This is a genomic window from Kluyvera sp. (assembly GCF_965301105.1).
This window is the reverse complement of sequence record NZ_CBDKZX010000017.1, coordinates 1-55511: the sequence shown is the minus strand read 5'-3', so window position 1 is coordinate 55511 and position 55511 is coordinate 1. Positions and strand designations below refer to the sequence as shown.

Genomic DNA, 55511 nt, shown 5'->3' with positions numbered 1-55511 from the left:
CTGGGAGAAATCTCTGGAAAGCTGTGCATCGGACAGCTGTATTGAGCGCGCTTACTATTCCGGGATCAGTAAAATTGCCGAAGCGCAGCCGGGCTTTGCGTGGGAAGGCCGTTGGTGGAACACCAGCGCGGCGAATATGAGCGGCGGGGTGATCCAATTCAGCCATAGCGCGGACTGGTCAATTACCGCCGATATTCGTATCTGGGCCGGACAGAATAAGGATGAATTTACCGCTGAAGCCCGCAAGATTAACGGCATGGTGCTGATCGACGATATGGTCGATAGCAAAAAGTGCAAAGTGTTGTTTATCCCGCGTAAAAGCGGGGCGATTCAGGCCTACAGCAATGCCGACTGGGGCTGCCGCCTGTCAATGCCTAACGGCGCGTTTATCGATGGGCGCTACCTGAAGTCAGAGCAGGATCCGCGGCCAAAGGCGACGCTGCTTTCGCTGGAGATTTTCACCGATCCTAAAATGGATGAACGCTTCCGCACGTTGGTTGGCGACGACTATCAAAAGTTCGTCGATACAGCGAATATCTATATCTATCATGAAGATATAGATAATATCGGCGCTACAGCAGTGTCGATGTGGGTGCGCGGTGCGGCCAATACCCGTACGGCTATTATCATGTACACGGCCAGCAATATTTGGGCGGCGCGGGTTGAGCCGGATGATAAAGGGAAGCTGGCGTTCTCGTACTTCAGCACCCAGGGTAACAATCTGGCCAAAATGCCGCGCACGATAGCGGAATGGAAGCTGCGCTACCTCGATCAGTAAGTTTCGGTCCGTTCCCTCTCCCGTAAAAAGGGAGAGGGGCATCTCAGGCGGCAGGTTACGCCAGCGTTCCCACCACGTTCAGGTCGGCGTCGTCCGGCACTTCATTGTACGACAGCACGTGCAGCCCGCTGGCAAACAGGCGGCCATAACGTGAAATTACCGGGCGCAGCTGCGGCGTGACCAGAAGCAGCGGCGGCAAACTCTTCGCTTTCATCTGCTCGTAAATCATCGGCATCGTATTTTGCAGCTGGGTCAGAATGTTCGGGTCAACCGGGAAGCTGTCCAGCGCCACCTTGCCGGCCTGCTGTGCCTGATTCAGCGCGCCGAGCAGCATATTCTCCAGCTGATTATCCATGGTGTAGGCTGCCAGCTGCGGGCGATCGCCGTTAATGTTATGCACGATGGCGCGGCGCAGGGCGTAGCGTACATCCGCGGTGAGCAGCACCGGATCTTTGGTCACCGCCGCGCTTTCCAGCAGCGTTGAAGCGATGGTGACGATATCTTTCAGCGACACCTGTTCCAGCAACAGCTGGCGATAAATGCGCAGCAGCTGGCTGTAGTTGAGCGCGGCGTTTAAATCCTCCGCCAGTTTCGGCGCCTGCTGCGCCAGACGGGCGTGCAGATGGGTGATATCGTCGTAGTTAAACAGCTCCGGCAAATGCTCGCGGGCGACTTTGTTGACATGCGTCGCCACCACGCTGGCGCAGTCGACGACCTGATAGCCGAGGTTCAGCGCTTTGGCTTTCTGTTCCGGGTCAATCCACACTATCGCCATGCCGTAGGCCGGGTCGGTATCCAGCACGCCGTCGATTTCGCCGTACAGTTCGGTGCCGGGTATGGCCATCAGCTTCTCGGCGTTCACTTCGCCCAGCGCGGTGCGGATACCGTTGATGTGAATGGCGTACTGCGCGGGCTTGAGGCGGAAGTTCTCACGAATGCGAATCTCCGGCAGCAGCACGCCGCACAGTTCAGAGATCACCTGCCGCACCCCACGCACGCGGAGCGACAGCGGGCTGCCCTTCGACTCATCCACCATGGTGACCAGCTTGTAGCCAAGGTTCAGGCCAATCGGCTCGACCAGCGGAATGCTGTCCCAGGTAATCGCCGGGTTGGTATCGGGGGCCAACGCTTCACTGATGGCCTCCATGTCCGTCTCTTGTGGCGCGGGCTGCACCACCTTGCTCTGCCGCCAGGCGGCGAACACCAGCAGGGCGGTAAAGCTCAGGAAGGCGATGTGCGGCATACCTGGCACAACGGCCAGAATGAACATCACGAATGCCGCGGTGTACAGCACCTTTGGCTTGGAGAGCAGCTGTGTTTTGATTTCGTCGCTGACGTCGTTACCTTCGCTGACGCGGGTCACGATGATCGCCGCGGCGGTCGCCAGCAGCAGGGACGGAATCTGGGCGACCAGACCGTCACCGATGGTCAGCAGAACGTACTGACGGAACGCATGGCTGGCATCAAGATCGTATTTGAAGATACCGATACAGATACCGCCGATCACGTTAATGATCAGTACCATAATCCCGGCAACGGCATCGCCGCGGACAAACTTGGACGCCCCGTCCATCGCGCCATAGAAGTCGGCTTCTTTCGCCACTTCCTGACGGCGGCTTCGCGCCTGCTGCTGGTTGATAAGCCCGGCATTCAGGTCGGCGTCGATCGCCATCTGTTTACCCGGCAGCGCATCCAGCGTAAAGCGTGCGGAAACCTCGGAGATACGCTCGGCACCCTTGGTGACGACCACAAAGTTGATGATCATCAGGATGATAAACACCACGAAGCCGACGACGAAGTCGCCGCCAATCACCACCTGGCCAAAGGCTTCAATCACCTTACCGGCTGCGCCTTCCCCCTGGTGGCCATTCAGCAACACCACGCGGGTCGACGCCACGTTCAGCGTCAGACGCATCAACGTGGTGATTAACAACAGCGTCGGGAAGATAGCAAAGTCCAGCGGACGCTGCATATTCACCGCGACCAGCAGTACGATGACCGCCAGCACAATGTTGAATGTAAACAGGATATCCAGCATCAGCGGTGACAGCGGTAGGATGACCATCGCCAGTACGCAGAGAAGCAGGATAGGCACGGCAATCTGCGCCTTGCGGAGCATGCCGAACATGTTTTGCATCTTACTGTTCGCCATTGGCTTTTAATACCTCTTGAGGAATGTCTATGTGCCTGTTCAGGCGGGGTTTTTGCTCAGCACGACCTTCGCGCCAGGACTTCAGCTGCATCACATAGGTCAGCACGTGAGCGATGGCGCGGAACAGCTGCGCCGGAATCTGTTGGTTAACGCGAGTGGTGTAGTACACCGCGCGCGCCAGCGGTGGAAACTCCACCACTTCAACCTTATGAGTGGCACCCACTTCACGTATCCACAGCGCCACGTCGTCAATGCCTTTGGCGACGATGTACGGCGCTTCCGCTTTCTGCGGGTCGTATTTCAGCGCCACGGCGTAGTGGGTTGGGTTAGTGATAATCACGTCCGCTTCGGGCACGGTGCGCGAGATTTGCCCCATCGCCATCTGGCGCTGCAGTTGGCGGATGCGACCCTTGATCTGCGGGTTACCGTCGTTGTTTTTGTACTCTTCCTTCACTTCCTGCTTGGTCATGCGCATCTTTTTGGTGAACATGAATTTGCTCAACGGCACATCAAGCAGGGCAAAAATCACGATAACGGCGATGAAATAGCTGACAACGTGATGAAAAATGCCAAAACCCTGGCCGATGGCCTGATACAGATACAGCCGTTGGAGATGCAGCAGGCTATCCATCTGGTCATGCACCATCGTGTAGACAACGGCGAGTATCGTCGCGCATTTCAGCATCATCTTGCCCACTTCCGTGTAGTGGCTGGCGGAAAACATACGTTTAACGCCGCTGATGGGGCTGAGCTTTTTAAAATCGGGTTTGAGCTTCGACGGGGTAAAAATCCAGCCGCCCGGCACCAGGCTGGCGATGATGCAGGCCAGCGGGATGGGGATCAGCGTGGCGATAAAGCGCAGCAGCACCCACAGATTCAGCAGCAGAAACTGGTTGAGGACGTTCGGGTTATCGAGGTCCTTTGCCATGGTGCCGACGGCGGCAAACGACTCGCCGATCAACAACCGGTAGTACGGCAGGAAGGTCGCCAGGGTGAAGAACGAGGCCAGCAGGCCTACCGCCATGGTTAAATCTTTTGAACGGGGAATATCCCCTTTTTGCCGCGCCTTGCGCAGCTTCCCGGCTGTGGGTTTTTCGCTTTTATCTCCGCTGGAGGCCATTACTGCACCCTTATGGCGTCGAGTTTCGCCAGAATTTCGTTAGTCAGGTTGAGATAGTGGTCAGGAATGTTGGTGACCAGCATCGAAATACACAGCAGGCCAAACAGCATGCTGATGGGGAAGCCAAGGGAAAACAGGTTTAGCGTCGGCGAAACGCGGTTGAGCAGGCCGAAGCCGCCCTGCACAATCAGCATGACGAAGGTCGTCGGAAGCGCAATCAGCGTCGCCGAGGCCATAATCCAGCCTAACCCCTGAGCGATAAGCGTCAGTGTCGGCTGGTTGATGGCCTGGCCGATGGGCCAGTAGCTAAAGCCTTTAAACAGGATGGTCACCAGCAGCAAATGGCCGTCCATAATGAAAAACAGCAGGGCGCAGAAAACGTAGATAATCTGCGAAATCACCGTGGTAGAGCTGCCGTTAACCGGGTCGTTCATCATCGCCATCCCCAGCCCCATATTCATCGACAGAATATGCCCCGCCGTTTGTAGCGCGACAAACACCAGCTGCAGCGCCATGCCGAAGAAGAATCCCCACAGCAACTGTTCGCCAATCAGCACGATGGCGCGCAGTGAAAACAGTTCGTGAAGCACCACGTTGTTGGGCAGCATCGGGGTGATGATGATGGTCAACGCCAGCGCGGTGCCGATTTTGATGCGCCGTGAGAAGACGCGGTTATCGATCACCGGAGCGAACTGTAAAAAGGCGAGGATGCGAAAGAAGGGCAGCACCAGGGCCATGATTGGCGTCCACAGCGCCTGAATATCGATTCCCATAATGGTTTAACCCACCAGCGCCGCCGCCTGATGGAAAATCTGGACGGTAAAATCGACCAGCTGCGTCAGCATCCACTTCCCGGCGAAAATCAGTACCCCGAGCGTGACGACCAGACGCGGCAGGAAGCTGAGGGTCTGTTCGTTAATCTGGGTGGTGGCCTGGAAAATACTCACGCACAGGCCGACCAGCAGGCTGGGGACAATCGCCACGGCGGAAATCAGCAGAACGAGGTGAATGCCGGAGGCCATGATGTCACCGGCGGTGTCCATGTTCATCATCGCTACAGTCCTTGCACGCTGGCGGTTAGGGTGCCGACAATCAGCGTCCAGCCGTCGCACAGCACGAACAGCATCAGCTTAAACGGCAGCGAGACGATCAGCGGCGACAGCATCATCATCCCCATTGCCATCAGAATACTGGCGACAATCAGGTCGATGACCAGGAACGGGATGTAAATCATAAAGCCTATCTGGAAGGCGGTTTTTAGCTCGCTGAGCAGATATGCCGGGGTGACGATGGTCAGATCCTGCTCGCGGGCGTCGCCTTCAATGCCGGCGATGGTCATGATTTGCGCCATCGCTTTATTGTTGGTCTGCGCCAGCATGTATTTTTTCAGCGGCGCTTCAGCATTCACCAGCGCCTGCTTGAGGGTGATCTGGTCGTTCTGGAAGGGCTCAATCGCGTCGTTATACACGGTGGTCCATACCGGTCGCATCACCAGCAGAGTGAGCGCCAGCGCGATGCCGGTGAGGATTTTGTTTGGCGGACTCTGCTGTAACCCAAGCGCCTGGCGCAGAATCGCCAGCACGATGATAAAGCGGGTAAAGCAGGTCATCATCAGCACCATGATCGGCAGCAGGCCGAGCAGGGTCATCAGGATCAGGATTTCAATTTTAACGTTGTAATCCTGGCCCGCGCCGTTAGCGGTCGTGCTAAAGAGCGTGATGTCGCCGTTCGCCGCCAGAACGGGCTGGGCGAACAGCAAACCAATGAGTAGCAGCAGCGGGGCGCAGCCACGGTAAAACGCGCGGTTCATCGGGTCAGCTCACCCAGTTCTTTGGCATTAAATTCGATGATACGCAGGCCATATTTATCATTAAGCACCACGACTTCGGCCTTGCCGAACGCGATACCATTGACCTTAATATCCAGCGGTTCACCCGCCATTTTGTCCAGCTCAATCACCGAGTCGCAGTTCACTGCCATCAGTTCAGCCAGCGAGATGTTCACCGAGGACACTTCCAGCGTCAGGGTCACCGGAATGCGGCTGAACAGCGCCATGCGGCGCACGTCGGTCAGTGGCGCATTACGCGTCTCCGGCTGTAAATCGAGGCGGATATTCCCCTCAATGGTTTCATCATGGGTCATGTCGCTGAGGTTCAGGTCGTCCAGATCCAGAGACTGGCTCAGCTCTTGTTGTAAATCACTCATAAGGCTTCTCGGTTGTCTTGTCGTGGATATCGCATAAGAAAAGCTTGCTGCGATCTTCGGCAATAGTGGCTTCAAAAATCTGTTCTTTACCGATAAACACCGGTAAAGGGTCATTGATCGCGATCGGGATGATGTCGCCTGGTTTGATGTCAGCGATTTGAGCGACGGTCAGGTTCAGGCTGGCCAGACGGCCATCCAGCTTCAGCGGCAGACTATCGAACAGGCGTTCGATCTGCGCGGGGCTCAGGCTGACGCTCTTTTCCACGCCGCTGGTGCTGTTATCTGGAGAGCGTAGCGCCGCCAACATCTGGTCAATGTGTGGATTGTCCAGCAGGATGGTAAAGCTACCGTGGCTGTAACCTTCCAGGGTGAAAGTGATGCACCAGGCCCACTGGTTAATGACCGTGGAATAATCGACTTTAATTTCCAGGTCTTCGCCAAATGTCTCTTTGCAAATAACCAGCGAGGTCAGTTCCTGACCCAGTTTGCTTTTGAGGCGTTCTTCCGTTTTGGTGATCGGGAGTGACTCATCCGGTTCAATATGGCTGCTGTCTTTACTCAGCCCGTAATAATCATGGAGGATGTTTAGTAATAATATACGATCGATCACAAACGCAATATTCCCATAACGTGTTGAGAATATTTGCGCATTTTTATAATTCTGGTCGATCGCGAAAGTCATCGATTCTAACGCGGCGTTAACCCGAAGCTTCTTCAGAAAATAAATACTCAGGCGCGCGTCAAGAATGTCAAAGCTATCGTTCATTACCTTAGGTAGCTTATGCCATGGGCGACCGAGTTTGCTGACATCCAGTTTTACCAGCTCAGGAAGATTATCCTGCTGATGGATTCTGATTCGCTGTGAAGCAGGGTACATGATTATTCCGGTTTGATAACGTGTCCTGGTGAGACAATAAGGCGCCGTTAACGATTATCGATAACGGTCGCGAAAATTTTTCCTGGAAGCATTTGAGTTTTTAAGATGTTGTGACGCTTTAGGTCAACATCGAAGGTTCGTCGTCAGACGATGACTCAACTGCCTTTTATTCAGGGTGCAAATTAGACCTTTCTGAATCATTTATTGCAAGTGGATAGCGGTTATTAATCCATTATTTTTCCGCATGTTGCTTGATTAATAACTTCTGTAAGTGCATGAAAAAAATAGATTAATGTTTTAATATTCATTAAAAATAAGACAATTCCTACACCATGCGTATACTAGGCAGCATATTTTCACGGAAGGATTCTTTCCCCATGAAAATACCGCAGTCTTTAATCTTTATTAACATTATAAAAACGCTTTTAATCTTCTATGTAGCAAGGTGATTGCAGCGCACGTTTAATAAAGGTTTAGCGCATTATCCTTATTTGTTCTTTTTTACTGGTAATCCAAAATGAGCATTATCATTGAACGTGAAGACCGTCACGGAGAAGGCTTTGTCGCCGTTTCTCCTGCCAGCGTGGGCGTAATCTCATTAGCTCGCCGCGTTGCTAAATATAATGTATCAGTCCTGGTGACTGGTGAGACAGGAACGGGCAAGGAGTGTGTCGCTAAATATATCCACGAGCATGCCTGCGGCAGTGAAGCCCCGTACGTCGGGGTTAACTGCGCCGCTATTCCAGAAAGTATGCTGGAAGCGATTTTATTTGGTTATGAGAAAGGTGCATTTACCGGCGCGGTGGCGAGTGTAGCCGGTAAATTTGAGCAGGCAAACGGCGGTACGCTGCTGCTGGATGAAATTGGCGATATGCCGCTGTCATTACAGGCGAAGTTATTACGGGTATTACAGGAGCAGGAAGTTGAACGCCTGGGTAGCCATAAACGTATTCCGCTGGATATTCGACTGATTGCCTCTACCAATAAAGACTTACAACAGGAAATTGCCGAAGGCCGTTTCCGTCAGGATCTGTTTTACCGTATTTCCGTGGTGCCTATTCACATCACACCGCTGCGCGAGCGCAAGCAGGACATCCTGCCGCTGGTGCAGCGCTTTATTGCCAAATACCGCGCCTTCCACAAAGGCGACGTGCGCCTGAGCGACGATGCGCGCAACGCGCTGCTCGGCTATGACTGGCCGGGCAATGTGCGTGAGCTGGAGAACGTTATCCAGCGCGGCATGATTCTGGGCAACGGCGATGAAATTAAAGCCGCCGACTTTGGTCTGGTGGCGCGCGTGCCGCTGCCGGAAACCCCGTCGGTGGGCGTCATGCCTGCTTACCGCGAGCAGGATACCGGCAGTTCTGCCATCCGCGACGTGAAGCTGCACGGACGTCTGGCGGAGTACCAGTACATTATCGATCTGCTCAAACGCCATAAAGGCAATAAATCCAAGACCGCGGAGTTTTTAGGCATTACCCCACGCGCTCTGCGTTACCGCCTTGCGTCAATGCGCGACGAAGGCATTGATATTGAATGTTATTCCTGAGGCCAGGAAGGAAGAAATAATGGACAAGATTGCCGCCGCAGGTATTAACACCGCGCACCAGGCGCTGCTGGACCGTATGCAGCAAACGGCCATGCTGGCTTCCGCCGGCTCGGTCAACACCGCACAGACGATTGCCCCGGCGAACAGCGCGTTTGCCAGCACCGACTCGGTCTCTTTTTCCCGCGTTTTAAATAACGCCATCGACAACGTGGACGCGCTACAGCACAGCGCCAGCGCCAAACAGACCGCAATTGATATGGGTCAGAGCGACGACTTAGCCGGCGCGATGATTGAGAGCCAGAAAGCCAGCGTGGCCTTCTCGGCCATGATGCAGGTGCGCAACAAGCTCAACAGCGCGCTCGACGAAGTGATGAATATTTCGCTGTAAGGTCTGTACCGTGTTAAACAAAATCAAAGATCGTCTTCCTGCCGTCTCCCTCCCCGCTGGCATCAACAATCCGAAACTGCTGGTGATTGCCGGCGGCGTGGTGCTGGCGATCGCCATCATTGCGTCGTTGTGGAATCACAATCAGGGCTACGTCGCGCTGTACGGCGCGCAGGAGCAGGTGCCGGTCGCGCAGGTCGTGGACGTACTGGGCGCGGAAAACATTGCCTACCGCATTAATCCGGACAACGGCCAGGTGCTGGTGACCGAAAACAAACTGTCCCAGGCGCGTATGGCGCTGGCGGCCAAAGGCATCAGCGCGGCAACGCCGGACGGCTATGAGCTGATGGATAAAGAAGAGATGCTCGGTAGCAGCCAGTTTATCCAGAACGTGCGCTACAAGCGCAGCCTGGAAGGCGAGCTGGCGAAAAGCATCATGGCGCTGGACCCGGTAGAAACCGCGCGCGTTCATCTTGGGCTGAGCGAGTCCAGTTCGTTTGTGCTGACCAATAAGCCGAACAGCAGCGCCTCGGTTGTGGTGCAACTGCGCTATGGCCGACAGCTGGATGAACAGCAGGTGGCCTCGATTGTGCAACTGGTGTCCGGTTCCGTACCGGGCATGTCCGCGGAGAGCGTACGCGTGGTCGATCAGGCGGGCAATCTGCTGTCTGACGGCGTGGCCGGGCCGGACGGCAGCATCGCCGGTAAACGCCTGGGCGACGATGTCATGCAGCGTATCCGCGAAGATACCAGCAAGAATATCGCCAGCCTGCTGACCTCCCTGGTGGGCGCGGGCAACTATCGCATCAGCGTTGCGCCGACCGTGGACTTAAGCCGTGTGGAAGAGACTCAGGAACGTCTGGGCAAAGATCCGCGCGTCAGCGATGAGCAGCTAAGCCAGGAGAACACCACCAACGAAATGGCGTTCGGGATTCCCGGCTCGCTAAGCAACCGCCCGGTGAACCAGAACCCGCAGGCTGCCGCCGCACAGGCGGCGGGCGATGCGGCTCCGGCGGCTAACACCGCTGCTAACAACACCAGCGACCCGCGTTCCCTCTCCAGCCGTAGCCAGGAGCAGCGTAAATACGCGTTCGATCGCGACATCCGCCATATCCGCCATCCCGGCTACAAGCTGGAGAAATTGAGCGTCGCCGTGGCCTTGAACCAGTCCGCGCCTGCGCTGGCCAATATTACCCCCACGCAGCTGACGTCGATCACCCGTCTGGTGGAGAGCGCCGCCGGTATTGATAAAGAACGTGGCGACGCGCTGACGCTGGACGTGCTCGCCTTCACCGCGCCGGCAGCCGACAGCATGCTGAACCAGAAGTGGTGGAAAGACCCGGATATGCAGTACTGGGGACAAAACGGCGGGATTGGCCTGCTGGCCTTACTCACGCTGCTGTTTGGCGTCCGTCCGCTGGCCCAGCGTCTGGGACGTCGCGAGCGTCTGGTGAACGAGGCTCAACAGAACGAACGCGGCCTGTTGACCGATGAGTCCGAAGCTCAGGATGACAATCTCACCGCGCTGCCGAGCACCGCTTTTAACAACAACGACGATCTGCTGCCGCCGCAAAGTTCCGGCCTGGAAACCAAGGTGGAGTATCTCCAGGTTCTGGCCCAGAGCGAGACGGAGCGCGTAGCGGAAGTACTGAAACAGTGGATTAACAGCAATGACCGAAGCAACAGCAAATCGGAATAGTAATTCAGGTAGCCGCAGCCGTCTGGAACAGGCGGCCATCCTGCTGATGAGCGTGGGAGAAGAAGCCGCGGCGCAGGTGATGCAGAAGTTGAACCGTGAAGAGGTTGTGCTGCTGAGCGAAACCATGGCGCGTCTGCATGATGTGAAGGTTAACCACGCGCGTCAGGCGATGAACAACTTCTTCTCCGACTACCGTGAGCAGAGTGGTATCAACGGCGCATCGCGTTATTACCTGCGGAGCATTCTGGAAAAAGCGCTGGGCGGCGAAATTGCCCGCAGCGTGATTAACGGCATCTACGGTGATGAGATTCGCTATCGCATGGCGCGCCTGCAATGGGTGGATATTCCGCAGCTGGCGGCGCTGATTGAGCAAGAGCACCTGCAATTGCAGGCGGTGTTCCTCGCCTTCCTGCCGCCGGATATTGCAGCCAGCGTACTGAGCGTGCTGCCGAGTGAACGTCAGGACGAAATCATCTACCGCATTGCGCGTCTGGATGACGTTAACCGCGACGTGATCGACGAGTTGGATCGTCTGATTGACCGTGGCATCGCGGTGCTCTCCGAGCACGGCTCGAAGGTCGCCGGTATCAAGCACGCCGCGAATATCGTCAACCGTATCCCCAGCAACCAGCAGGAGCTGCTGGAGCAGCTGCGCGAACGTGACGAGAGCGTGGTCGACGATCTGCAGGATGAGATGTATGAGTTCTACATCCTCAGCCGCCAGACCCCGATGACCCTGCAACGCCTGATGGATGAAGTGCCGATCGATGAATGGGCCGTGGCGCTGAAGGGCACCGAACCGGTGCTGCGCCAGGCGATCTTCAACGTCATGCCGAAGCGCCAGGTGACCCTGCTGCAAAGCACCACCACACGCCTGGGGCCGGTGCCGGTCAGCCGTATCGAGCAGGTGCGTAAAGAGATTATGCAGACCCTGCGCCAGCTGGTGGAAGAGGGTGAGATTCAGGTACAGCTGTTCGCAGAACAGACGGTGGAATAAACCATGTTCAAAAAACGCAGCTTATCGCTGAGCGCCAACCGCCATGCCACCGCGAAACCGCAGCTGCATAAATTCCCGCCGTTGCGTAAACGCTGGGCGACGCCTGACGCGCCGATGGACGACCAGTCGGTTGCCGCGCCGGATCCGGCGGCGTATCAGCAGCAGCTGGAGGAAGGTTTCCGCGAGGGCGTGAATCAGGGCTTCGCGCAGGGGATGGCAGAAGGCAAAGAGGAAGGCTATCAGGAAGGCATGCGTCTGGGCTTTGATGACGGGATGCGTAAAGGGCTCGCCGAAGGTAAACAGCAGGCTCGCCAGCAGTTCCTGGACGCGGCGGCGCCGTTTGAGCGCATCACCGCCGACGTCCAGCGTTTCCTTGACGGTTATGAACAGCGTCGTCGCGAAGAGCTGCTACAGCTGGTGGAGAAAGTCACCCGTCAGGTGATTCGCTGCGAGCTGGCATTGCACCCGACGCAGCTGCTGGCGCTGGTGGAAGAGGCGGTGACCAGCCTGCCGCAGCCGCCGGAGCAAATTCGCGTGATGCTCAATGCTGAAGAATTCCGCCGCATCAGCGAAGCGGAGCCGGAAAAGACCCGCGAGTGGGGGCTGGTTGCCGATCCGGCGCTGGAGCTGGGCGAATGCCGTGTGATTACCGATACCACCGAGATGGACGTTGGCTGTCAGCACCGCCTCGACCAGTGCGTGTCGGTGCTGAAGGACAACCTGTTGCCGGAAGCCGCGCATGAGCAGCCTTGATTTCGAACAGGCGCTGCGCTCCATTGAACAGATCGATCTGGCGCGCGTCGCCGGGAGACTGGTCCGCGTCAACGGTATTTTGCTGGAGTGCGTCGGCTGTCGTCTGGCGATTGGCCAGCTGTGCCACGTCGAAAGCATCGAGCACGAGATGATGGAAGCGCAGGTGGTGGGCTTTGACCGCGAAGTCACCTACCTGATGCCGTTCAAGCAGCCTTCCGGCCTGATTGCCGGCGCGCGCGTGTTTCCCGCCGGAAAAAGCGAAGGCGTGATGATTGGCGACCAGTGGCTGGGGCGGGTGGTTAACGGCCTTGGCGAACCGCTGGATGACAAAGGCAAACTCGGCGGCGACACGCTGCTGCCGCAGCAGCTACCGCAAGTTCACCCGCTGAAACGCCAGCCGGTGGAGGCGCCGCTGGACGTTGGCGTACGCGCCATTAATGGCTTGCTGACCATCGGCAAAGGCCAGCGCGTGGGGCTGATGGCGGGCAGCGGCGTGGGCAAAAGCGTGCTGCTCGGCATGATTACCCGCTACACCCAGGCCGAAGTGGTGGTGGTGGGGCTGATCGGCGAACGTGGCCGTGAGGTGAAAGAGTTTATCGAGAACTCGCTACAGGCCGAAGGGCTGGCGAAGTCGGTGATTGTCGCCGCCCCGGCGGACGAGTCGCCGCTGATGCGCATCAAAGCCACCGAGCTGTGTCACACCATCGCCAGCTATTACCGCGATAAAGGCAAAGACGTGCTGCTGCTGGTCGACTCGCTGACCCGCTACGCCATGGCGCAGCGTGAGATTGCGCTATCACTCGGCGAACCTCCCGCCACCAAAGGCTATCCGCCGTCGGCGTTCAGTATGATCCCCCGTCTGGTGGAGAGCGCCGGCAACAGCGAAAGCTGCGGATCGATGACCGCGATCTATACCGTGCTGGCGGAGGGCGACGATCAGCAGGATCCGATCGTCGACTGCGCGCGTGCGGTGCTCGACGGCCATATCGTGCTGTCGCGCCATCTGGCGGAAGCGGGACACTATCCGGCCATCGATATCGGCCAGTCGATCAGCCGTTGCATGAGCCAGGTCACCGCCCGCGAACATCAGCTCGCCGCGCGCACGCTGAAGCAGCTATACGCCGAATACCAGAGTATTAAACCGTTGATTCCGCTGGGGGGGTACGTTGCTGGCGCAGACCCGCTGGCTGATAGAGCCGTCCGTCTCTCTCCGGCCATCACGCAGTTCTTACAACAGGAAGTTCAGGACGCGGCGTTAATGGATTCGACCGTTAACGATCTGCGTACGCTGGCGCAAGCAGGGTAATGCACGATGAATAAACTGATTTCTACGCTGGAACAGCTTCATCTGATGCGCACGCGCGCGGTTGATGATCTCAGTTCGAAGCTGGCCTCGCAAAAGCAGGTCTGCCAGCGCTTTGAGAAGAATATTGATGCGCTGACCTCGCTGGCCTCCGGGCTGGCGGAGCAGAGCGTCAATAGCGCCGTGATGATGATTAACCAGTCGAAATATAAGCACAATATTCAACGTGTTATCGACTGGCAGAAACAAGAGCAGGCGCTGGCTAACCTCGAAGCGCAAAAAATTCAGGGCAATCTGCTGGCCGAGGCGAAGCGCGAAAAGAGCCTCGAGCTGGTACTGGACGCCAAACGCAGCGACCAACGGATGGAAATGAGCCGTCGGGAGCAAAAAATGACTGATTCTGTTTCTACCCAGTGCTGGCTGCGTCAGCAGCTGGCCGCCGCGCGCCAACGATAATTGTGATGAAGACCGCCAATAAACCAAACCTGATGTCCGCGTTGCTGGCTCGCCAGCAGCGCCCGCAGCCGCAAACAACGCCATTTGTCAGTGTCGTCTGCCCGACCTATAACCGCCGCGAGTTTCTGCCCTATCTGCTTTATATCTGGCAGTACCAGGACTACCCGGCGGACAAGCGCGAGCTGATTATTCTCGACGATTCTCCGACCAGTAACGCCGATCTCATCGAGATGATGAGCGACCCGGCGACGCCGAACGTACGCTATATCCATAGCCCGGAGCGATTGGTGCTGGGCCATAAACGTAATCGGCTTAACGCGCTGGCGAAAGGGGAATACATCATCTGCTTTGATGATGACGACTACTATCCGCCGAATAAAATTTCCCATCAGGTGACGCAGATGCAGAGTCATCACGCGCTGTTTTCCGGTTGCGATCAGATCTACATCTGGTACAGCCACCTGGACAAAATCTACCTGACGCACCCTTTCGGCGCGCACCATGCGCTGAACGGTACTTTTGGCTATCACCGTAATCTGCTGAAGAAAAACCGTTATGACGATGATGCTACCCGGGCAGAAGAGTATGCCTTCCTGAACCGTTTTACGACGCCGGTGCAGCAGATCGACCCGAAGCAGAGCATTCTTTGCATTTCGCACAGCAGTAATACCTTCGATAAAGACTACATCATGGACAGCTCCACAGCGGTAGATCTGACGCTGGAAGATTTCGTCCACGACCCCAACCTGCTGGCGCATTACCGTCGCCTGAGCACCGCGCCACTCAACACGCTGGTGAACTGGTCGGTGTTTGAGAAGGTTGCCGTGATTTACGAACCGCAGCAGGAGGAGATGCTTCCCGAACGCTGTGAGGCGCTGCTGGCGCTTGGCGTCCAGGCCGATCAAATCTGGCCGGTGGCGAAAGTGAAGGCCGAGTCGAGCGATGCCGCCGCGCGGCAGACCCACTACCAGATTGTGGCGCACGCTAAACAGCAGGGCTGGAAGAACGTGGTGCTGCTGGATGCCGAACTGCGGTTTGTGAAAAAAGAAAACGCGGTGAACAACATCAACAAACTGCTCAACGGCCTGGAACTGCTGGATTGGCAGGTGCTGCTGCTGGGCGGGCGCTATGAACGCTTCGTGCCCACGCGGACCATGCAGGGCGTGGCGCGAATTTACAAAGCGGGCTGCGCGTGCGCCTATGCGGTGAATGCCAACTATTACGACACGCTGCTGGAGACCTACCAGCAAGCGCTCAGTCTGGATCACTGTTGGCAAAATCTGCAGCAGCAGACGCCGCTGTGGCTGGGCTTTAGCCCGAGCTTTGCTTTCTTGCAGCATCATCCAGACCCGAAAACGGGTGAGCTGATCGACTGTACGCACTGGTTTTTCCGTAAACATCGTGAAGCCGAGACGACCAAAGAGAACACACATGGAACTGATTGAACATTACCAACCTGAATTCGTTGCACGCTTCGATGCGCGGGAGACGTCGTGTGCCTGTCCGGCGTGCCAGAATGCCGAACAGGCGTGGCCGCACATCAGCGTAAAGCTGAAAAACCAGCAGCGTGAAACGCTGGATATTGGCTGTGAAACGGCGGCAAAAGAGATGCTGTTCAACCCGGAGGCCTTCGTGCTGCATACCGCAAAGGCCGCGCCGCAGAGTGAAGAGTTACTTTCGGCGTGGAGCGAAGCGCTTAACCAGCAGTGTATCAACCTGGCGGTGCATCCGGCGCTGACGCTGGAAGAGAGCCTGTATGCCATCGGCATACTGCTTAGCAAAGCACAGCAGCATCTGGATAACGGCGAAAGCGATCCGGCGCTACTGGTCGACATGGGGGCGCAGTTGGCCACGCTGGCGGAACAGGGTGTACTGGCGCAGCAGTTTGCTATGTTGCCGCCCATCATTGAGAACCGTGCGGCGGAACTTAAAGAGATGGGGGCGATGCGCCTGAACCTGAATCTGCCGATGGTGGAGAAAATGGGAATGTCGCTGAAGCTGAGCGAACTGGCGATTATGCAGCCCGCCCGTCTGGCAGAGCGTCAGCAGGCGCTGGATTCGGCATGGCCCACGATCGCGTTGTTTGACGAGCAGCCGCATACGCTACGCAATATCCTCATTTATCAGCTGTATAGCGATATTTTCCCCGGCGTAGGCTGCACCAATTACGGCGAAGCGCTGCTCGGCCTCGCGCGGCAGTTTTTCCACATCAAAATGCTGTGCGTCATTCGCGCCGAGCAGAAGGAACTGACTCAGGACGATGTCGCGCTGCTGGTAAGCGCCCTGCGCGGCTGGCAGCAGAAAAATCCGTTTGTCGCCGAAGCGGGGAATACGGCGGATTATAGTTTGCTGTGCGGGCTGTCGCTGCTGTAATTGTGAATGCAGCTGACCTGAAGATACCGCTTATATCAGCGGTATTTTTTCATCCTGTTTTTTTGATTATTATTTTTCGTAAAATACTATGACCACTATTGATTGGAATATCATTGATAAAGTTATTTTTATCAATCTAGACAGGCGGAAAGATCGTCGGGTACGAATTGTAAAACATCTCAAAAAAATAGGTGTGCCTAAGGATAAGGTTTTCCGATTAGATGCGGTTGAGCATAGCCCTGGATATATTGGTTGCTCACTTTCGCACATTGCCGCTTTAGAAATGGCACAGCAAAACAAATGGCAAAGAGTGCTAATTCTTGAAGATGACTTCTCCTTCTCTGAGACGGAGGAAAATTTCGAAAATGTGAATCGTTATTTTAAAACACTTAATAATATTAGTTGGCATGTGGCTTTTTTAGCTGCTAATTATCAACAGGTGACACCATTAAAGAGTGTAGATTATCTTGTTAGAGTGGATAAAGCCTGGTGTGCATGTGCTTATATTGTCAACGCTTCTTATTATGACAAGTTGATTCATAATTATCGTTCAGGCGTTTTCGCATTACTACAGGGTGGAAGTAAGCAAGAATACGCTATTGATGTGAACTGGCATTCCTGCATGCAAGAAGATTTATGGTTAGGTATATTTCCTAATAGTGGTTACCAGTTACCTGATAAAAGTGATATTGAAGAGGTTGAGGTTGATTATCAATCGCTGTTTAATAAACCGCTCCATCAGATAACAACTCCAGAACAATTCAATAACCCGACGACCGGGCCTATAAAAGTTGATTTTTATTTCCAGTGGCCATCGGGTTGGACTAATTTTGAGTCAGTCATTCAGGCTATGCTTAATAATCCAGCATTTGATTGTCAGGTAATTGTTGTTCCTTATCTTAATTGGCATGCGACAGATATCAATGGTGATATTCAACGAAAGATACTCAAAGATAGGTGTATAAAGTATGTTGGTTTTGAAGATTACTTATTAGAAAACCGCAGACCTGATGTCGTTTTTCTTCAGAATCCATACGATGAAGCCCGTCCTGAAGCCTTCCGAAGTGATTATCTTTATCGGCGTGGGGTGAAAATTGCTTATATTCCCTATGCACTAGATACTGGTATTGGCGAAGAAAGTATGATCTATCAGTACAATCTCTTATGCCAAAATATTGCAACTTGGGTATTTGCTCGCTCTCAGCGCCATAAAGATGAGTTCGCCGTTCAATGTCAGGCTGGTAATAAACACGTTTATGTTACAGGCCACCCTAAATTTGACTATTACGAGAGTCGTTATCAGTCAGTTGCGCGCATGGGAGAAAAAAATCAGGTGAAAACTTTTCTGTGGACAACTCATTTTGTCCTGCCTGGTGATGTTAAAATGTATACTACATTTAATATCTATTGTAATGTTTTTATTGAGTTGATGATGCGGGATGATATTCATCTCATTATTCGACCACATCCTTTATTCAAACAGTGGATTCATGAAGCCAGTCAGATTGCTCGCGACAATTACGAGCGATTGGTCAGAATTTCTGCGACCAGAAATAATGTAACTTGGGACTTTAGCCCAACTTATCAGGAATCGTTTGCTAAATCGGATGCACTTATTGCAGATGCGGGTTCCTTTTTACTTGAATATCTCCCGTCGAAAAAACCGATACTTTATTTAACTCACGAAAATTGTCACGGTTTGAATAAAACGGCTGATTTTATATATAAAAACTATGATGTTGCATGGCAGGAAGAAGATATCCATCGTTTTGTAAATAATGTGGTCAATAACCTGGATCCGATGAAATCAGCACGTGAGGTTATTTTACGTGAAGAGCTTTGTATTGATGATACAACAGCGGGAGAAAAAATTGCCAATATTATTCATAATTCATTACGTGGTGAAGGAAGTGTATGAATATTGTGGTTTCAGGATGATTATAATAATGGAAGGTCTCATTTAATGAAAAATATTGCCATAATTCTTTCTGGTGGTGTTGGTACCCGTTTCGGTCAAATTCAACCGAAACAGTTTTCTAAGTTGGCTGGAAAAGCGATTATCGAATATACGATTGATTGCTTTGAAAAATCGTCACATATTCATGAAATTATCGTTGTTTCACAAAGTGACTATAGCGAACTGATCTGGAATTACGTCCGGAAAAACAATTGGCAGAAAGTTAGCAAAGTTGTGCATGGGGGAAATGAAAGATTTTATTCTTCATACTCTGCTTTGCAATCAATTATAGATTATGATGAGGAATGTAAGGTATTATTTCATGATGCAGTTAGACCGTTGGTTGATGAGTCTATTATTCAGAAATGCATACAGGCATTAAATAATTTTAAGGCTGTTGATGTGGTTATTAATTCTGCCGACACTCTTGTCGAAGTACAGGATGACGGTTGCATTTCTAACATTCCTAATCGTTCCGTAATGCGTCGAGGGCAAACACCACAGGCATTTCATCTGGCAACGATACGTCAGGCTTATGAGAAAGCCATGATATCAGGTAAAGTTAATTTTACCTGCGATTGTAGCGTGCTTCGTGCAATGCTTCCTGCGATACGTGTAATGACTGTTGATGGGCATGAAGACAATATAAAAATCACACACCCTATTGATTTGTTTCTAGCAGAAAAATTATTACAGGAAAGAAGTCAGTCCTCTGCCAGTTCTCCGACAGATCTCAGTTTTTTACGGCATAAGAATATTGTGATCTTCGGTGGTTCGAGTGGCATTGGTCAAGAAATGATGAACATCGCAACTTTATATGGAGCTAAAGTTTATATTGCAAGTCGCTCTCATAATAATGTTGATGTGACTAACTTAAGTTGTGTAAAAAGTTATTTGAAAGATATCGTAGATGAGCATGGTGATATTGATTATGTTATCAATACTTCCGGTGTGCTCATTAAAAAACCGCTTGATAAATTAACAATGGAAGAAGTTTCCCTATTAGTTAATGTTAATTACCTCGGTGTTGTTAATGTCGCAATAGCGGCAAAAGACACGCTTGCTCGTAAAAATGGTATGTTACTTAATTTTGCTTCTAGTTCATATACGCGTGGAAGAGCTTTTTACGCTTTATATTCCTCAGCAAAAGCAGCTGTCGTGAATTTAACGCAAGCATTATCGGAAGAATGGATTCAGGAGAGTGTACGTGTCAATTGTATAAATCCAGAGCGCACCGCAACTCCAATGCGGAAATCAAATTTTGGCCTGGAGCCAATTGATACACTATTGACACCAAGAGATGTCGCCTCAAAAAGTCTTGCTGTTTTAGCAATGCAAAGCACAGGTGTGGTTATTGATATCAAAAAAGATGGCTTGAAAGGTTAATTTCATGATTTATGATCGCATTTTTCTACCAAACGATAATTTTCCGGTGCATTATCGCTTTAAAACGGCAGAACGGGATTGTAAGCATTTATTAATCGTTATGTCGGGATTCAATGTACCGGATCCGACAGTCTATGACTTTGAAAATGTATTATTACATTGCGATTCTCATATTTTATGGATTAAAGATGATTTTGATAAGTTACCTGCTTACTATCTTTGTAATAATATGTCCTTTGATATTGAGGAGAACGTTAGTAGTCTGATTTTAGGGGTGATAGATTTTCTTAAATGCACAAGCTCGTCGATTATTGGTGCTTCAAAAGGCGGTAGTATGGCGATGTATTACGGCATTAAGCATAATATTAATAATATTATTTCTATAGTGCCCCAATTTAACATTGGGAGCTATGTTTGTGAGGGGGGTTATTGGGAGGATATTGGTAAAGTCATGATGGGGGAATTCCGTAATGAACACATTGACATTCTTAACAATAAATTGTCTGGAATAATTCGCAGTGCCAAAAAAAAGGATGGGAATATATACTTATTTTCATCCCCTGACGACCATCAGTATCCGGTTGAAATACTCCCAAATTTAGATGGGTTTAAAGATTATAAGAACTTTAATTTCATTTTAAGTAAATCAAAAATGATTACTCAGCATAATGAAGTTGCGTATTATAACATAAAGTTAATATTGTCATTAATATACCAATTTGAACATGGCATTGCACCGCTATGGGGTATTATACATAATGGTGAAGCTTGGAGTTAATCATGAAAATATTATACCTGGCAAGTTATTTGCCAGGATGAAATGTTTGTTAACCCTACCCCTGCTGATACAACCAATTCTCCGGCTCACTGGTATTCAGCAAATTACCCAGAATATCTTGCTGCATACTCATCAACGCCCCGTTGTAGTCGTTGGCGATCCGGCAATCAGCAGCCTGCTGCTGAAGACTTTGCCAGAGGGCGGAAACAGAAGGCTGATGGGCGGCGGGCAGGCGGGCGATCAGCGTTTTCAGGCCTTCGGTGCTCGGGTCAATCCCTAACTGGCCGAGAATCTGGTAGCGCTGCTGGCTGCTTTGCGACAGCTGCTGGTACAGCGCCATAATCTGCTCGTTGATGACGTCGAGCGACGCGGCGTCGCGGGCAACAATGTGGTGGCGCTGCTTTTCAAGTAGTGCGGTCAGGGCATGATAGCGTTTACGGTCTTCGGTCATGTCCTGAATCAGTGCTTTAACGCGTTGGGCTGCGTTAGTCATAAATTACCTCTGGAAATACTTTTGCATCGCATCGGTCAGTGAATCAATATTGACGCTGATTTTGCCGCTGCTGATGGCTTCTTTCATTTCGGCGACGCGCGCCATGTCGACTTCTGGCAGCGTGCTCAGCTGCGTTTGCGCATCGCCAAGAACCGGATCAATCGCGGCGCTGCGCGTCACGCTGGTGCCTTCCTGAGCCACGGTGCGGGTCTGCTCCGCGCTGCTGGCTTTATTGATTGCGGTGGTCAGGTTGTACTGTGGTGCGGTTACTTTCATCGCTGCGCCCTCGTTCTCATTGTTTATGGTGGTGGCGTATGAACCTTGCCCTGCGGAAGTCGGACTTCCTGTGCCGTTGTCAGTAAAGAGCGGCAGTTAAGGAAGATAACTTAAACGTTGCGGGAAGTTTTTTAATTCCCGCTGGCGTACACCATGTTTACCACGCCGATGTCGGCGACAATGGCGCTGACCACGCGACCGCTACTCTCGTTTTTCACCTTAATAATCTCGCCCTTACGCCCCTTTTTCATGGCTTCGCCCATGGTACGGGCCTCGACGCCATTTTGTTCAGCCACCATCAGCACTCGCTGGCCACGTTCAACCAGCAGCGGTGACTCTAGTTGGTTGAGTGTAATCGGCTGGCGGTCGCGCACGCGGCGCTTCACGGTCAGGCCGATAACCTCTGCCGGATCGGTCAGGTAGTCGCCACGCGTGTTGCTGATGTTGAGTTTTTTAATGGTGAGGTTGTCGGCGGAAATCTGCTGGCCGCGTTCGAGGGTGCTGTCGGCCACGACGACTGGCAGATAGATATCCGGTTTGACGGTGACCGCGATATCCCAGCCGTTGGCATCCGCACAGCGCACATCAAAACGCAGACGGTTGAGATCGAGACGGTCGCCGCCGGGGATCGACACGGCAGGTTCCTGGCTGCAGGTCGCGTACTGCGAGGCTTCGGAGGGAATAAACAGGTTCATTTTCGCCTGATATTCCGGCCACCGGCGGCGTTTCGCTTCCTGGCGAACAATATCAGCCGCGTGGAGCTGGACGGCGACATAGATTTGCTTACGGGCGCTGGTCGGGCGCTCAGCGGCGGACGCGGGAATCGCGGCGGAGATAGCGAGCAGGAAAAGGCCGGTGAGGAAGCGGAAATCCCGTTTCACACTGGCGCGAAAAAAATGAACAAAAACATTATAAATCATGTAATTAAAACCTTGGCATGAATATTGCTATACGAGTGAGCAGATCATGCAGGTTTTAGCATCACGAGGGTGTGAATTGTGAGTATTACTTTTGACAAAGCATTGGGCGTTCATCCACAGGCTGTAGCACTTCGACTTTCCCGAGCAGAGCTGCTTTCAGCCAATCTGGCAAACGTTGATACCCCCAACTTCCAGGCTAAAGATATTGATTTTGCCTCCGAGATGCAACGCTCACGGTCGAGTTTTTCCACGCAGACGTCAGCGCAGGAGATGTATCGCGTGCCCTATCAACCCTCTTCAGACGGCAACACCGTCTCGTTGAACGTTGAGCAGGCCGAGTTTGCGAAAAACACCCAGGACTACCAAATGAGCCTGGCCTTTTTAAACATGAAGTTCACTGGTCTCAAGCAGGCCATTGAAGGCAAGTAATCCAACGCAGGTAACCACGCAATATGGCTTTTTCGGATATCTATCGCGTTTCGGGGTCGGCGATGACGGCGCAAACCGTTCGTCTTAACACCATCGCCAGTAACCTCGCCAACGCGGAAACCGCCTCCGCCACCGAAGACGGCACCTATAAAGCGCGTCGTCCGGTGTTTGCTGCGGTTTATCAAAACGATGAGTTGATGCACAGCCGCGCGCTCACCGGCGCGCGCGTGCAGGTGATGGACGTCATTGAAACGGGCAACGCGGTGCAGCGCTATGAGCCGCACAACCCGATGGCAAGCGACGACGGCTACGTCTACTACCCGGACGTCAACGTGGTGGAAGAGATGGCGGACATGATGTCAGCGTCACGTGGGTTTGAAACCAACGTCGACGTACTTAACAGCGTAAAAAGCATGCAGCAAAGCCTGCTGCGACTTGGGGAAGTATAAGCATGAACGTTGATAACTCTTACGCCAATAGCCGGGCTTCCAGCTCCACGGATGGTATTACCAGCAACAGCACCGCCTCCGGCATGAACACCATGTTTATGCAGCTGCTGGTTGCGCAGATCCAGAACCAGGATCCGCTCAACCCAACCGACGGGACCGAGTACGTCAGCCAGCTGGCGCAGCTGACCCAGGTGCAGTCGATGGAAACCATGTCGCAGCTGATGGCCAACAGCTCTGTGCTGATGGACAACCTGCAAACCCTCACCACCGGCAACCTGGTCGGGCAGCACGTGATGGTACAGACCAGCTCTATTGAGAGTGATGGTGAAACCGTGCTCGATGGTCGTCTGACGCTGGAGCACGCGGCCAACGTGGTGACGGTGATTGTTAAAGATTCCGCTGGCGTCGAGCACAAAATCGAGCTGGGCAAACAGGAAGCCGGACAGGTGGATTTCAACATCGATCCGGAAGAACTCGGCCTGAGCGAAGGGAAATATACCCTGAGCGTGGTGACCGATACCGGCGAAGAGAACGTGCCGGTTGAAATCGGCGGCGTGGTGAACAACGTGCGTATCCCGCTCGACGGTAGCTCGACCGTACTGAACATCAACGGTCTGGGTGAAATCGCCTACAACAATATTACCCAGTTTGGTAACACCTCTAAGAACAAAGCCTGAAGTGAATCAGGCAGTTAATTAAACAGGAACGATTATGAGCTTTAGTATTGCAACTTCCGGTCTGAATGCCGTTACCGAACAGCTGAACGCTATCTCGAACAACATTGCCAACTCCGGCACCGTGGGCTTCAAGTCTGGCCGCGCTGAGTTCTCCGCGCTGTATGCGGAAAGCCAGCCGCTGGGCGTCGGCGTTTCAGCGGTAACCCAGAGCATTACCAAAGGGGGAAGCATCTCTTCCACCGGCACCGCGCTGGATCTGGCGATTAACGGCAACGGTTTCTTTATGGTTCGCGATAGCGCCGGCACCACCGCCTATACCCGTGCGGGCTACTTCGGCACCGACAGCCACGGCAACCTGGTGAACAATCTGGGTATGTACCTGCAAGGGTATCCGGTTGATGCCAACGGTACGCTACAGGTGGGGACCATCAGCAACCTGACCATCAGCAGCGGTTCTATTCCGGCGAAAGCGACCGAAAGCATCGACTTTACCGCGAACCTGGATGCGCGCGCGGAAGTCCCGGCGACCTCGCCGTTCGACCCGAAAGACAACACCTCTTACAACAACTCCTACACGACTCAGGTTTATGACTCTCTGGGCCGCGAACACACGCTGAACCAGTATTTTGTGAAGACCGGTGAAAACGAGTGGGAAGTGCATTACTACATGGACGATAAGCCGGTGACCAATGGCGGCGTCGATCAGGTGCAGAACCTGACCTTCAATAGCCAGGGCATCCTGACCAACCCGAGTGGTTCCGTTCCGCTGACTGCCGACATCGCGGGCGCTGAATCCATCACTATCGACATGAGCTACAACGGCACCTCCCAGTACGGTTCCGACTTCTCCGTCAGCAAAAACAAAGGCGACGGCTACGCCTCCGGTGAACGTACAGGCCAGGCGATCGATGAAGACGGCAGCGTGTACGCCACCTTCTCCAATGGTGAACGCCTGCTGCAGGGCCAGCTGGTACTGGCGAACTTCACCAACCCGAACGGTCTGCAGTCGCAGGACGGCACCACCTGGGCGCAAACCGCCAGCTCCGGCGCGCCGCTGACCGGTACGCCGGGTTCCGGCCTGCTGGGTTCTATCGTTTCCGGTGCGCTGGAGTCGTCCAACGTCGATCTGACCTCCGAGCTGGTGGGCCTGATGACCGCGCAGCGTAACTACCAGGCGAACACCAAAGTCATCAGCACCAACGACAGCATGATGAGCGCGCTGTTCCAGGCGGTGTAATCGATGGATCGCTTACTTTTCACCGCGGTGAGCGGCGCGTCGCGCAGTCTGTCGCAGCAGGAGATCCACGCGAACAACCTGGCGAACGTCAACACTCAGGGCTTCCGCAGCGATCTCGACAACGCGTTGACCCAACAGGTGAGCGGCGAGGGCTATGCCACCCGCTACCTGGCGCAGCCCACTCAGGGCGGCGTCGATTTAGCGCCGGGCGCGGTACGGGAAACCGGCCGCGATCTGGACATCGCCGTGAAGGGCGATGGGTTGATTGCGCTGCGCAGCGGCAACCGTGAGGTCTATACCCGCAACGGCCAGATTGATATCAATGCCGAAGGGGAGCTGTCGATCAACGGGCTGCCGCTGGAAGGCGATAACGGCCCTATCGTGCTGCCGCCGTACTCGTCGGTCTCCATCGCTGAAGATGGGGTGATCACCATCGTGCCGGATGACGGCGACATTGCCGCGCCGATGGATATCGACCGCGTGAAGCTGGTGAACATTCCTGCCAGTGCGCTGAGCAAAAACGACGCGGGTTTCCTGGTGAGCAACGCGGCGTTTACCCCACGCGATGAAGACGTGACGGTGGCCGCCGGGCATCTGGAAGCGGCCAACGTGTCGGCCATCGGCGAAATGGTCTCCAGTATTGCGCTCAACCGTCAGTTTGAAGCGCAGATCAAGATGATGAAAGCCGCAGAAGATCTCGCCACCGCAGGCAACCGCCTGATTCGCGGCACTTAAGAATACGATTAAGGAATACCAATGAATCCTGCTTTATGGATCAGCAAAACGGGGTTAGCGGCGCAAGACGCCCGCATGACCACCATTTCGAACAACCTGGCGAACGTTAACACCACCAGTTTTAAACGCGACCGCGCGATGTTTGCCGATCTGTTCTATCAGAATCAGCGCACGCCAGGCGGCCAGCTGGATCAGAACAACGTCTCACCGACCGGCATCCAGTACGGGACCGGCGTTAAGGTCGTTGGAACGCAGAAAGAATTCACCGTCGGCAGCATCCAGAACACCGGGCAAAGCCTTGATGTGGCGATCTCTGGTCAGGGTTTCTTCCAGGTCGAAACCGCCAATGGCGATATTGCCTATACCCGCGCCGGCAACCTGCAGAAAACGCCGGAAGGCGTGCTGACCAATGCCCAGGGCCTGCCGCTGATCCCGCAGATTGAGCTGCCGGACAACGTCAAAGACCTGCAGATTGGTAAAGACGGCACGATTACCGCCACTGTGGCGGGCGAGGCCGATCCGGTTGAGCTGGGTCAGTTGACGCTGGTGAACTTCGTCAATCCGGCCGGTCTGGAAGCCATCGGCGGCAACCTGTACCTCGAAACCGCGGCCAGCGGCCAGGCGGTAGAAGGCGTACCGGGTGAAGAGGCGTTTGGCCAGCTGGAACAAGGGTCGCTCGAAGGCTCTAACGTACAGGTCGTTGAGGAGATGGTCGATATGATCACCGTTCAGCGCGCCTATGAAATGAACGCCAAAATGGTCTCTGCCGCCGACGACATGCTGAAGTTTGTCACGCAGTCGATGTAACGGTAGGACAGTGAAGTGAAAGAGATGAAAAAGCAGGTAGCAGTCGTTTTGCTGGCGCTGATGCTGTCGGGCTGTGAAAGCCCGGCGCTGCTGGTGCAAAAAGACGACGCGGCGTATGCGCCGCCGGAAGATTTCGCCATGCCGGAAACCCCGGTACGCGGCGGTGGAGTGTACAACAGCGGCTATAACTGGTCGCTGATTCAGGACCGTCGCGCCTACCGCGTGGGCGATATTCTGACCGTCAAGCTGGATGAATCCACGCAGGCCAGCAAGCAGGCGCGGACCAATTTCGGCAAGAAGAACGATGTCTCGCTGGGCATCCCAGAGGCCTTCGGTCATTCGGTGGATAAGCTGTCCGGCTCGGTTGACGGCAGCCGTAACTTCAACGGCAGCGCCACGTCGCAACAGCAAAACAGCCTGCGCGGGGCAATCACCGTCGCGGTATTTAAGGTGCTGCCTAACGGCGTGCTGGCGATTCGCGGCGAGAAATGGCTCACCCTCAACCAGGGCGATGAGTATATGCGCGTGACCGGGCTGGTGCGTGCCGATGATATCGAGCGCGATAACTCTGTGTCGTCACAGCGTATTGCCAACGCCCGCATCTCTTACGCCGGGCGCGGCGCGCTCAGCGATTCGAACGCCGCGGGCTGGCTGGTTCGCTTCTTTAACCACCCGCTGTTCCCGATGTGATGGAGGCCATGATGCTTAAACGGATACTGTTTTTCCTGTGCCTCTTCAGCGTGTCTGCCGTGGCCCAGCCGCTGCGTGACGTGGTGGATATTCAGGGGGTGCGTGGTAACCAACTGATTGGCTACAGCCTGGTGGTCGGCCTTGACGGCACCGGCGATAAAAACCAGGTGAAGTTCACCAGCCAATCGGTCACCAATATGCTGCGCCAGTTTGGCGTGCAGCTGCCGGCCAAAATCGACCCGAAGGTTAAAAACGTGGCGGCGGTGGCGATCAGCGCCACGCTGCCGCCGGGCTACTCGCTGGGTCAGAGCATTGATGTCACCGTTTCGTCCATTGGCGATGCCAAAAGCCTGCGTGGCGGCACGCTGCTGCTGACCCAGCTGCGCGGTGCTGACGGTGAAGTCTATGCGCTGGCGCAGGGCAACGTAGTGGTTGGCGGCGTTAAGGCCGAAGGCAACAGCGGCTCAAGCGTGACCATCAACACGCCGACCGTGGGTCGTGTGCCGAACGGCGGCTCCGTTGAACGCGAGATCGCCAGCGACTTCCAGCAGGAACCGATGGTGATGCTTAACCTCAAACGGCCAAGCTTTAAAACCGCCAACACCGTTGCCGTGGCGCTGAACAACGCTTTTGGCGCGGGGACGGCGACTGCGCAGAGCGCCACCAATGTGGCGGTGCGAGCGCCAATGGGCGCCGGCGCGCGCGTGGCCTTTATGTCGGCGCTGGAAGACGTGCAGATTAACGCCGGCAAGCAGCCGCCGCGCGTGGTGTTTAACGCGCGCACCGGCACCGTAGTGATTGGCGACGGCGTGATTGTGCGCGCCGCGGCGGTCTCCCACGGCAATCTGACCGTGACTATCCGCGAGTCGTCCAACGTCAGCCAGCCAAACGCCTTTGGTCGCGGCCAGACGGTAGTGACGCCGGAGAGCGACGTCAGCGTGAACCGCGGTCGCGGCCAGATGGTGACGATCGCCGCGGGCACCAGCCTGCGCAGCATCGTGAACACCCTGAACAGTCTGGGCGCCGCGCCGGACGATACCATGGCCATTCTTCAGGCGCTGCACGAAGCAGGCGCGCTGGATGCTGAACTGGTGGTGATGTAATGCTGGATGCGATTAACCGACAAACCGCGATTCTGCCCGGCGATATGACCGGGCAGGTCAAGCCGCAGAATCTGGAACAGGCTGCCGAGCAGTTTGAAGCGCTGATGCTGAAATCGATGCTGTCGCAGATGCGCAAAGCGTCGGATGTGCTGGGGGAAGATAACCCGTTCAACAGCAAGCAGCAGCGAATGATGCGTGATTTTTATGATGACAAGATGGCGTCCGAGCTGGCTTCACAGCGCAGCACCGGCATCGCGCAGATGATCATCAACCAGCTGTCGCCTCAGACGACGGCATCGCTTAAGAATGGGGCGGAAGCGGCCGCTTTACATGGACAACCGCAAGAACTTAAAACGCCCGTCGTTCCCGTAACCCGAAGGGCAGGAGTAAGCCATGAGTATGATTAATATCGCCTTCAGTGGTCTGCAGGCAGCCCAGCTGGGCATGAATGTCACGTCGATGAATACGGCCAACTACCTGACCTCCGGCTACAGCCGTCAGGGGATCATCCAGAGCGCTATCGGCCCGATGGGCGAAGCCGGGATTACGCCGGGCAGCGGCGTGCAGGTGGATAGCATCCGCCGTATCTCCAGTCAGTATCTGGTGAATCAGGTGTGGCAGACCAACACCAAGTCCAACTACTACAGCATGGGCAACCAGTACATCAGCGCACTGGAGAAGGTGATCGGCACCGACTCAACCAGCATCGGTACCGGGCTTGATGATTTTGTCAGCGCCCTGAGCGAGTTGACCCAGGAGCCAGAATCACAGGCGCGGCGTCAGCAGCTGCTGAACCAGGCCAACACGCTGGCTACCCGCTTCAATAGCATGAACAACTTTGTCACCAGCCAGAAAGAGTCCATTACGACTCAGCGCGGGGCGATGGTTGATCAGATCAACACCCTGAGCGGCGGCATTGCCGACTACAACAAGAAAATTGTTGAGATGGACGCCACCGGTGGCAACAGCAGCACGCTCCGCGACGCGCGCGACGAGCTGGTAAAGCAGCTCAGTTCGCTGGCAGAGGTCAAGGTTAGCGATGACAGCAGCGGCTATACCGTTTCGCTGAGCAACGGCCAGCCGCTAGTCAGCGGTAAAACCGCCGGGCAACTGAGCGTGGGCACGGACGGCAACGGGAATTCGACGTTAACCCTGAAGTTCTCCACCAGTGAGTTTTCGCTCAACCCGTCCGCCGGCGGTCAGCTGGGCGCGCTGTACGATTATGAAGTGGGGACGCTCAAGCAGATGGGCGACGCTATTCAGGGCATGGCGCAGGCGGTGGCGGACATGTTCAACGATCAGCTGGCGAAAGGCTATGACCTGAACGGCGATGCGGGAAAACCGCTGTTCACCTTCGATCCGTCCAACCCGGCGGGCATATTGCAGGTTAACGATCTCGAGCCGGAAGAGCTGGCCCTGTCCAGCGATCCCGACGAACCGGGCAACGGCGATAACCTGAACCTGCTGATCGAGCTGAAAAACCAGAAAACCAATATCCCTGGCCTCGGCAACATGAGCCTCAACGAAGGGGCGGCGGCGATTATCTCCACGATTGGTATTGCCAGTAAACAGAGTAAAACCGAAATGGACGCGGCGGTGTCCGTCAGCGAGCAGGCGCAAGAGCAGCGGGATAACCTGAGCGCGGTTAACCAGGACGAAGAGGCGATTAACCTGCAAATTTACATGCAGTCCTATCAGGCGAACATGAAAGTGATTGCTGCTGGAAACCAGGTCTTCAGCGATTTGCTGGGCATTTTTTAAGCGTCATCAGGAGTATTAAGCTATGCGTATTAGTGGTCTTCATAACTCAAACGCGATGCTGGCGCAGCTTGGCGCCAACAGCAGCCGCGTCTCCAAGCTGATGGAACAGCTGTCGACGCAAAAGCGTGTTAACGTGCCGTCGGACGATCCGGTAACGGCCAGCCGCCTGGTGCAGCTGAACCGTGAACAGTCGGCAATTAAACAGTACCAAAGCAACATCACCAGCCTGAGCGGTAAGCTGTCGGTGCAGGAATCGCATATTACGGCGATGAGCAACCAGGTGCTGGCGGTGAGCGATAAGCTTAAGCTGGCCAACAACAGCACCCTGAGCCAGAAAGATTTGGCGAGCTACGGCGCGGAGCTGGGGTCGATGCTGGACTCGCTGGTCGCCTCGATGAACAGTAAGAACGAGAGCGGCAGCTATCTGTTCTCTGGCACTAAGACCAACACCAAAGCGGTCGAACTGGTGGACGGTCAGTACGTGTATGGCGGTAACGATAACTCGCGTGAAACCATCGTAGCCAACGGCGTGTCGATTACCGAAAACACCAATGTCGCGCAGGCGTTCTCTGGTTCGGGCAACGATCTTGATATGCTGAACAAGCTGAAAGAACTCAGCGAGAAGATGCAGGATCCGAATCTGAGCTATGCGGATTATCAGGACGACATCTCCGCGATGATCGACATGACCCAGACCACCAGCGATAGCCTGGGCGCACTGTTTACCGATCTCGGTGGCCGTCAGAATCGCCTGACGCTGATTGACGATGCGCACACTGACGTGAGCCTGTCGAACTCGCTGGTCGAAACCGACCTCAACTCGGCAGACTCCGCGACCACCACCATCAATTTACAGCTGTACATGACCTCAATGCAGATCACCAATAAGGCCTACAGTATGGTCAGTCAGCTCAATCTCTTCAGTATGTTGTAATTGGTTATGCAAGTTGGTTTAAAAACAGGCTCTCTGACCACCTCCGCCCCGGCAAATGCCGGGCGCGGTTCCATTGGCGCTCCTCAGACCGTGGGGCGCGTTAACGCCCCTGATACGGTCACCAACCGCAGCGCGTTTCCGGAAGCGGCGCTGCTTTCGCGGCGCCCGATGCGCTATAACGTGCAGCTCAATCAGCAGCTGACCGCGGTGCAGCAGGCCGACAGCTACCTGGCGAAGACGGAAACGCAGCTGTTGCAGCTGCGTCAGTCCGCCACTCGCGGCGGTGATGCCAGCGCCCAAACTCAGGCGCTGCAAAAGCATCTCGCGCGCCGCACGCAGCTCTCCGGCGGGACGGTCGATCGTCATCTGACGGCGTCGCTGGAACAAAAAAGTACGGTGAATTTTACCCTGCCGGGCAGCGAGAAATTGCTGAGCCAGCCTGGGGGCGAAACGCTGGTCTTCTCGTTGGGCGGTCGTCAGCGTGAGATGGCGGCCGTGGTGTTACCGGAAGAGGCGACGCCGCGTCAGACGCTACTCAAGCTGAACGTCGGCTTAGGGCGTTTAGGGATTCACGCCGCGCAGGCGGGCGGTGGAAAGCTGATCTTTAGCGTCGACGAAAGCCGCTGGGATCGTGTGAGCCAACAGCTTACCGTACGCGGTGAAGGCCAGCATTATCCCGCTGACGCTTTCACGCTACTGGCACCGCAGGCGGAAAGCGCCAGCAGTGATGAAGTGCTGGCGCTGTCGACGCGTCGGGAACGAGAAGGGCAGATGAAGCTGCAAACCACTCTCGATCACATCACCAGCCAGCGCAGCAGGCTGCGTCAGCAGCAGGAGCGAGTCAGTTCGCGTATCAACGATATGGCGACAGTCTATAGTCCACAGCAGGCGCTGGAGACTTCGCGCGGTTTGAGCGAAGCGCTGGCACGCAGCGGCAGCAGCTATAGCGCGCTCTCACAGGCGCTGGGGACCCAGGCCAATGTGCATCTGAGCACGGTGAAAAACCTGCTGGGCTAATGAATGTAAAGGCCTACAATCGTAATGAACGTAGGCCTGATAAGCGCAGCGCCATCAGGCAGATGGCGCTATTTCGGCATTGGATACAGGAAAATCGAACCATTCTGCCCGACAACCAGCGATTGGTTGCTCAATGAGATCGGCTCCATCCAGTAGTTGGAGTACATCAACTGATCCACAAGCCCTTCAATCATCAACCCTCTTTGCTCTGAGCTGTAGTAGATGGGCGTCAGGTTAAAGTAAATCCGTCCCTGCTTTTTCTGCGTAGGGGTAAACTTCCCTTTCAGCACAAAGCGGTTGTCGTCAGGGTTGGTGATGTTTGCCATCAGAACGTTGCGCACGGTGTGCAGGTTGACGTTGTAAATCTCTTTACGCTGCGACATCAGATCGTAAAAACCCATCTGAAAGCCGCCCGTCACCGGGCCAGTTGGCAACGCCGATTCTGACGGCATCAGCTTCGCCGCCAGCAGCCCGCCCAACAGCGCCAGTATGACGACCAGCGCGATCAGCAGATTAATTGGCTTTGCATGTCGCCAGTTCATTGAGCTTTCTCCGGGTCTCTCGCAGGATTACGTTATTCAGCTGTACCGTATCGGTACGCCAGTGGTAAATCGCCATCGCCAGCTGCTTCTTGTCGCACTGGTTGCTCAGCATAAAGCTGTAGTTCAACGACGAGTTGTTGGTGTGGAAGTACACGTTCATCGTGGCAGACTGCATTTTGATTTGCTGGTTCAGCGCATACAGCGAGTCTTTTAACTTGCCGTAAAGATTGGCGGACATATACGCCGGATCCCCCATCGCTTCTACCGTGTAGAGGCGGATATTGCTGTAGACGCCGGGCTGGACCTCACGCGCAACCAGATGCTCTGCGCGCCCGCCGAATAAATACCAGCAGACACCTGCAGTGGCGGTAGCGGTCAATAAGATGACCAGCATAAACGCGAGCATGCCTGAGCGGCGCTGTTTTGGCGCGGCGACCACCGCAGCTTCCGCTACGGGTTGAATGTCGGCCGCTTTTTCGGCCACTTCAACGATGGCGTCAGTCTCTGGCTGCGGTGAGAGCAGATAGTCTTCCTGGACGTCACGCTCTTCTTCCGGGTCGCTGACCTCATCCTCGTCTTTTTCCACCACGCAGCAGTATTCGGCCTCCAGCAGGTAGCCTTTGCGCGGGATGGTTTTAATAATTCTCTGGTTTTTGCCGTCATCTTCCAGCGCGGTACGCAGCGCGTGGATAGCGTTTGGCAGGCTGTTATTGCCGATCACCCGGCGTTCCCACACCAGGTTGGTCAACTCTTCGCGGGTGAAGATTTTTCCCGCGTCCTGCACCAGGATATCCAGCAGCTTGAGCTGATACTCCCCGAGGCGTTTTCGTTCCCCGGTGGTGAGATGGAGAATGGATCCTGAGGTGACGTCAACCAGCCAGTTGTTTACGGAGCAATAGCGTTTATTCATTTATGCGTTATGGATTCAACCACCCCAGTAATATCGTGACAACCGCGCGGATACCCGAAAATCTCAGCGATTATCTGATTGAGTTGATAACTCCATTTAGAATTCTTAATGAATGCCGCGTGCCTGCGGGAAATTAAAAAGCGGACGTTATGTTCTTCTGTAAGAGGCGTGAGTTTGTTGAAACAACGGAAACGTTTTTGTCTGTAATACACCTCAACAGGAAGGAATCATTTTTTCCTGCGCCCTTTTTACGCGATAAAAGTGTGATGCGCAACAGGCTTTTTAGCAATAGTGGCGGCTAAAAGGGGGCTGATTTTGCTGAAAGTTAACATCCATCGTTAAATAAAACTTATGTTAATTAAGTGATCTCTTGGTGAATTAAATGTGTTATTGGTGTGATCTAAATGCTGGTGAGTATTATTTGCGGGATGTGAGGTGGAAGGAGAAAAAATGGATTTAATTTTTTATTTTATTGTGTCGCTTTAAACCAGATTTGTTTTTATATGGCGGAAATACGAATGATGGTTGAGATATAATATGCCAGGAATTAATGTTACTAATTAAATATGGTGAATGTAAAGAAAAGTCAGGGCTGAAAATAAAATTGGGATATTTTCAAAAATAGGCTACAGGTGCGCAAAAAACGAACTTGAATATGGGTTTAGTCTGGTAGTTGCGCAACAGATAAGGGATGAATGGAAGAGTTATCTCATTTCTTGGATTTTTTAATGGCTATGAAATCAATTGGTTATGATTTGTTTTGGTGGAAAAATGAGCGATTGATATTTATCGATTTAATCTTTGTTCCCGCCGTGTCGTCTTGAGTTATTACAACATCTGAATCACCAGGACGAAAAAAGGAATCATTATGTCTCTTTCTATCTTTACTAGCGCTTCTTCCATGGCATCCACCAATGCTCTGAACAAATCCAACAACCTGCTGTCCACCGCGATGGAACGTCTGGGCACCGGTAAACGCATTAACTCCGCGGCTGACGATGCGGCTGGTCTGCAGATTGCTACCCGTCTGCAGGGCCAGACCAACGGTATGACCGTTGCACAGCGTAACATCTCTGACGCGACTGCGATGCTGCAGACTGCGGAAGGCGCGTTTGATGAAGTAAGCAACATTATGTACCGCATGAAAGACCTGGCAACCCAGGCAGCGAACGACACCAACAGCGCTGACGATCGTACGGCGATCGGTGCGGAAATGACCGAGCTGAAAAGCGAACTCAACAACATTATGAACAACACCAAATATGCGGGTGACAACCTGTTTGGTGCAAGCGGCAAACTGGCTGATACCATGAACTTCCAGATCGGTTCTTCCACCGATGAGAAACTGGCGGTCGACGTTTCCGGCGAGCTGGCTAAAATCGACGTATCTGGCGGTCTGTCAATCGACGTAAGTGATTTCGATAAGTCCCAGGCAACCATCTCTGGTCTGGAAGCGGCTATCGCTAACGTCGGTTCCATGCGTTCCGCTCTGGGTGCGAACATCAACCGTCTGGGCCACACTGCGGCTAACCTGGCGAACATGAAGGACAACACCGACCTGGCGCTGAGCAACATCCAGGATGCTGACTACGCGACCGAAGCGTCTACCATGACCCGTAACCAGCTGCTGGTACAGACCAGTATGTCCATGCTGAAAACCTCCAACAGCATGTCCAGCATGGTGACCTCTCTGCTGGGTTAATCCTTCACGGATTATTGCAGGAAAAAACACCGCTGTATGGCGGTGTTTTTGTATCCGACCCCTCCTTTCCCCTGCCGGAAAATGCGGAAATACCTGTTCCTGCCATTATTTAATTCATTGATAAATAACAACTTAAAAGTTGGCACGATAGTTGCTAAATCAATTGCATATCGATCGTGGCTTGCGTGCCTGGAGAACCTACTATGTCTGATTTTGACCCGAATACACTGGCCACCCAGCTGGCAGGCTATGACATTCTTGCGCTGCAAAACTCGATCACTAAGCAGACCACTACGTTACAGGCGCAGACTAAAGCGCTGGATTCGCTGCGCACGGCGCTAACCACCTTCCGCACCTCCATCACGGCGTTGAACTCCAGTTCCGCCAGCGTGTTGAAGAACGTCGCGACCATGAACCAGGAAGGTATCGCCACCATCACCGCCAGCGCCAGCGCGCGTAAAGGGACCTACAGCCTGAACGTCACCCAGCTGGCGACCGCCCAGCAGAAGACGTTTGAGGGAATGACAGACCAGTCCGTTAAAGACGCTACCGGTACGCTCAAAATCACCCTGGATGGCGAAGAGATCGAAATCAACATGGATGGCCTCAACAGCCTCTCTGATTTCGCCGCAGCGGTGAACAAGGCTGATTTCCCCAGCGCGTCCAGCTCCACCACCGCCACCACCGGCCAGAACGGTATTACCGCCTCGCTGATGCGCGTCAACGGGGAAGTGACGCTGATTTTTAACAGCGATCAGAGCGGCGCGAAGTACGACATCCAGATGGATACCAGCGGGATGACCGGCGGGGCGGAGATGTTCGACAAGCCGGAAATTATTACCGACGGCAAAGATGCCATCTTTACTCTGGGTGACTCCGATAAAAAATACTACAGCAGCTCCAACACCCTCGATGACCTGGTCGACGGCGTCTCCATCAAACTGACCAGCACCACCGAAACGGGTAAGCCACTGGTTATCTCTATTGATACCGACGTTACCGAAACCAAGAACCAGGTCCAGGCGTTCCTCGATGCCTACAACACCCTGCGCGACACCATTTCTGGTCTGACCGCGACCGGCAGTTCCAGCACTGACCGCGGCGCTTTTGCCGGCGATGCCAGTATTTCGACGTTAGGCACCGAACTCAGCAGCATGCTGCGCGGCACCTTTGGCGATCAGAACATGAGCAAGTTCGGCATCACCGCCGACAAAGACGGCAAATTCTCCTTCGATGCCGACAAGCTGGAAGAGCAGCTGAAAAACGACCCGCAGACCGTGGCGCAGTTCTTTAACGGCAATGACGGCCTGATTAAAGCGATGGATAAAACGCTGGATAAATACCTCAGCTCCACTACCGGCCTGCTGAAAGGGCGTCAGGATACCCTCGACCGTCAGCAGACTGATATCGACAACAAAACCGCAAAAATGGAAACGCGCTATGAGTCTTCGTACAACCGCTACCTCAAGCAGTTTACGCAGTTGCAGTCGCTCATGACGCAGATGAATAACACCACGAGTTTGTTTAGCTAATTTTCTAAGGGAACCCATCCTCAATGTACGGTAATGAGCAGGAAGGCTACGGCCTGTATCAACAATCCGATCTGGCGATTCAGGCGGCGGCAGCCAACCCGCACCAGCTGGTGCTGATGCTGTTCCGCGGCATGATGGATGAGCTGGTACGCGCCAAAAGCCACATTGCGGCGCGTCGCTATGAGCGTAAGGCGCAGAGCATCAACAAGTGCATCGATATCCTCAATGCGCTGACCAGCTCGCTTGATTTTGACAAAGGCGGCGAGTTGGCGCTGAGCCTGGCGAATCTTTACGACTACTGCGTTTATCGTCTGTACGACGCCAGCAATAACCTCTCCATCGAGCAGATCGAAGAAGTGGAAGCGATCCTCGGCAACCTGCAGGACGGCTGGGAAAAAATGGGTCAGGCGGCATGAGTATGCAACACGCGATTCAGACGCTGACTCAGGCGCTACGTCAGGCGACGGAAGACCACAACTGGCCTTCTGTCGTCAATGTCGATGCCAAAATCGCCGAACTGCTGGCGGCTATCCAGGGCAAAAATCTGGCGGTGGCCGAGCGCCAGGCGCTGGATAACCTGAAAAAGGTGCACCAGCAGGCGCGCGATTACTGCCAGGGCCAGAGCGATATGCTGGCCGCCAAAATGAGCCTGGTGGCGCGTAACCGCGAAGGCGCAACAGCTTACGCCCAGTTTATGGACGATGAGGGGATGCGCTGATGGATATTCTGAACCTTTCACAGGGCGCGTTGAGCGGCTCCGGCCTGCCGATGCAGGCCGAATCTATCGCCGGGCAGATGGGGCAAAACGGTACCGCGCAAACACCAACCGCTTTCAGCGACGCATTGCTTAACGTCATTGACTCGATGATGACCGGGCAAACGCTCCCGAGCTCGCTGGCCGTGAGCGCGCATCCGGTCTCCATCGATGACAAAGACGACGATGCTGATCCGCAGCAGTTGAGCGGCGCGTTGTTGAAAGACGACTCTCAGCAGCAACTGCTCGAAACGCTGTTGATGACCAGTCAGATGCCGGTGCAGACCGCCAGCTATGTCAACGTGGCACAGCCCGTCGATGATGCGCTGATGGCGAATGCGCAGACATTGATGGCGCCGCAGGCGTTGACGATGGGCCTTGCGCCATCGCTGCAACAGCAGACGATGACTGCGCCGAATCTTGCCACTACGGAGACGGCGAGCAGCGTCCTGCCGAGCGCTCAGCCGGTTTCCCCGATGCTGATGACGGCGATGACGCCGGTCGCCGCGATGCCTGGGCAACCGTTAGACAGCAGCAACAGCATTTCTCCGGCAACCGCCTCCACCGCTTCGCCGGTCACCACCACGCTGAAGATGGATCCTGAGCCTTCTCGCTGGAGCGAGCAGTTGCAAAGCGCACTTGGCGATCGTTTGCAGGTGCAGGTGAAGCAGCAGATCCAGCACGCCACTATCCGTCTCGATCCGCCGGATATGGGCAAAATCGATATCTCGATGCAGGTCGACAATGGCCGCGTACAGGTACAGATCAACGCCAGCCACGCCGAAGTTTATCGTGCGCTACAGCAGACCAGTAACGACCTTCGCCAGAGCCTGACAGAGCAAAACTTCGTGCAGGTGAACGTGCAGGTGTCTTCCCAATCCGGGGGGCAGCAGCAGGGCAGAGGTCAACATTTCGCCGAGCAGCACAACGCCATTCAGGCGGGCGCGGAGCTGGCAGCCAACGTATCGGCTACCCAGGATTCCCGCAGCGATGACTCGGTACTCATGACGGTTTAAGACAAAGAAAAATATGAACGCAAAAACTCTCTCTTTCGGTCTCATTATCGCGCTCGTCACCGCCATGCTGGCGGCAGGCATGACGGTAGTTGGCACGCATCTGCTGCGCATGGATGAAGCCACTGGCAGTAGCTTCCTGTCGGGTATGTTCTCCAGCTCTGATAAAGGGTCCGTGGAGTTCGTGGAAATTAAAAACGTGGTGATCACCCTGAAAGGCAAAGGGCAATCCGAGCGCTATCTGCTGCTGGAGCTGAACCTGGCGACCAACGGCCCGGAAAATACCCGTAAAGCGCAGGACATGATCCCGGCGGTGCGAGGTGCGACGGTGAGCCTGCTCTCCGATCTGGACTATGACGAAGTGCGCGGCATGAGCGTTAACGTCCTGCACGACAAGCTGCAGGCCGCTTACGCGGCGCGCTTTAGCAGCCTGAAGATGGACGTGCCGTTTGACGACGTCATCATCAGCAAAATGGTCTTCCAGTGATAGATACGCCGCAATGGAAATGATGGACTTTATTGCGAGTGACACCCTGACGCCGGCAGACGAGGCGCGCTATGTCAGCGCGTATCTGCCGCTGGTGAATCGGGTGGTTAAACAGCTCTCATACCAGACCAGCAGCGTCATCGACCGCGAAGATATGGAGCAGATTGCCCTGATGGGTCTGCTCACCTCGCTGCGCCGCTACGGGCACCCGGACGAGCAGTTTGCCGCCTACGCCGTACAGCGTATTCGCGGCGCGGTGCTGGACGAACTGCGCCTGCTGGACTGGCGTCCTCGCCGCCTGCGGCAGAAGACCCACAAACTGAATGACGGTATCCGCGAAATTGCGCGCCAACTCGGGCGGACGCCCAGCTTCGAGGATATTAACCGCCACCTGTCGATCACGGCGGAAGAGTACCAGGAATATTTATTGCTGGATTGCGCCAAAACGATAGAGAGCCTGGATGAGCTGTTAGGGAATGACGTTCACGCCGGGGCGCTGGATAGCCGACCGCTGGAAGACGAAGTCGTCGTCAGCCGGACGCTACGCAGCGCGCTGGCAGCGCTTGATGAGCGTGAACAGCTGATCCTGACGCTTTATTACCAGCATGAAATGAGTCTGAAAGAGATTGCCCTCGTCCTTGATTTAACCGAGGCCAGGGTCTGCCAGCTCAATAAAAAAATCGCCCAAAAAATTCAGTCTTTTTTCCAGAAGTGAAAGGTTTATGCAGAAATTCTTCGGTATCGTAATCATCATGGGATGCGTGGTTGGCGGCTTTCTTATGTCCGGCGGTCACCTCGCGTCGTTCTGGCAACCGGGTGAAATTATCATCATTCTGGGCGCCGGTATGGGGGCTATGGTCCTCGCTAACCCTCGTGCCGTGCTGTCTGAAATGTACCGCCAGTTCCGCGGCATTATGCGCAAAAACGAATACACCAACGAGTATCAACGCCAGCTGCTGATGCTGCTGTACGAACTGCTGGAACTGGTGCAGGACGGCGGTCTGAAGGTGCTGGATGAGCACATTGAAGCGCCGGAAAACAGCCCGCTGTTCCAGAAATACCCGCTGATGCTGCGTGACAAAGCGCTGGTGACGTTTATCTCCGATAACTTCCGCCTGATGGCGATGGGTAAGATCAACGAACACGAGCTGGAAGGCATCCTCGAGCAGGAGCTGGTGGCGATGGAAGAGAACCTGCTGCAGCCGTCACGTTCGTTGCAGCGTACCGCAGAAGCGATGCCGGGCTTCGGGATCTGTGCGGCGGTACTGGGGATCATCATCACCATGCAGTCGATCGACGGCTCTATCGCGGTGATCGGCGTGAAGGTTGCCGCCGCGCTGGTCGGTACCTTCCTCGGCGTCTTCTTCTGTTACTGCTTAATGGATCCGGTGGCGAACGCCATGGAACAGCGCACCAAAAAACAGCTGGCGGTGCTGGAGTGCGTACGTACGGTGCTGGTCAACCACGTTGCCGGTAAGCCGACGCTGCTGGCGGTGGATGCGGGCCGTAAGATGCTGCCGATGGACACCAAGCCGACCTTCGCGACGCTCGACGGTTGGGTTAACCAGATGATTGGTGAAGCCTGATGCGCGGGCGCAACAAAGAACATACCACCATCATTAAACGCTCCTCGCGCAAAAGCCATGATGCCTTTCATGGCGGCGCGTGGAAGGTCGCGTTCGCCGACTTTACGCTGGCGATGATGGCGCTGTTTATGGTGCTGTGGATTATGGGCGCGGTGACGGAAGAGGAGCGTAAAGAGATCGTCTCGCTGCTCAACGGTGAGTCCATTTTTGAGGGCAACAATATCACGCCGGTGACGCAAAAAGAGGGTAACGGCGGACAGATCGCGCTGCTCGATAGCCGTCACGCGAAGCAAAAAGAGCTGCTCAAAGAGCAGGCGAAGAAAGACACCGAGTTGGCGAAGCAGCTTAAGGGCACTGAAAGCCTCGGTGACGTGAACGCGCGTTCCAAAAATGAGATTGAAGATCTCGCGCGCATCATTATGAAAATCACCTCGGCCTACGACGCGCAGGCCAACCTGAAAATGGAGATTGTGCCGCAGGGGCTGCGCATCCTGGTGACTGACGATCAGAAGCGTGAAATGTTCCAGCGCAGCAGCGCCATCCTGACGCCGTTCTTTAAACGCCTGCTGACCGAATTTGCCCCCGAGCTGAACAAGATAGACAACAAAATCATTATTACCGGGCATACCGACGCCACCCGTTTCCGCGACCAGGTGCTCTACAACAACTGGAACCTCTCCGGCGAACGAGCGATGCAGGCGCGATCGGTACTGACCCGCAGCGGCCTTGAACCCGGCAAAATTTTGCAGGTAAGCGGCATGGCCGACCAGATGCTGTTGGACCCGGAACATCCGCTCAGTTCGGCTAACCGCCGCATCGAAATCATGGTGCTGACGCACTCGGCCAGTGAATCGCTGTATCAATTCTTTGGCCAGCACGGCGAGAAGGTGATCAAGCCGTTAGCCGACAAGCTCACTCAAAACCCATAGCCTGATTAACGTTGTGAAGAGTTTTATTTTTACCATCCCTTTTGTACCTGTTCGGGCCGCCTTTGCCCGTCAGGTACTCTTTTTTTTCCTCTTTTTGATGCTGCTGATGTCCGCAGGGTTCGTCAGCGCAAAGCCGCAGCCGGTGAAAGCGCCAGCGGCCAAAAGCGACAGTGAAGCGCAAAAGCGCAAACAGAACCGCGCCCGCCTGATGGCGAAAGCGAAGAAACGCGCCGTTGTGGTTCCGCCCACGCCGGAGCAAAAACGCCGCGAACTGGCGAATCAGCAGGCCGAACGGGCGAAAAACCGTGAAATTCTGGCGATGCACACCCGCTGGCAGCCTGGAACGCTGGGCGGTTCAGAAGCGCTGTGGGATGAAGTCCAGGACGGGGCGGTCGCGGCGAAACGTCGGGCACCGAAGAACATCGCGAAGCTGCGTACGGTGATCCATCGGCTGGAAAGCCAACTCGGGAAGCCTTACCTGTGGGGCGGCAACAGCCCGACCGACGGCTTCGACTGTAGCGGACTGGTGTTCTACGCCTTCAATCATGTGCTGGACCGCAAGCTACCGCGCACCGCCAACGGCATGTATCGGGATAACGGCCTGAAGTCGATTCGCCAGAACAGCCTGAAGCAGGGCGACCTGGTCTTTTTCAACATTAACCAGCGTCCCGGCGCGGATCACGTTGGCGTATACCTGGGCGATGGGCGCTTTATTGAAGCCCCGCGTACCGGGTTAAAGATTCGTATCAGCCGGTTATCCGATGATTTCTGGCAATCACATTACCTTGGCGCACGCCGCGTCCTGTAGGCCGGCGTGACGCTGTTAAAACACCTTTAGTATTGAGAACGTGACCATGACCCGTATGAAATTCGCCATTGATGATGGCTCGACCAACGTAAAAATTAGCTGGATTGAGAACGGCACGCTGAAGACCGTGGTCTCGCCGAACTCCTTCCGTAAGGACTGGAAAAGCGCGGCGCTGCTGCGCGGACAGTCGGTGTACAACTACACCATCGGCACCACCAAATACACCTACGATGCGACCTCAGACAAAGCGTTATCCACCACGCACATCGACTATCAGTATGACGATCTCAACCTGCTGGCGGTGCATCACGCGCTGCTGCAGACCGGCATGACACCGTGCGATGTTGAAGTGATCGTGACGCTGCCAATCACCCAGTACTATAACCCGGACGACTGCCAGCGTAACGAAAGCCGTATCGAAGCGAAGCGCCGCAATCTGATGCGCGATATCTCCCTCAACAAGGGCGAGCTGTTCCGTATTGTGGACGTTCAGGTGATGCCGGAAAGCCTGCCGGCGGCGCTGTCTCATCTGCTGAACTCCAACGTCACCGAGTTCACCAAATCGCTGGTGGTCGACTGCGGCGGTACCACGCTGGACATGGGGGTGATTGTCGGCGAATTTGATGATGTCTCCGCGATTTATGGCAACAACGAAATCGGCGTGGCGATGGTCACTGACGCCACCCGTAAGCTGCTGGCGGCGGCTGACAGCGACTCCAGCTACCTGGTGGCGAACGAGCTTATCAAGCGCCGTCACGATATGGAGTTTGTTAAAAGCGTCATTAACGACGAATCGCGCATTGCGGAAATCCTTGAGCGTATTGAGATTAAAATTCAGGAACTCGGTGACCAGGTGGCCTACGAAGCGAAGAAATTCGCCAAAAACCCCAACCGCGTTTACCTGGTTGGCGGCGGCGCGCACCTGATTGAGAAAGCGGTACGTGAAACCTACGCCACGCTGGGCGACCGCGTGATCACCATCGATAACCCACAGAGCGCGCTGTCGCGCGAAATCTGCCTGTACCATGCGGACTCCAGCGTCGAAACCGTCGCCGCGCCGCATATGGCCGAGGTGGGTGACGATGAGTAACAGGCACATTCGCCGCGTTAATCTCTCGCTGCATTTGTCGCCGGAACACTCGCGCGCGGACCTGCGCGCGATGCTGCAACTTAAGAAGTGGCATCAGGAGCTGAGCCAGGCGGGCAGCAACTCTGGCGATGCCAATATGGAAATGCGCCGCTTCCACCGCAACGTTTACCTGGCCGGGCTGCAACTTCAGTTGCTGAACCCGCAGTTGTGTAGCCATGTTGCCGAGTCAATGGGCCGGGAAAAGCTGACGCTGGATGCGCTGTGCAGCGAGCTGTCCGCGGCCTCGCTGCTGCCCGTGTCGGCCAGCCCGACGGCGGCGCCTGCGGCCGAGCAAGTTGCGCCAAGCGCGGATTTTAGCAAGCAACAGTTGCGTCAGATGCGCGCGCTGATGTCCGAAGCGCTCCAGCGCCAACCCGCGCCCGCCGCGCCGGACGACGGTGCACGCGAGGAGCTGAGCCAGCTGCGTAGCGAAGTCGCCCAGTTGAAAACCTTGCTTAATCAGCAAAACCTGCTGCTGCAACAATTAAGGCTGTCTGGCCGCGCTGCTTCGCCTGCTGCCGAAGGCAGTAAAAACGGTGCGGCGGAAGAGGTCGACCTGAGCACCCTTGGCGCACCCGCGCAAAAAATGAAGCAGATCCGCCAGAAAGGCATTTTTTAAATGACGGGCGGTTTAAGTTGCCGCCGCTGCACGTCGCTTTTTCCGCACAATAATGAGAGATGAGGCTGGTATGGACAAAAGTGCGCATTATGTTGTTCGTTGCGTAGAGAACGCTAAATTCGATGTAGGTATCGACTTCGTTATTCAGCCTATCTTCGATTTATCCCGTTTTGCCTGTATTGGCGGTGAAGTGCTGGTGCGAGGCACCCATCGGCGTAACGTTGTCCCGCCGGTCGAGTTTATCCAGCACCTTGAAGAGAATGGCACCATCGTGGATATGGGCTACTACGTGATGGAAAAATCGCTGTCGTTTATTGCGCAAAAGCGGGCCGATGACCAGGAAGAATTCATGTACACGCTGAATATTTCCGCCGTGCAGCTGAACGATCCGGAGTTTGCCTACCATGCGCTGGGGATTGTGGAGACGCGGCATCTGCGGGCGGCGCAGTTGGTATTTGAAATTACCTCCGGACAGGTTGCGCTCACTGAAGTCGCTCGGCAGAACCTCCAGACGTTACAGGATGACGGCATCAATATCGCCTGGGATGGTATCGGCACGCTGGCGGCGCTACAGGAGCGGCTGGCCTACTGGATTCCGGATTACATCAAGCTCGATCGCAGCTGTCTCGCGTGCGGCCAGCAGAACGAAACCGAGCAGATCCTCCAGCTGATTGCCCAGCACGACATCGATGTCATCATTGAAGGTGTTGAAAACTATACGCAAACTTCCAACATGCTGAAACAGGGTGTGAAGTTCGGGCAGGGCTATCTGTTTTCCCGACCGATCAGCAAAGAGAGTTTCCAGCGTGAATACATGCAGCACCAACAGGCGCAAACGCGAGCGTCTTACGCGCATCGGTAAGTGCGCCCTGCCAGATGGAATGAATGAGCAATGTACAAAAAATACGCCAGTAAAGCCGATCGCAAAAACTATGCGCTGGTCGGTCTGGTTTTTTTAGGTTCGGTCGTGCTGGCGCTCTGGCTCACGTTTTACATCGCGCAGCGACAGCTGAATGTTCAGCTGGCTCATCAGGCGATACCCATTCGCAATGCGGTGGACAACCTGCTGGAAGAGACGCGGCGCGTCGCACGCGAAGCGCAGGGGTGGGTGGGCAAAACCTGTAACCGCCAGTTGGAAAGCCGCCTGAACGCGTTGCCGACGCGCGAAATGCGCATGCTGGTCATTAACCTGCTGGATGGCGATCGCATCACCTGCTCCTCACTGCTGGCTAACCAGGGCGCGCGGGTCGATCTGAGCGGCTTTAGCGCGCAGGGCGTGAAAATTGATGATTCCGTGGCGTCAGCGGGCATTCCGGTCTTTTCTCTCTACCAGCGCCTGGCCAATGGCGGCATCGTGGTGTCGGCTGACCTGCGCTACCTGTGGGGCATCATGGGCAACAGCAACCGCGATGAACGTTTCGCGCTGCTGGTGAATAACAAACTGCTGACACAGAACGGTATTCTGGTCGGTGAGCAGGCGAAACTTGGCGCGCAAGACTACCCGCAACGCCAGCCTGGTGGACTGTATACGCTGGCCTGGCGCTCGCCGGATACCGCTGATATCTGGCAGGAGATTCTGGGCTCCTGGCTGTATATCCTGGTTATCCTTGTCCCGCCGCTGCTGCTAACGACGCTGGCCTGGTCATTGCTGACGCGTCGTCGCTCGCTCTATCAACATCTGGTGAATGCGGTGCATCAGGACCGTATTACGCCCTACTATCAGCCGATTATTTGCGCCCATAGCAACCGGGTGATCGGCGCGGAAATCCTCGCCCGCTGGGAACATCCGGAGATTGGTTTCGTACCGCCGGATATTTTTATCCCGGTGGCGGAGAAAACGAACACGATCGGCCTGATGACGGAGAACCTGCTCAAACGCGTGCTTGCCGACTGCCAGCGGCCGGACTGTGTGCTACCGGACGGCTTTACCTTCAACGTCAACATCAGCCACGCGCACCTGGTTGCGGAAGATTTCAACGCCTTTACCAGCGAATTCGCCGCTCGGTTTAAACGGCTGCGTCAGCGCCTGACCTTCGAATTTACCGAGAACGAACAGATCAACTTCAATGATGATATTCTCAATAAAATCAAGGTGGTTCGTGATAGCGGCATTGCTATTTCGTTGGATGATTTTGGCACCGGCTTCTCCAACCTGTCGTGGATAGCCAGCCTGAGCCCGGACAGCATTAAGATTGATCGTATGTTCATCAACCAGATTTCTCCTGATGCCTCTACGCCGCTCATTAACTGTGTCATCGATATGGCGAGGCAGATGGGCATTCAGACGGTTGCCGAGGGGGTAGAACACGACTATCAGGTGGCCTGGCTACAGGAAAATGAGATCGACTTTTTCCAGGGATACTTTTATTCAAAACCTCTCACTTTCGCCGCATTTATCGACTATTTTCGTCACGATGTCATGACGCAGCACCTGAAAATGCCGCCGCTGCCGAAAGACACTTCTTTACAGCACTAGTCCAGGCGTCCCGCTAAGATAAACCGCGTATTCTTACGAGGTGATCATGAGCGAATTTTTCCAACGCCGCCGCGTGTACCGCTGGCTACGCGAGATAGTCGTCCTGCTGGTGCTGGCCGCGGTACTGATGTGGGGCGTTGACCGCTTTCGCAGCCCGACGCTTCCGGACTCCTTTTCCGGCATGGCCGTACAGACCCGGGATGGACAAAACATCGACCTGGCCGCGCTGAGCGATACGCGGCCACTGCTGATTTACGTCTGGGCGACCTGGTGCAGCGTGTGCCGTTACACCACGCCATCGGTAGAGAAACTGGCGGCGCAGGGGGAAAACGTGGTGAGCATCGCGCTGCGTTCCGGCGATGATACCCGGCTGGCGCAGTGGATGCAGAAAAAGCAGCTCACCATGCCGGTGGTCAACGACGCGCGCGGCGAGCTGGCGCAGCGCTGGCAGGTGAGCGTCACGCCGACGATCATTATCGTCTCTCAAGGGCAGCCGGTCTCGGTCACCACCGGCTGGACCAGCTACTGGGGCATGAAAGCGCGCCTGTGGGCAAGCCGATAAACGAGTCCGGGTATTATTGCTTTATTGATAATAGTCTATTGCGATTTATACCATTTATGTAATGAGTCTGCGGTCGTATCCTTCTTCGCATCACGTTACCGAGCGTAACGCCTTAAACCGAACAGGATACGACCATGAAAAACCTTACCGCGATTTTTGCTGCTTCCCTTCTCTCTGTTGCTGCCTTTAGCGCCACGGCGCAAAGCGTGACGGCGACCGGCTCGACGCTGGACACCGCCGAAGCGGCGATTGCCCAGAAGGCCAAAGAGATGAACGCCTCTGACTACAAAATCACCAGCGCACGCATGGGCAACACCGTGACCATGAGCGCCGAACTGTACAAATAAGAGGGGGAAACAGCATGTTATTCGATCAATACACTCTGAACGGGCTGTCGCTGACCAACCGTATCGTGATGCCGCCGATGACCCGCTCTCGCGCCGGTGCCGGTGACGTCGCCACCGATATGATGGCGGATTACTATGCGCAGCGCGCCAGCGCGGGGCTGATTGTGAGCGAAGGTACTCAGATCAGCCAGCAGGGCCAGGGCTACGCCTGGACGCCAGGTATGTACACGGAAGCGCAGATTGCAGGCTGGAAAAAAGTGACCACCGCGGTGCATCAGGCGGGCGGTAAAATCTTCGCCCAGCTCTGGCACGTGGGCCGGGTTTCCCACACGGTATTGCAGCCGAACGGCGCGCAGCCGGTCTCCTCTTCCGCCATTCAGGCCGAAGGCGTGAAGGTGTTTGTGGACGTCGAAGGCCGCGGCCCGGAGAGCGGCGTTGGCGCGATGGTGCAGCATGATATGCCGCGCGCGCTGCGCACCGATGAGATCCCGGCTATCGTTAACGACTATGCCCAGGCCGCGCGCAACGCCATTGCCGCCGGTTTCGACGGCATTGAGCTGCACGGCGCCAACGGCTATCTGATCAACCAGTTTATTGATTCACAGGCCAACCTGCGCGACGACGAATACGGCGGATCGCTGCAAAATCGCCTGCGCTTTATGAAAGAGGTGGTGACTGCGGTGTCTGAAGCGATTGGGAAAGAGCGTGTCGGGATTCGCCTGGCGCCGCTGACCACGCTGATGGGGTCGCGCGATGACACGCCGGAAGCCACCTATCTGGCGGCGGCCAGCGTGCTGAATGAACTGGGTATCGCCTATATTCATATCGCCGAAGCCGACTGGGAAGACGCGCCGGTGATGCCCGCAGCCTTTAAAGAGGCGCTGCGTATTATCTTCCACGGCACGCTGATTTACTCCGGTAAATACACCAAAGCGCGTGCGGAAGAGGCGCTGACTAAAGGCTGGGCGGATTTGATTGGTTTTGGCCGTCCGTTTATCGCTAACCCGGATCTGCCTTATCGTCTGGAACATGATTTGCCGCTGAATGCGCCGGTGAAAGAGCAGTTCTTTGGCGGCGGTAAGGCGGGGTATGTGGATTATCCGACGGCGGGGTGACCCGAACGGCTTCAGGTATCAGTAGGTCACGTTGATCGTGACCGTGTCGTTATACGTCGCCGGGCGGTAATTCGCGCTGGGAACGACGACATAGACGTACCGGTCGACCGCCTGGCCGGTACCGGTGCCCGCCACCGTATTGGGGGCTAAACTCCCCCACGGCGTGCCGCTCACTCCCACGGTTGAATTTAGCTGGTAGGGCACCTGATCGGGGCTGGTGGCGCTTTTCATCACGCCGCTGCCGGCGCTGTTGCCGTTGGACGGCGAAAGCCCTACGGTGTACGGCGTGGTGTTGGTGCAGGTCATCGTAAAGAAGTTATTGCCGGTGATATTGGTTCGCGTGTGGGGTACCGAATCGAGCGTAATATTATTGGTGGCGTTGATTTTGCACTGTTTATTCACGCTGGCCGTGACGTTGAATGCCATGTTGCCGACCACCGTTGTGCCACAGGAAGAGTCCGTAACGAGCGGATCGGATTTCGCCGTAATGGTGGTGTTCGTCGTGGTGAAGGCATCCAGATAGCTGCCGGGGGCCGTGGTCGCCTGCCCTGCGGGAACAGCGGCGTAGAACGGAATCGTATGTGCCACGCCGAGATCAAGCAACCCCAACGAGTACTTCAGCACCGAATTGCTCGAGACGCCCTGATTGCCCCATACGTTTGTCCGTCCAGCGTCCGTATACAGCTGGTAGCTGAGCTGGTTGCTTCCTGAGGCCATTTTACGGGCATCGACGGGGGCCCCCGAACTGGTGGGATAAAGGTTAAAGCAGACGGTGGCGGCGTTGAGTACTTCCGTCAGGCCCTTGGTACAGGTAAAGCGCAGCGTGCCGCTGGTGGTGCTGGCGCTGGCAAAGGGGTCGACCGTACCGAACGCCACGGTGGTGACCGTCGCCGTGCAGCTCAGCGCATGGCTTTTCATCGGGAAAAGACACAGCCCGGCAAGCAGTATCATCACTTTTAACCACATGGTTTCGCTCCTTATCGGCAGGTGATGGGCCCGATTTGCGGGATATCCCGCGCCGCTTGCGGGTAATCGAATTGGGCCTCGCATGCGCCTGCGTGGGTAGAAACGCGCAGCGTATTGTGTTCTTCAAGCGTCTCGAAATAGACCATGCCATCAAAGCCCACTATCGCGTTCTGCCTGCGGTTGCCGTTCAGCACCGCCGATGACCCCTCCGGGATCACGCTTCCCTGGCTGTCTTTCAGCACGATAAGCGCCGAGCGAACGGGTTTAACGGTAAAGTTCACCAGCGTGCCGGAACGATCGGCGGGGATCGCCACGGCGTTGACCGGATCGACCCGCATGTTGGCGGGCAGATCCAGCGGATTAATGCTGATCTCATTTTTCTGATAGCTATTGAGGTTGGTCACCAGCAGCCTGCCGTGGCTGTCGCTGGTACCGATAGGGTTGTTTTGCAGAATAATCGGCACATCCGGGATGCCGTCGGTGGAGACCACCGCGAAGCCATTGTTGATGGTCTGTGCGGCAAACAACCCGCCGCCCATCAGCACGAGCGAGCCGTCGGCACCGGCATACGCGGATTGCTGACCGGACAACCGACTATAGCCGCCATAAACGTTGCCATAACGCCCCAGATAGCCCAGCTCGCCCTGCGCATTTTGCTGGGAATCCAGCCGGTTAAGTGCCAGGTTCCAGCCCCAGCCGCCATCCGATGGCTGGGTCTGGCTGGCGTTGAGCGTATAGCTCATCTGGTCGTTGCTGCGCTGAACGGTGCTGCTGGCGCTGATGTTGTTTTCAAACGACACGCTGAGCATCAGATACAGGCTGCGATCGCGGCTGTTATCAATATTCTGGTTGAGCCCGGCGTTAATATAAACCCGTTCCGTCAATGACTTATACCAGTTGGCATTGGTGTAGCGCTGGGTTGATTCGCCGGGTGAGCGGAACTGCAAATAGCCGAGACTAAAGTTACCCAGCATATCGGTGTTATAGCCCACCACGGTGCTCTGGTTCAGCGAAGGCGGCGCTTCGCCGTAGCGGGTGGCGACGTCGTGATAGTCATTTACCGTCGCGATGGTGGCGGTGCTGAAGCTGAAACGTTCGTTGTTCCAGCGATAGCCGATGCTGTAGAGAAACCCCTGCTTTCCTGCGTCGGCGCTGACCGCCAGCGCGGTGGAAAGCGTGCCGCCGCGGTCACCGGGGATCCAGTCGCTGCTGAAGCCGACGTTGACCAGGCTTTCCGTGGCTTCGCCATGCGCGCCAGCGGTAAAGCTATTGCTAAAGCCGCGCCGCCAGGTGCCGCTAAACGCCGGGGTGCTGGCGTAGTCAAACGAGGTATAGCCGTAATTGTTGCGTACCACGCCCACTTCCGCCGACCATTCGGTCAACCCGCTACGCAAAAGCGATTGATCGTTGTAGAACGAGAAGCTCTGCACCGTGGTTTTGCCCAGCGCGTCGGTCATCGTGACCTGCGCGTTGCCCGCGCCGTTGATGGTCGGCAGGGTGTTGATCTCAAAGTTGCCCGACGGCACCTCCCCGTTGTAGTACTTCACGCCGTTCATATACAGCTCAACGCTGGAGGGCAGCGTCGCGGAGCCAAAAAAAGACGGCAGCGGCGTGGTTGGCGTGTAGGGCTGGAGGTTGTAATCGGTGCCAATCTGGAGCCCGGCGATGCGGGTTGGGCGCGACCAGTTCAGCGAGCTGGTCAGCGTATCGCCAACGGTTACTGCCAGCACGTTTTCCGGAAACGATGAACGCCAGCTGGTATCCAGTCGGGTGATTCCATTATTCAGGCTATAGCCGCTGTTATCGCTGATATAGCGCGCAATTTGCGTGGAGCTGAGTACGCCCAGCGCGCTGAAGGCACGCAATTCGGTATAGGCGCTGGCGTTGTTGTTTGACTCCTGTGAGGCATAAAGATCGTAGTTCAGCAGCAGCCCGCGCGCGGTGCTCGCTGTTGGGTTGGTGGCGCTTTGCTGGTTAAGCTGGGTGGTGCCCCTATCCAGCAGCGCGAGCGGTGCCGTCAGCGTCAGGCTTTGCAGCGCGGCATTGTAGTGAACCTCCAGCTGTGGGATATCGCTCAGGCTGACCGGATCCGGCGTTTGCGGCGGCAGGCGAATGCCGATTCTGCGCAGGCTATCGGCGCTGGCATAGAGCTTATTGTGGTCATAGCCAAAGCGTGCCAGGCCAATCGGATTCTGGTTCAGGGTGACATCCAGATACAGTTCGATCCCGGCCAGCGGCTTATCATCAGCAATGACGTCATCTTGCGGGGCATTGGGGTCTTTCATTTCCGCAGAGGCACCCCTTGCTATAAATAACACATTGAAAAATATCAAAATTAATACACGGAGTGGCACGCTATAGCGTTTGTACCGTTTTTTTGCCATTGACCATGACTTCTAGCTTTTCTCCCTGACTCGCCCCCGCAGGCAGCGGCCAGCGCATGGTGGCCCCGGGTAAGACATAGCCTAAGAGCCCAGGGGTAATATTTTTGCGGCTGCCGGTTGCCGTAATCAGGCTCACTTCCGACAGCTGGGCGTGGCCGTCTCCCTGGTTATTCACCTCCAGCCACGTCCGGCCATCGCTATGCTGGATTTGCCATTGCAGCCTGGCGTAGGTTTCATCGACGCCAGGCGGCTGGATAAAGACCGGCACGGAGTAGTGGAGCACAAACTGCAGGTTATTTTTTTTCGCCGTCGTCTGCGGCAACTCGTTGATCGACAGCCGATACGCATCTTCCGTCTTCGCGGGCGTGCCGGTGCGAATCACGCGTATTAGCTGCTTGCCGCCGGGCGGAATGGTGAGCATTGGCGGGCTGATCACCAGCCCCTGCGAGGCGGCAAGCTGATCGCTGTAGCCGCTCTGGCTCCAGCGGAACACGCGAACCTGGGCATTAATTGGGCTATCGCCCGAGTTGCTTAGCCAGATGCCTTCCGCACGCTGGCTCTGCTCGAGCGTCAGGGTAATCGGCGTAACCTGCAATCCGCTGGCTGCGGCGTAACCGCTGAAAAAAAGACAGGCGAGGGCGCATTGTTTCCAGTTCATACGTCATCCTTGAATTAATAGGTGACGGTCACGGTGACCGTGTCGCTATAAACATCCGGCGTAAAGTTAGCATTAGAGACGATCGCGTAAACCGTGAACGGCTGAGCGGCACCGTTTCCCGATCCCGATACCACGTTGCTGGTCCCGCCGCTGGTGACGTTGCCCCAGATGGCACCCGCAGTATCTTTCGCCAGCTGATACGGCACTTTGTCGGTATTACCGCTAGCGGTACCGGACATCTGCCCCGAGCCGAGCGTGTTGCTGTTCGACGGCGCAAGGCCGACGGTATACGGCGTTAATTGCGAGCAGTTAACGGAAATCGTGGTATTCCTCGTCACGCTGGGCGAACTGGCCGCCACCGATCCAAAGTTAATGGGCGAACCGGAGGTCACGCTGCACGATTTAGTAATCGTAATCTGTACCTGAAAAGTACTACTGGCGGTATCCGCATGCGCGCCAGAAATAAATGCCGATACCAGACTGAATAAAATGAACTTAATTGGCGTGTTCATAGTATTGATCTCTATGCAGGTATTATTTTTCCCTGGTAAAACAATAACGTATGAATATTTAATCCCTGATATAACTGTAGGATAGGCAGCAAAATTCTGCCAATTTGCCTTAAGACTATTTTATTAAAAATAGATCTCGCATCACCTTATTCGGCGAAAAATAGGAATGTAATATATATGATATATTTAAAAGTTAAGTGATTATTGGAAATGGAATAAAAGATATTAACGCAGAAGATAAGATGACTTTTATTTATTGAAAATGAAATTATGTTTAGTATTAATTAAATATAATGCTGAATTCAACCCGCAATTTTTCGGATCTTTCCCCAAAAAATAGTAGGGCTCGTGTGCCGCTCTATTGCCGGGTGGCGCGTTGCTTACCCGGCCTACAGCGGGCACCGTGCTCGTAGGCCCGATAAGCGTAGCGCCATCGGGCAATGCCCGTCATGAGCACGGTGCGGATATTCCTGCGAGCCTTAATGCACCGCCGATACCGCTGCTTCAATTCCTTTCAGCTTCAGATGCGCCTCCTTCAACTCCGCTAGCAGCTTCTGCTCCTGTTCGCCATAGGCCATCAGGACGATGCAGCCTTCCATCACCTTTACGCTAACCTGTTTCCCGGTTTCGAACCCGGCCTCGCGCAGCCATTTCCCGGAAAGGGTGAGGCTTGGGGTATTTTTGTTTGCACCCTGCGGGCGATATCCCACAATTAACGTGCGCGCGGTTTTTGCTGCGGGTAAGTCTGGGGTAGAATGCGGATCAGCCATAATCAACTCCTTGATAGTTGGTGAGGTTAGCTCTCGCCGAGTACTGCGAATACTGGGCGGGGGCGTTTAAATATCAGGTCACTCATTTTAAAGGTACGTACCTGATTGGTGATAGATTGCTCTTGTAGGTACGTACATGTCAACGACGAAACGAGACCCAAACCCATCAAAGTCCGGAAAAGCACCTACTTTTCAGATCCGTATTACGCCGGAGTTGAAGGCGCAGTTTGAGGCTGCGGCGAAGGCAGAGGGGATGAGTTTGGGGAATTGGCTCAAAACCTTAGGGAGAAAGGAATTGCAGACGTTAGGTATTGAGCCAGATTCTTAATCTATCTAGTCGGTACTATTTTTCGACGTGTTCAAAGCAATTATTACATAAACTTTGCTTTGTAAACGCTAAATGGTTAGTGTCGACTGGTTTCTTACAATGTGGACAATTGAAGGCTTCTCCAATATCCATTAAGAAACGTTGGAAAAATGCTTCTTCCAAGGATATTCGTCTGATTTCTCTTAATTCTCGGAGGTTTAGATCGTTCAATACAGTCGAGTCGAGTTTACTTTTGGTAATGTTTAGCGAATTATAACATCCGTAATCGACAGAATAGACATTATATACAACACCTGAGTGGTCTTGGTGAGAATAACCACTTTTTCTTAAATGTATGACCCTAAAGTCTATTAAATTCTGAATATGCTTATTGTTAGAATGTTTTTCAGGAATAAGGAAATGCATTGATTTTTTCTTTTCAATAACTTCTTGTACAATTTCGGTCAGAAGTTGACGTTCTATTTGATGTTTATCAACTTGTTCTTTCTTATCTTTTTCATACCATTCTGCATTAGCTGAGCGAATGTTCTTAACACTGATTCTTTGCGCAGTAGAACTTGACGATAAGATGAATTTATCGTAGCTGTTTAAGAATAAATTCATAAAATCACGTGGGATTCCTGCGCATGCAACGAGGACCTCATTTAATGCAACATTAGCAAATAATAAATTTATTAATTTATCTTTAGAGGTTTTGTTCTTACGTAACAGAGTAAGTATTAATGATTGATTTATTGATGTCAGATGTTTGTATAATAAATCATTGAAAAAATCTCGGGTCTGGTTTTTATTTACTTCAAAAACGTATCTCATGTCTAAAGGGTAGCTGAAAATATCGCCACCATCTTCTAACCCAAAGAATTTCTGCTCAGTTTTATAACCAAGGTTTGTTCTGTTTGGTATCGCTGCAATCTTAGTAAATACGTTTATAGCAGAGAATGTTTTTTTTATTATCTCAGCTAATAATGGTTGTATGCCAATATTAATTTCTGACCATTCATCAAGTAGAAGCATGATACCTTTTAATTCTAATTTATTCGTAAGAGTCTCTATACAATTTGTAATATGTAAAATAGATATGTGACC

The 55511-nt window shown here is 54.5% G+C and carries 60 protein-coding genes and 1 pseudogene (1 of these 61 running past the window's edge); 43 read left to right on the top strand and 18 right to left on the bottom strand.

Going from position 1 to position 55511, the window contains the following annotated elements:
* Positions 1–778 carry the 3' portion of a lysozyme inhibitor LprI family protein gene (locus ACW14G_RS09270; RefSeq protein WP_167574727.1) on the top strand. The gene continues 212 nt to the left of window position 1, outside the view, so only the last 778 of its 990 coding nucleotides appear in the window; its start codon lies off the left edge, out of view; its stop codon occupies positions 776–778.
* 55 nt (positions 779–833) lie between these two features.
* On the opposite strand, the gene ACW14G_RS09265 is transcribed toward ACW14G_RS09270, so the two are convergent.
* The 7 genes from ACW14G_RS09265 to ACW14G_RS09235 are packed head-to-tail and all read right to left on the bottom strand — an operon-like array spanning position 834 to position 7132.
* On the bottom strand, positions 834–2930 hold the full coding sequence (locus ACW14G_RS09265) for a flagellar biosynthesis protein FlhA (protein ID WP_167574728.1): 2097 nt from the start codon (positions 2928–2930) through the stop codon (positions 834–836).
* On the bottom strand, positions 2917–4050 hold the full coding sequence (flhB, locus tag ACW14G_RS09260; protein WP_167574729.1) for a flagellar biosynthesis protein FlhB: 1134 nt from the start codon (positions 4048–4050) through the stop codon (positions 2917–2919). The genes ACW14G_RS09265 and flhB overlap by 14 nt, the downstream gene beginning before the upstream one ends.
* Positions 4050–4823: a flagellar biosynthetic protein FliR gene (gene fliR, locus ACW14G_RS09255; protein ID WP_249022564.1), complete on the bottom strand. Its 774-nt coding sequence runs from the start codon at positions 4821–4823 to the stop codon at positions 4050–4052. Before fliR ends, flhB begins: the two co-directional genes overlap by 1 nt.
* 6 nt (positions 4824–4829) lie before the next feature.
* The gene (gene fliQ, locus ACW14G_RS09250) at positions 4830–5102 is read right to left on the bottom strand and encodes a flagellar biosynthesis protein FliQ (RefSeq protein WP_167574731.1); all 273 of its coding nucleotides are present in this window, start codon (positions 5100–5102) and stop codon (positions 4830–4832) included.
* A 2-nt stretch (positions 5103–5104) separates the two neighbouring features.
* On the bottom strand, positions 5105–5860 hold the full coding sequence (fliP, locus tag ACW14G_RS09245; RefSeq protein ID WP_249022565.1) for a flagellar type III secretion system pore protein FliP: 756 nt from the start codon (positions 5858–5860) through the stop codon (positions 5105–5107).
* Positions 5857–6255 carry a flagellar motor switch protein FliN gene (gene fliN, locus ACW14G_RS09240; RefSeq protein ID WP_167574733.1) on the bottom strand — a complete coding sequence of 133 codons (399 nt, stop codon included), beginning with the start codon at positions 6253–6255 and terminating at the stop codon, positions 5857–5859. Before fliN ends, fliP begins: the two co-directional genes overlap by 4 nt.
* Complete coding sequence (locus ACW14G_RS09235) at positions 6248–7132, bottom strand: FliM/FliN family flagellar motor switch protein (protein WP_249022566.1); 885 nt, start codon at positions 7130–7132, stop codon at positions 6248–6250. Before ACW14G_RS09235 ends, fliN begins: the two co-directional genes overlap by 8 nt.
* A gap of 517 nt (positions 7133–7649) precedes the next feature.
* Here ACW14G_RS09235 and ACW14G_RS09230 point away from each other — a divergent pair.
* The 12 genes from ACW14G_RS09230 to ACW14G_RS09175 all read left to right on the top strand — a co-directional run bounded on the left by ACW14G_RS09230 (position 7650) and on the right by ACW14G_RS09175 (position 20768).
* The gene (locus ACW14G_RS09230) at positions 7650–8681 is read left to right on the top strand and encodes a sigma-54 interaction domain-containing protein (RefSeq protein WP_167574735.1); all 1032 of its coding nucleotides are present in this window, start codon (positions 7650–7652) and stop codon (positions 8679–8681) included.
* A 19-nt stretch (positions 8682–8700) separates the two neighbouring features.
* Positions 8701–9069, top strand: coding sequence for a flagellar hook-basal body complex protein FliE (gene fliE, locus ACW14G_RS09225; RefSeq protein ID WP_167574736.1), 369 nt, complete (start codon positions 8701–8703; stop codon positions 9067–9069).
* 10 nt (positions 9070–9079) lie between these two features.
* Positions 9080–10765 (top strand): flagellar basal-body MS-ring/collar protein FliF, encoded by a 1686-nt coding sequence (fliF, locus tag ACW14G_RS09220; RefSeq protein ID WP_249022567.1) that lies wholly within the window; start codon positions 9080–9082, stop codon positions 10763–10765.
* Entirely contained in the window at positions 10737–11762 is a 1026-nt protein-coding gene (locus ACW14G_RS09215; RefSeq protein WP_167574738.1) for a flagellar motor switch protein FliG, read from the top strand. The genes fliF and ACW14G_RS09215 overlap by 29 nt, the downstream gene beginning before the upstream one ends.
* Before the next feature lie 3 nt (positions 11763–11765).
* Complete coding sequence (fliH, locus tag ACW14G_RS09210) at positions 11766–12515, top strand: flagellar assembly protein FliH (RefSeq protein WP_249022568.1); 750 nt, start codon at positions 11766–11768, stop codon at positions 12513–12515.
* Positions 12502–13821 carry a flagellar protein export ATPase FliI gene (gene fliI, locus ACW14G_RS09205; RefSeq protein WP_167574740.1) on the top strand — a complete coding sequence of 440 codons (1320 nt, stop codon included), beginning with the start codon at positions 12502–12504 and terminating at the stop codon, positions 13819–13821. The genes fliH and fliI overlap by 14 nt, the downstream gene beginning before the upstream one ends.
* Before the next feature lie 6 nt (positions 13822–13827).
* On the top strand, positions 13828–14274 hold the full coding sequence (fliJ, locus tag ACW14G_RS09200; protein ID WP_167574741.1) for a flagellar export protein FliJ: 447 nt from the start codon (positions 13828–13830) through the stop codon (positions 14272–14274).
* 5 nt (positions 14275–14279) lie between these two features.
* Positions 14280–15719 (top strand): glycosyltransferase family 2 protein, encoded by a 1440-nt coding sequence (locus ACW14G_RS09195; protein WP_223803657.1) that lies wholly within the window; start codon positions 14280–14282, stop codon positions 15717–15719.
* Positions 15706–16647, top strand: a complete 942-nt coding sequence (locus tag ACW14G_RS09190) for a hypothetical protein (protein WP_223803658.1) — start codon at positions 15706–15708, stop codon at positions 16645–16647. The genes ACW14G_RS09195 and ACW14G_RS09190 overlap by 14 nt, the downstream gene beginning before the upstream one ends.
* Before the next feature lie 88 nt (positions 16648–16735).
* Positions 16736–18565 (top strand): glycosyltransferase family 25 protein, encoded by a 1830-nt coding sequence (locus ACW14G_RS09185; RefSeq protein ID WP_455648566.1) that lies wholly within the window; start codon positions 16736–16738, stop codon positions 18563–18565.
* Positions 18566–18610: 45 nt separating this feature from the next.
* A complete protein-coding gene (locus ACW14G_RS09180) occupies positions 18611–19990 on the top strand; it encodes a bifunctional cytidylyltransferase/SDR family oxidoreductase (protein WP_167574745.1) in 1380 nt (459 codons plus the stop codon).
* Between the two features lie 4 nt (positions 19991–19994).
* Positions 19995–20768, top strand: coding sequence for a hypothetical protein (locus ACW14G_RS09175; RefSeq protein ID WP_455648565.1), 774 nt, complete (start codon positions 19995–19997; stop codon positions 20766–20768).
* A gap of 55 nt (positions 20769–20823) precedes the next feature.
* Here ACW14G_RS09175 and ACW14G_RS09170 read toward each other — a convergent pair whose 3' ends face one another.
* The 3 genes from ACW14G_RS09170 to flgA form a co-directional block, all read right to left on the bottom strand.
* On the bottom strand, positions 20824–21261 hold the full coding sequence (locus ACW14G_RS09170; RefSeq protein ID WP_167574747.1) for a flagellar protein FlgN: 438 nt from the start codon (positions 21259–21261) through the stop codon (positions 20824–20826).
* A 3-nt stretch (positions 21262–21264) separates the two neighbouring features.
* Complete coding sequence (flgM, locus tag ACW14G_RS09165) at positions 21265–21564, bottom strand: flagellar biosynthesis anti-sigma factor FlgM (protein WP_223804129.1); 300 nt, start codon at positions 21562–21564, stop codon at positions 21265–21267.
* Between the two features lie 104 nt (positions 21565–21668).
* Positions 21669–22457 (bottom strand): flagellar basal body P-ring formation chaperone FlgA, encoded by a 789-nt coding sequence (gene flgA, locus ACW14G_RS09160; RefSeq protein WP_167574749.1) that lies wholly within the window; start codon positions 22455–22457, stop codon positions 21669–21671.
* Positions 22458–22535: 78 nt separating this feature from the next.
* Between flgA and flgB the strand changes: the two genes are divergently transcribed.
* Genes flgB through ACW14G_RS09100 form a run of 12 tightly spaced genes read left to right on the top strand, consistent with a single transcriptional unit; the run spans position 22536 to position 32296 of the window.
* Positions 22536–22886, top strand: a complete 351-nt coding sequence (gene flgB / locus ACW14G_RS09155) for a flagellar basal body rod protein FlgB (protein WP_167574750.1) — start codon at positions 22536–22538, stop codon at positions 22884–22886.
* 23 nt (positions 22887–22909) lie between these two features.
* On the top strand, positions 22910–23335 hold the full coding sequence (gene flgC, locus ACW14G_RS09150) for a flagellar basal body rod protein FlgC (RefSeq protein ID WP_167574751.1): 426 nt from the start codon (positions 22910–22912) through the stop codon (positions 23333–23335).
* Between the two features lie 2 nt (positions 23336–23337).
* Complete coding sequence (gene flgD / locus ACW14G_RS09145; protein ID WP_167574752.1) at positions 23338–24012, top strand: flagellar hook assembly protein FlgD; 675 nt, start codon at positions 23338–23340, stop codon at positions 24010–24012.
* A 34-nt stretch (positions 24013–24046) separates the two neighbouring features.
* Positions 24047–25249, top strand: coding sequence for a flagellar hook protein FlgE (gene flgE, locus ACW14G_RS09140; protein WP_223803662.1), 1203 nt, complete (start codon positions 24047–24049; stop codon positions 25247–25249).
* A gap of 3 nt (positions 25250–25252) precedes the next feature.
* Positions 25253–25984: a flagellar basal body rod protein FlgF gene (locus ACW14G_RS09135; protein WP_167574754.1), complete on the top strand. Its 732-nt coding sequence runs from the start codon at positions 25253–25255 to the stop codon at positions 25982–25984.
* Between the two features lie 21 nt (positions 25985–26005).
* Positions 26006–26791: a flagellar basal-body rod protein FlgG gene (gene flgG / locus ACW14G_RS09130; RefSeq protein ID WP_167574755.1), complete on the top strand. Its 786-nt coding sequence runs from the start codon at positions 26006–26008 to the stop codon at positions 26789–26791.
* A 24-nt stretch (positions 26792–26815) separates the two neighbouring features.
* Positions 26816–27481, top strand: coding sequence for a flagellar basal body L-ring protein FlgH (gene flgH, locus ACW14G_RS09125; protein WP_167574756.1), 666 nt, complete (start codon positions 26816–26818; stop codon positions 27479–27481).
* Entirely contained in the window at positions 27481–28584 is a 1104-nt protein-coding gene (locus tag ACW14G_RS09120; protein WP_411908135.1) for a flagellar basal body P-ring protein FlgI, read from the top strand. Before flgH ends, ACW14G_RS09120 begins: the two co-directional genes overlap by 1 nt.
* Entirely contained in the window at positions 28584–28991 is a 408-nt protein-coding gene (locus ACW14G_RS09115; RefSeq protein WP_167574757.1) for a rod-binding protein, read from the top strand. The genes ACW14G_RS09120 and ACW14G_RS09115 overlap by 1 nt, the downstream gene beginning before the upstream one ends.
* Positions 28978–30345 carry a flagellar hook-associated protein FlgK gene (gene flgK / locus ACW14G_RS09110; RefSeq protein WP_223803663.1) on the top strand — a complete coding sequence of 456 codons (1368 nt, stop codon included), beginning with the start codon at positions 28978–28980 and terminating at the stop codon, positions 30343–30345. Before ACW14G_RS09115 ends, flgK begins: the two co-directional genes overlap by 14 nt.
* 22 nt (positions 30346–30367) lie before the next feature.
* Positions 30368–31279 (top strand): flagellar hook-associated protein FlgL, encoded by a 912-nt coding sequence (gene flgL / locus ACW14G_RS09105; protein ID WP_167574759.1) that lies wholly within the window; start codon positions 30368–30370, stop codon positions 31277–31279.
* A gap of 6 nt (positions 31280–31285) precedes the next feature.
* A complete protein-coding gene (locus tag ACW14G_RS09100; protein ID WP_167574760.1) occupies positions 31286–32296 on the top strand; it encodes a hypothetical protein in 1011 nt (336 codons plus the stop codon).
* 68 nt (positions 32297–32364) lie between these two features.
* On the opposite strand, the gene ACW14G_RS09095 is transcribed toward ACW14G_RS09100, so the two are convergent.
* Together ACW14G_RS09095 and ACW14G_RS09090 are read right to left on the bottom strand one after the other, a co-directional pair.
* Positions 32365–32838, bottom strand: coding sequence for a hypothetical protein (locus tag ACW14G_RS09095; protein ID WP_167574761.1), 474 nt, complete (start codon positions 32836–32838; stop codon positions 32365–32367).
* A complete protein-coding gene (locus ACW14G_RS09090; protein WP_167574762.1) occupies positions 32810–33748 on the bottom strand; it encodes a winged helix-turn-helix domain-containing protein in 939 nt (312 codons plus the stop codon). Before ACW14G_RS09090 ends, ACW14G_RS09095 begins: the two co-directional genes overlap by 29 nt.
* 868 nt (positions 33749–34616) lie before the next feature.
* Between ACW14G_RS09090 and ACW14G_RS09085 the strand changes: the two genes are divergently transcribed.
* From ACW14G_RS09085 to ACW14G_RS09005, 17 genes are all read left to right on the top strand, one after another.
* On the top strand, positions 34617–35450 hold the full coding sequence (locus tag ACW14G_RS09085; RefSeq protein ID WP_167574763.1) for a flagellin N-terminal helical domain-containing protein: 834 nt from the start codon (positions 34617–34619) through the stop codon (positions 35448–35450).
* A gap of 203 nt (positions 35451–35653) precedes the next feature.
* Complete coding sequence (gene fliD, locus ACW14G_RS09080; protein ID WP_249022571.1) at positions 35654–36982, top strand: flagellar filament capping protein FliD; 1329 nt, start codon at positions 35654–35656, stop codon at positions 36980–36982.
* Positions 36983–37005: 23 nt separating this feature from the next.
* The gene (fliS, locus tag ACW14G_RS09075; RefSeq protein ID WP_167574765.1) at positions 37006–37398 is read left to right on the top strand and encodes a flagellar export chaperone FliS; all 393 of its coding nucleotides are present in this window, start codon (positions 37006–37008) and stop codon (positions 37396–37398) included.
* Entirely contained in the window at positions 37395–37700 is a 306-nt protein-coding gene (locus ACW14G_RS09070; protein ID WP_249022572.1) for a hypothetical protein, read from the top strand. The genes fliS and ACW14G_RS09070 overlap by 4 nt, the downstream gene beginning before the upstream one ends.
* Positions 37700–38752: a flagellar hook-length control protein FliK gene (locus ACW14G_RS09065; RefSeq protein WP_249022573.1), complete on the top strand. Its 1053-nt coding sequence runs from the start codon at positions 37700–37702 to the stop codon at positions 38750–38752. The genes ACW14G_RS09070 and ACW14G_RS09065 overlap by 1 nt, the downstream gene beginning before the upstream one ends.
* Before the next feature lie 13 nt (positions 38753–38765).
* The gene (locus ACW14G_RS09060; protein ID WP_167574768.1) at positions 38766–39236 is read left to right on the top strand and encodes a flagellar basal body-associated FliL family protein; all 471 of its coding nucleotides are present in this window, start codon (positions 38766–38768) and stop codon (positions 39234–39236) included.
* A gap of 13 nt (positions 39237–39249) precedes the next feature.
* Complete coding sequence (locus ACW14G_RS09055) at positions 39250–39951, top strand: FliA/WhiG family RNA polymerase sigma factor (RefSeq protein ID WP_191091017.1); 702 nt, start codon at positions 39250–39252, stop codon at positions 39949–39951.
* A gap of 7 nt (positions 39952–39958) precedes the next feature.
* Complete coding sequence (motA, locus tag ACW14G_RS09050; protein WP_167574770.1) at positions 39959–40822, top strand: flagellar motor stator protein MotA; 864 nt, start codon at positions 39959–39961, stop codon at positions 40820–40822.
* On the top strand, positions 40822–41751 hold the full coding sequence (gene lafU / locus ACW14G_RS09045) for a putative lateral flagellar export/assembly protein LafU (protein WP_249022574.1): 930 nt from the start codon (positions 40822–40824) through the stop codon (positions 41749–41751). The genes motA and lafU overlap by 1 nt, the downstream gene beginning before the upstream one ends.
* Positions 41752–41764: 13 nt before the next feature.
* The gene (locus ACW14G_RS09040; protein ID WP_249022575.1) at positions 41765–42559 is read left to right on the top strand and encodes a C40 family peptidase; all 795 of its coding nucleotides are present in this window, start codon (positions 41765–41767) and stop codon (positions 42557–42559) included.
* Between the two features lie 55 nt (positions 42560–42614).
* Positions 42615–43649, top strand: coding sequence for a plasmid segregation protein ParM domain-containing protein (parM, locus tag ACW14G_RS09035; RefSeq protein WP_249023273.1), 1035 nt, complete (start codon positions 42615–42617; stop codon positions 43647–43649).
* The gene (locus ACW14G_RS09030) at positions 43642–44307 is read left to right on the top strand and encodes a hypothetical protein (protein WP_249022576.1); all 666 of its coding nucleotides are present in this window, start codon (positions 43642–43644) and stop codon (positions 44305–44307) included. Before parM ends, ACW14G_RS09030 begins: the two co-directional genes overlap by 8 nt.
* Before the next feature lie 70 nt (positions 44308–44377).
* Positions 44378–45169, top strand: coding sequence for an EAL domain-containing protein (locus tag ACW14G_RS09025; RefSeq protein ID WP_249022577.1), 792 nt, complete (start codon positions 44378–44380; stop codon positions 45167–45169).
* A gap of 30 nt (positions 45170–45199) precedes the next feature.
* A complete protein-coding gene (locus ACW14G_RS09020; RefSeq protein ID WP_249022578.1) occupies positions 45200–46783 on the top strand; it encodes an EAL domain-containing protein in 1584 nt (527 codons plus the stop codon).
* A gap of 46 nt (positions 46784–46829) precedes the next feature.
* On the top strand, positions 46830–47345 hold the full coding sequence (locus tag ACW14G_RS09015) for a protein disulfide oxidoreductase (protein ID WP_249022579.1): 516 nt from the start codon (positions 46830–46832) through the stop codon (positions 47343–47345).
* 134 nt (positions 47346–47479) lie between these two features.
* On the top strand, positions 47480–47692 hold the full coding sequence (locus ACW14G_RS09010) for a YdgH/BhsA/McbA family protein (RefSeq protein ID WP_167574777.1): 213 nt from the start codon (positions 47480–47482) through the stop codon (positions 47690–47692).
* A gap of 14 nt (positions 47693–47706) precedes the next feature.
* A complete protein-coding gene (locus ACW14G_RS09005; RefSeq protein WP_249022580.1) occupies positions 47707–48807 on the top strand; it encodes an alkene reductase in 1101 nt (366 codons plus the stop codon).
* Between the two features lie 18 nt (positions 48808–48825).
* Here ACW14G_RS09005 and ACW14G_RS09000 read toward each other — a convergent pair whose 3' ends face one another.
* The 5 genes from ACW14G_RS09000 to ACW14G_RS08980 form a co-directional block, all read right to left on the bottom strand.
* The gene (locus ACW14G_RS09000; protein ID WP_167574779.1) at positions 48826–49773 is read right to left on the bottom strand and encodes a Csu type fimbrial protein; all 948 of its coding nucleotides are present in this window, start codon (positions 49771–49773) and stop codon (positions 48826–48828) included.
* Between the two features lie 11 nt (positions 49774–49784).
* Positions 49785–52058 (bottom strand): fimbria/pilus outer membrane usher protein, encoded by a 2274-nt coding sequence (locus ACW14G_RS08995; protein WP_249022581.1) that lies wholly within the window; start codon positions 52056–52058, stop codon positions 49785–49787.
* Positions 52059–52128: 70 nt separating this feature from the next.
* Complete coding sequence (locus ACW14G_RS08990) at positions 52129–52815, bottom strand: fimbrial biogenesis chaperone (RefSeq protein WP_249022582.1); 687 nt, start codon at positions 52813–52815, stop codon at positions 52129–52131.
* 14 nt (positions 52816–52829) lie between these two features.
* Entirely contained in the window at positions 52830–53327 is a 498-nt protein-coding gene (locus ACW14G_RS08985; protein WP_249022583.1) for a Csu type fimbrial protein, read from the bottom strand.
* A gap of 479 nt (positions 53328–53806) precedes the next feature.
* Positions 53807–54097 (bottom strand): SymE family type I addiction module toxin, encoded by a 291-nt coding sequence (locus ACW14G_RS08980; protein WP_249022584.1) that lies wholly within the window; start codon positions 54095–54097, stop codon positions 53807–53809.
* Between the two features lie 136 nt (positions 54098–54233).
* Here ACW14G_RS08980 and ACW14G_RS08975 point away from each other — a divergent pair, with 136 nt between their 5' ends.
* Complete coding sequence (locus ACW14G_RS08975; RefSeq protein ID WP_419057315.1) at positions 54234–54425, top strand: toxin-antitoxin system HicB family antitoxin; 192 nt, start codon at positions 54234–54236, stop codon at positions 54423–54425.
* A gap of 15 nt (positions 54426–54440) precedes the next feature.
* On the opposite strand, the pseudogene ACW14G_RS08970 reads toward ACW14G_RS08975, so the two are convergent.
* Positions 54441–55511 (bottom strand): annotated as a pseudogene (locus ACW14G_RS08970) (ATP-binding protein); the annotation flags it as partial.

Excerpts from the sequence above, each read along its gene's own strand:
- ACW14G_RS09265 (WP_167574728.1), bottom strand. The coding sequence starts at position 2,930 with ATGGCGAACAGTAAGATGCAAAACATGTTCGGCATGCTCCGCAAGGCG.
- flhB (WP_167574729.1), bottom strand. The coding sequence starts at position 4,050 with ATGGCCTCCAGCGGAGATAAAAGCGAAAAACCCACAGCCGGGAAGCTG.
- fliR (WP_249022564.1), bottom strand. The coding sequence starts at position 4,823 with ATGGGAATCGATATTCAGGCGCTGTGGACGCCAATCATGGCCCTGGTG.
- fliQ (WP_167574731.1), bottom strand. The coding sequence starts at position 5,102 with ATGATGAACATGGACACCGCCGGTGACATCATGGCCTCCGGCATTCAC.
- fliP (WP_249022565.1), bottom strand. The coding sequence starts at position 5,860 with ATGAACCGCGCGTTTTACCGTGGCTGCGCCCCGCTGCTGCTACTCATT.
- fliN (WP_167574733.1), bottom strand. The coding sequence starts at position 6,255 with ATGAGTGATTTACAACAAGAGCTGAGCCAGTCTCTGGATCTGGACGAC.
- ACW14G_RS09235 (WP_249022566.1), bottom strand. The coding sequence starts at position 7,132 with ATGTACCCTGCTTCACAGCGAATCAGAATCCATCAGCAGGATAATCTT.
- ACW14G_RS09230 (WP_167574735.1), top strand. The coding sequence starts at position 7,650 with ATGAGCATTATCATTGAACGTGAAGACCGTCACGGAGAAGGCTTTGTC.
- fliE (WP_167574736.1), top strand. The coding sequence starts at position 8,701 with ATGGACAAGATTGCCGCCGCAGGTATTAACACCGCGCACCAGGCGCTG.
- ACW14G_RS09215 (WP_167574738.1), top strand. The coding sequence starts at position 10,737 with ATGACCGAAGCAACAGCAAATCGGAATAGTAATTCAGGTAGCCGCAGC.
- fliH (WP_249022568.1), top strand. The coding sequence starts at position 11,766 with ATGTTCAAAAAACGCAGCTTATCGCTGAGCGCCAACCGCCATGCCACC.
- fliI (WP_167574740.1), top strand. The coding sequence starts at position 12,502 with ATGAGCAGCCTTGATTTCGAACAGGCGCTGCGCTCCATTGAACAGATC.
- fliJ (WP_167574741.1), top strand. The coding sequence starts at position 13,828 with ATGAATAAACTGATTTCTACGCTGGAACAGCTTCATCTGATGCGCACG.
- ACW14G_RS09195 (WP_223803657.1), top strand. The coding sequence starts at position 14,280 with ATGAAGACCGCCAATAAACCAAACCTGATGTCCGCGTTGCTGGCTCGC.
- ACW14G_RS09190 (WP_223803658.1), top strand. The coding sequence starts at position 15,706 with ATGGAACTGATTGAACATTACCAACCTGAATTCGTTGCACGCTTCGAT.
- ACW14G_RS09185 (WP_455648566.1), top strand. The coding sequence starts at position 16,736 with ATGACCACTATTGATTGGAATATCATTGATAAAGTTATTTTTATCAAT.
- ACW14G_RS09180 (WP_167574745.1), top strand. The coding sequence starts at position 18,611 with ATGAAAAATATTGCCATAATTCTTTCTGGTGGTGTTGGTACCCGTTTC.
- ACW14G_RS09175 (WP_455648565.1), top strand. The coding sequence starts at position 19,995 with ATGATTTATGATCGCATTTTTCTACCAAACGATAATTTTCCGGTGCAT.
- ACW14G_RS09170 (WP_167574747.1), bottom strand. The coding sequence starts at position 21,261 with ATGACTAACGCAGCCCAACGCGTTAAAGCACTGATTCAGGACATGACC.
- flgA (WP_167574749.1), bottom strand. The coding sequence starts at position 22,457 with ATGATTTATAATGTTTTTGTTCATTTTTTTCGCGCCAGTGTGAAACGG.
- flgC (WP_167574751.1), top strand. The coding sequence starts at position 22,910 with ATGGCTTTTTCGGATATCTATCGCGTTTCGGGGTCGGCGATGACGGCG.
- flgD (WP_167574752.1), top strand. The coding sequence starts at position 23,338 with ATGAACGTTGATAACTCTTACGCCAATAGCCGGGCTTCCAGCTCCACG.
- flgE (WP_223803662.1), top strand. The coding sequence starts at position 24,047 with ATGAGCTTTAGTATTGCAACTTCCGGTCTGAATGCCGTTACCGAACAG.
- ACW14G_RS09135 (WP_167574754.1), top strand. The coding sequence starts at position 25,253 with ATGGATCGCTTACTTTTCACCGCGGTGAGCGGCGCGTCGCGCAGTCTG.
- flgG (WP_167574755.1), top strand. The coding sequence starts at position 26,006 with ATGAATCCTGCTTTATGGATCAGCAAAACGGGGTTAGCGGCGCAAGAC.
- flgH (WP_167574756.1), top strand. The coding sequence starts at position 26,816 with ATGAAAAAGCAGGTAGCAGTCGTTTTGCTGGCGCTGATGCTGTCGGGC.
- ACW14G_RS09120 (WP_411908135.1), top strand. The coding sequence starts at position 27,481 with ATGGAGGCCATGATGCTTAAACGGATACTGTTTTTCCTGTGCCTCTTC.
- ACW14G_RS09115 (WP_167574757.1), top strand. The coding sequence starts at position 28,584 with ATGCTGGATGCGATTAACCGACAAACCGCGATTCTGCCCGGCGATATG.
- flgK (WP_223803663.1), top strand. The coding sequence starts at position 28,978 with ATGAGTATGATTAATATCGCCTTCAGTGGTCTGCAGGCAGCCCAGCTG.
- flgL (WP_167574759.1), top strand. The coding sequence starts at position 30,368 with ATGCGTATTAGTGGTCTTCATAACTCAAACGCGATGCTGGCGCAGCTT.
- ACW14G_RS09100 (WP_167574760.1), top strand. The coding sequence starts at position 31,286 with ATGCAAGTTGGTTTAAAAACAGGCTCTCTGACCACCTCCGCCCCGGCA.
- ACW14G_RS09095 (WP_167574761.1), bottom strand. The coding sequence starts at position 32,838 with ATGAACTGGCGACATGCAAAGCCAATTAATCTGCTGATCGCGCTGGTC.
- ACW14G_RS09090 (WP_167574762.1), bottom strand. The coding sequence starts at position 33,748 with ATGAATAAACGCTATTGCTCCGTAAACAACTGGCTGGTTGACGTCACC.
- ACW14G_RS09085 (WP_167574763.1), top strand. The coding sequence starts at position 34,617 with ATGTCTCTTTCTATCTTTACTAGCGCTTCTTCCATGGCATCCACCAAT.
- fliD (WP_249022571.1), top strand. The coding sequence starts at position 35,654 with ATGTCTGATTTTGACCCGAATACACTGGCCACCCAGCTGGCAGGCTAT.
- fliS (WP_167574765.1), top strand. The coding sequence starts at position 37,006 with ATGTACGGTAATGAGCAGGAAGGCTACGGCCTGTATCAACAATCCGAT.
- ACW14G_RS09070 (WP_249022572.1), top strand. The coding sequence starts at position 37,395 with ATGAGTATGCAACACGCGATTCAGACGCTGACTCAGGCGCTACGTCAG.
- ACW14G_RS09065 (WP_249022573.1), top strand. The coding sequence starts at position 37,700 with ATGGATATTCTGAACCTTTCACAGGGCGCGTTGAGCGGCTCCGGCCTG.
- ACW14G_RS09060 (WP_167574768.1), top strand. The coding sequence starts at position 38,766 with ATGAACGCAAAAACTCTCTCTTTCGGTCTCATTATCGCGCTCGTCACC.
- ACW14G_RS09055 (WP_191091017.1), top strand. The coding sequence starts at position 39,250 with ATGGAAATGATGGACTTTATTGCGAGTGACACCCTGACGCCGGCAGAC.
- motA (WP_167574770.1), top strand. The coding sequence starts at position 39,959 with ATGCAGAAATTCTTCGGTATCGTAATCATCATGGGATGCGTGGTTGGC.
- lafU (WP_249022574.1), top strand. The coding sequence starts at position 40,822 with ATGCGCGGGCGCAACAAAGAACATACCACCATCATTAAACGCTCCTCG.
- parM (WP_249023273.1), top strand. The coding sequence starts at position 42,615 with ATGAAATTCGCCATTGATGATGGCTCGACCAACGTAAAAATTAGCTGG.
- ACW14G_RS09030 (WP_249022576.1), top strand. The coding sequence starts at position 43,642 with ATGAGTAACAGGCACATTCGCCGCGTTAATCTCTCGCTGCATTTGTCG.
- ACW14G_RS09025 (WP_249022577.1), top strand. The coding sequence starts at position 44,378 with ATGGACAAAAGTGCGCATTATGTTGTTCGTTGCGTAGAGAACGCTAAA.
- ACW14G_RS09020 (WP_249022578.1), top strand. The coding sequence starts at position 45,200 with ATGTACAAAAAATACGCCAGTAAAGCCGATCGCAAAAACTATGCGCTG.
- ACW14G_RS09015 (WP_249022579.1), top strand. The coding sequence starts at position 46,830 with ATGAGCGAATTTTTCCAACGCCGCCGCGTGTACCGCTGGCTACGCGAG.
- ACW14G_RS09010 (WP_167574777.1), top strand. The coding sequence starts at position 47,480 with ATGAAAAACCTTACCGCGATTTTTGCTGCTTCCCTTCTCTCTGTTGCT.
- ACW14G_RS09005 (WP_249022580.1), top strand. The coding sequence starts at position 47,707 with ATGTTATTCGATCAATACACTCTGAACGGGCTGTCGCTGACCAACCGT.
- ACW14G_RS09000 (WP_167574779.1), bottom strand. The coding sequence starts at position 49,773 with ATGTGGTTAAAAGTGATGATACTGCTTGCCGGGCTGTGTCTTTTCCCG.
- ACW14G_RS08995 (WP_249022581.1), bottom strand. The coding sequence starts at position 52,058 with ATGAAAGACCCCAATGCCCCGCAAGATGACGTCATTGCTGATGATAAG.
- ACW14G_RS08990 (WP_249022582.1), bottom strand. The coding sequence starts at position 52,815 with ATGAACTGGAAACAATGCGCCCTCGCCTGTCTTTTTTTCAGCGGTTAC.
- ACW14G_RS08985 (WP_249022583.1), bottom strand. The coding sequence starts at position 53,327 with ATGAACACGCCAATTAAGTTCATTTTATTCAGTCTGGTATCGGCATTT.
- ACW14G_RS08980 (WP_249022584.1), bottom strand. The coding sequence starts at position 54,097 with ATGGCTGATCCGCATTCTACCCCAGACTTACCCGCAGCAAAAACCGCG.
- ACW14G_RS08975 (WP_419057315.1), top strand. The coding sequence starts at position 54,234 with ATGTCAACGACGAAACGAGACCCAAACCCATCAAAGTCCGGAAAAGCA.